Origin of the sequence: Burkholderia sp. Z1, assembly GCF_014893795.1 — a bacterium.
Lineage (GTDB): Bacteria > Pseudomonadota > Gammaproteobacteria > Burkholderiales > Burkholderiaceae > Burkholderia > Burkholderia theae.
This window is the reverse complement of sequence record NZ_JACFYL010000001.1, coordinates 1,086,159-1,142,549: the sequence shown is the minus strand read 5'-3', so window position 1 is coordinate 1,142,549 and position 56,391 is coordinate 1,086,159. Positions and strand designations below refer to the sequence as shown.

Genomic DNA, 56,391 nt, shown 5'->3' with positions numbered 1-56,391 from the left:
GCTGGCTCGCGCAGCGCACGTGGTTCTATACGGGTCTCGGTGTCGTGCCGTCGCTCGACACGAGCAACGCGGGCGCCGCGCTCGTGCTGTTCTTCCTCGCGATTCCCGTGTTCCTGTTCTTCGCGACGCCGTTCAGCAGCCTCACGTCGCGCAAGCACGAATTCGAGGCCGACGCGTTCGCGGCCAGCCAGACCGACGCGCAGGATCTCGTCAGCGCGCTCGTGAAGCTCTACGAGGACAACGCGTCGACGCTGACGCCCGACCCCGTCTACACGGCCTTCTACTACTCGCATCCGCCCGCCTCGCAGCGGATCGACCGCCTGATGCAGCACGCATGAGCCGGCCGACCTCCCGCAAGCCGGCCCCGCGCGCGTCGGGCGCGCAGCGTGTCGAAGGCCGCGTGATCGCGGCGCACGGGCGCCACTACATCGTCGCGCCCGACGACGGCGGCCCGATGCTGCAGTGCTTCCCGCGCGGCAAGAAGAGCGACATTGCAGTCGGCGACCGCGTCTCGTACGAAATCGCGTCGGCCGATCAGGGCGTGATCGTCGAGATCGGCGAACGACGCAACCTGCTGTACCGTTCCGACCAGTTCAAGTCGAAGCTCTTCGCCGCCAACCTCGACCAGTTGCTGATCGTGCTCGCGACCGAGCCCTATTTCAGTGAGGACCTGCTCGGCCGCGCGCTGATCGCCGCCGAGGCGAACGAGCTGAAGCCGATCGTCGTGCTGAACAAGATCGACGTCGAGGCCGCGCTGCCGGTCGCGCGCGAGCGCCTCGCACCGTACCGCGCGCTCGGCTACGACGTGCTCGAACTGTCGGTAAAGGGCTCGCCCGACGACGCGCGCGCGCAACTGATGCCGCACCTCGCCGGACATTCGACGATCCTGCTCGGCCAGTCCGGGATGGGCAAGTCGACGCTCGTGAACCTGCTCGTTCCCGATGCCGAAGCCGCGACGCGCGAGATTTCGGCCGCGCTCAACAGCGGCCGCCACACGACGACGTTCACGCGCCTCTACCCGCTGGAGGGCGGCGGCGCACTGATCGATTCGCCGGGCTTCCAGGAATTCGGCCTCTACCACCTGACGGAGGGCCGTCTCGAGCGCGCGTTTCCGGAGTTCCGGCCGCTGCTCGCGGACTGCCGTTTCTATAATTGTCATCATCTGCACGAGCCCGGCTGCGCGATCCTCGAAGCCGTCTCCGACGGCCGCATCGCGCCGTCGCGGCACGCGCTGTACGCGCAGCTCGTGCACGAGGCGAGCCAGATCGTCCGCTGATCGCGCGACGCGCGCACGGCGGCCGGCCACGCGTTGCGGAGCCGGCCTTCACCGACAGGAGCGGCCATGCGTTTCAAGGCACCCAATCTCGCGACGGCGCAGCATTGGGCCAACGTGCTTCAGGTGGCCGGCATCGGTTGCGAGCTGCATAACTGCTACGCGACCGGCGCGCTCGGCGGCCTGCCCGCCGACGCCTGCACACCCGAGCTATGGCTCGACGACGAACGCGACGACGCGCTCGCGCGCCGGCTCCTCGATGCGGCGTCGCACGGTCCGTCGGCCGGCGCCTCGCCATGGCGCTGCCGGCAATGCGGCGAAGCGCTCGAGGCTCAGTTCACCGCGTGCTGGCAATGCGGCGCCGTACGCGATCCGCTCGACGACTGACCCACAGCAAAAAGGCCGGCATCAAGCCGGCCTTTGCCTTTCATCGGACGCTGCACTGCCCTGTCACGACACCCAGACGGCGAGCGTCAGCATCAGCAGCAGGATCATCCACAGGATCACCGCGCGCCAGACGAGGCCGACTGCCGATTGCAGCGTACGCGGCGTGCAATCGTCACCGACCGTCAACGGACCGCTGTCGCCGACCGCCAGCGCATCGAGGCTCGACGGTTCCGCGAGCGGCCCCGCGAGACGCGCACCGAGCGCCCCGCTGCCGGCTGCCAGCAGCACGCCGTCGTTCGGGTCGGGCCACTGGCGCGTGTGATTGCGCCATGCGTAGATCGCATCCTCGAAATTGCCGACGATCGCGAAGCCGAGCGCGGTCAGCCGCGCGGGAATCCAGTCGATCACGAAGAACGCGCGCTGCGCGAACGTCGAGAATGCGGCCGTGCGGTCGTCGCCCGGCGTCGACCAGCTACGCGCGAGGTATTCGGAAATCCGATACAGCACGGCGCCGGCCGGGCCGATCGGCAGCACATACCAGAAGAACACGCCGAACACGTGGCGATGCGATGCGACGACCGCGTGAATCAGCGTATGGCGGACGATTTCGCCGACCGGCATGTCGACCGTGTCGATGCCCGTCCACTCGTGCAGGATTTCGCGCGCGCGCGGCACGTCGTCGTTATTGAGCGCGAGGTGGATGTCGGTGAAGTAGTGGCTGAACTGGCGGAAGCCTAGCGTGAAATACACAACGACGACGTTCCACAAGAACGCGAGCACGAAGCTCACCTTGAACAGCAGGAAATAGATCAGCGCGACGATCAGCACCCACGGCAGCACGACCGCGAGCCATGCGAGGATGCCGTGCTTCTGCTTGCCTGCGTCGAGACCATGCGCGACGGTTTCCGCATGAAACTGGAACAGCGCGAACACCGGATTGTTCGGCGACAACGCGCGGACCTGTTCGATGATGAGGGCGAGGAGAACCGAAAAGAAAGTCATGCGTGGCGCCGTCTTCGGAGTTATGTCATTTTTTGCATAACGATAGCACAGCGTAAGCCCCGCATGGCTGCCGGCGCGGCCGCCCGGCAGCCGGCCGCGCGCGCCGGCCGGTGTGTGCGCCTAGCCGGCAGCCAAGAAGCGGTACAGATTGCGAAACATGCCGGCAGTTGCGCCCCAGATGAAGTAATGCCCGTCTGGTTTGTCGTTCGGATAAGGCATCGCAAAAAAACGACGCTCGCCGCCATCCCAACGGAACACGCGGACCTGATGGTTCGCGGGATTCATCAGGAACGCGAGCGGCACCTCGAAAATCTCGGCCACCTCGAACGTGTCGGCCTGCACGGTGAACGGCGGATGCACGAGGCCGACCACCGGCGACACGCAGAAGCCGGTGCCGGTCAGGTAGTCGGGCAGCGCGCCGAGGATCTCGACGCGTTCGGCGGCGAGCCCGATTTCCTCCTTCGACTCGCGCAACGCGGTTGCAGTCGCATCGCGATCGAACGGTTCGCGGCGGCCGCCGGGAAAGCTGATCTGCCCGGCATGGTCATTCAGGTGATCGGCACGCTGGGTCAGCAGCACGGTGAGACCCGACTCGCGGACGACGAGCGGCATCAGCACGGCCGCGCTACGCGGATCGATGCCCTCCTGCAGCTTCGCCTCGCCGGGCTCGACGCTCCATTCGGGCGTGCGCGCGAAACGGTCGCGCAGGCCGGACGGCGTCATCAGGCGGGGATCGATGGCGGGCAGACCGGCGCCGGTGCCTTCGACCGGCAAGACTTCGGGATCGATGATGGGGCGGCGATTCAATGGGGCTCTCGGGTTCGTGTCGTATCGAGCATATTGTCGCGCCAGAATGAAAAAAGCACCCGGGTGGGTGCTTTTTCCTTACAGCTCTTACTCTTGGGAAGCTGCTGCGGCGCGATCCTTCGACACCAGCTTTTCCTTGATTCGAGCCGACTTGCCCGAACGCTCGCGCAGGTAGTACAGCTTCGCACGACGCACATCACCGCGGCGCTTCACGACGATGCTCGCCAGCAGCGGCGAGTACGTCTGGAACGTACGCTCGACGCCTTCGCCCGACGAGATCTTGCGGACGATGAAGTTCGAGTTCAGACCACGGCTGCGAATCGCGATCACGACGCCTTCGTAAGCCTGAACGCGCTTGCGGGTACCTTCAACCACGTTCACGTTCACGATCACCGTGTCGCCCGGGGCGAATTCGGGGATCGTCTTGCCGGCGAGCGCGCGCTCGATTTCTTCCTGCTCAAGTTTTGCGATCAGATTCATTACTGACTCCTTATGCCATCGTGTCGGCGTTGGCACCCGCCTGCTTCCAGGCCTGGCCCCGATAGAGGATGGATTCACATCAGGCGCCGCGCACGCATGCACGACACCGCCAATTCCCGCCCGCGACGCCGCCTCAGGAGGCGTCCTTCGCTTCGCGTGCGAGGTTCGCAAGCCAGGCCTCGTCGGCACGGCTCAGCAACTTCTCGCGGCGCGCCCGGACGATCAGGTCCGGCCGCTTCCGCAACGTATTCCTCAATGCTTCCTGGCGCCGCCACCGCTCGATCTCGGCATGATGCCCGCCGAGCAGCACGTCCGGTACGCGCACGCCATCGTATTCCTCCGGGCGCGTGTAGTGCGGACAATCGAGCAGGCCGTCGACGAAACTGTCCTGCACGGCCGACTGCGAATCGTTCAGCACACCGGGCAGCAAGCGCACGACGGCATCCATCATCGCCATCGCCGGCAGTTCTCCGCCGGACAGCACGAAATCGCCGAGGCTGATCTCCTCGTCGACGCAACGATCGAGCAGACGCTGGTCGATCGCTTCGTAGCGGCCGCACAGCACGACAACGCCCGGCTCCTGCGCCATCCGCATCGCCCGCTCGTGCGTGAGCGGTGCGCCCTGCGGCGACATCATCACGACGCGCGTGCTCGCGATGCCCTGCTCCGCCTGCGCCGCTTTCGCGGCGCCGATCGCGGCCTCGAGCGGCCTGGCCAGCATCACCATGCCCGGACCGCCGCCGTACGGACGATCATCGACCGTGCGGTAGTTGTCCGTCGTGAAATCACGCGGGTTCCAGGTGCGCAGCCCGAAGCGCCCTTGCTTGACGGCCCGGCTGGTGATTCCCCAGTCGGTCAGTGCGCGGAACATCTCGGGAAAGAGCGTGACGACGTCGAACTGCACCGCGCTCTCGGTAACCTGGTTCATTTCAGTAATCGGCTTCCCAGTCGACGACGATACGACGCGCCGCCTGATCCACCGTTTTGACGTAGACGCCGACAAACGGAATCAGCCGTTCGTCGGTGGTCGGCTGACCGTCTTTACCGGTCGCCGGATACTCGACACGCATGATCGAATGCACGCCGTTGTCGATCATCCCGCTCACCTTCCCGAGCGCCACCGATTGCTCGTTGACGACTTCGAGACCGATCAGGTCGACCCAATAGAATTCGTCCGCGGCCAATGCCGGGAAATCTTCCCGGCGCACGAACACACGAAAGCCGCGCATAGCCAGCGCGGCATCGCGGTCGCTGACGCCCGCGGGTTGCGCAACGACCGTGTCGCTGTGCGTCTTCGACTGCATGATGCGGACGGAAAGCCGCTCCGCACCGCGTTCCAGCCACCAGCGGCGCGCGTTAAGCAGCGCGTCGCCGCCGCGACCGGCATCGGCATGCGTCGCCACCTTGACCCAGCCCTTCAGGCCGTAGGCGTCGACCACCGCCCCGACCTCGACGGCGTCGTCAGGCCACGCTTGCGTCGCTTCATGGCCGCCCTGTTCGGCAGCCGGACCGGCGTTCGCGACAACGTCGCGCTCGACCGGCTTGCGGACGAATGCGCCGAATGACGCACGCCCGCGCCTTGCATTACCGGAATCGTGACCCGCCATCAATCCACCTCACAGCCGGCACGACCGGCACACCGTGCCATGTTAGGCAGCCGGTTGCGCCTTTTGCGCTTCCTTCACGAGACGCTGGACGGTCGGCGACAGTTGTGCGCCAACGCCTTGCCAGTACGTCAGACGATCCTGAGCGATACGCAGCGATTCGCCCTTCGTAGCGACCGGGTTGTAGAAGCCGACGCGCTCGATGAAGCGGCCGTCACGACGGTTACGCGAATCGGTAGCAACGATGTTGTAGAACGGGCGCTTCTTCGAGCCGCCACGAGCCAGACGGATGATAACCATATGATGTCCTTCGGAAAACCGGGTTCGAAACTACTGAAACACGCGATTATAGCCGGAAACCAGAGGTACAACAAACACTTACGCGGAAAAAATCCACGGATGGCCTCTGCGCCGGGCATACAATCGTCGTGTCCAGGATGCTCTCCCCCGTCATGCCGCTCCTTCGCGCCGCCTCGACGCGCCGCGCGCAGCGCCGTTTCGTGGCACTGCTTGCCGGCCTTGCCTGCCTAGCGTCCGCAACGGTGCTTGCCGCGCCATTGCCGGTGGAAGAACTCGTCGTGCCGCCCGGTTTCCATGTGGACGTGCTGACCGACGCGGTACCGACCGCGCGCGAAATGGCGTGGTCGCCGCGCGGCATCCTGTATGTCGGCACCCGGGAAGGCCGCGTGCATGCATTCGTGCTGCACGAGGGCCGGATCAGCGCACGCTACGTGATCGCGTCCGGGCTCGACATGCCGGTCGGCGTCGCCTACCGCGACGGCGCACTCTATATATCCGCCGTGTCGCGCATCCTGCGCCTCGACCGCATCGACGACCGGCTCGCCAAACCGCCCGCGCCCGTCGTCGTGACCGACGCGCTGCCGACCGAACACCATCACGGCTGGAAATTCATCGCGTTCGGCCCCGACGGCAAACTGTACGTGCCGACCGGCGCACCGTGCAACGTCTGTCTCGCCGATCGCAGCCGCTACGCGATCATCGCCCGGATGAAGGCCGACGGCAGCGGCAGCGAGGTCGTCGCCCGCGGCGTGCGCAATACGGTCGGCTTCGCATGGCACCCCGATTCGGGCGAGCTCTGGTTTACCGACAACGGGCGCGACATGATGGGCGACGACGTGCCCGACGACAAGCTGAACCGCGCGCCGCGTGCCGGCCTCGACTTCGGCTTTCCATACTGCCATGGCGGAGACACACCCGACCCCGAATTCGGCAGCGCCGACGTATGCCGCCGTTATGTGCCGCCCGTATTGAAGCTGGGCGCGCACGTCGCGGCGCTCGGCATGCGCTTCTATACCGGGCCGATGTTTCCGGCGTCGTATCGCAATAACGTGTTCATTGCCGAACACGGTTCGTGGAACCGCAGCACGAAGGTCGGCTACCGCGTGATGCGCGTCGTCGTATCGGCGGACGGCAGCCAGGCGCGCCAGACGCCATTTGTCACCGGCTGGCTGCGGCCCGACGGCACGGTATGGGGACGCCCGGCCGACGTGCTGCCGCTGCCGGACGGTTCGCTGCTCGTCAGCGACGACTACGCAGGCGCAATCTACCGCGTAACCTATGCGGCACCTTGACGCAGGCCGGGGGTGACCGGGCCCGACCGGGCATCGTAGAATGCGTGCCGGGCCGCGTGCCCGCGCCGGCCCGCCGGCCGCCCATGTCAACGACAATACGCCGCCATCCATGTCCAGCAGCACCGCACCGTCCCGCCGCTTCCGCTCCAAGACGCTCACCGCCGCCCTCGCATTCCTGTTGGGATCGCTCGGCGCGCACCGCTTCTATCTGTACGGCTTTCGCGACGTGTACGGCTGGGCACACCTGCTCGCGACGATCGTCGGCATTCCGGGCTTCCTCCTGCTCGCCGCAACCCAGCGCAGTGCCGGCCTCGGCTGGTGGCTCGCGGTGCCCGGCGCGATCTCGCTGCTGGCGGCGTTCCTCGCCGCACTCGTGTACGGGCTGCGCCCCGACGAAAAGTGGGACGCGCAATTCAACGCCGAGACGGGCAAGCACAGCCGGTCGGGCTGGACCGTGATCTTTGTCGTGATCTTCTCGCTGCTGATCGGCGCGTTCCTGCTGATGACCGCGCTCGCGCTGTCGTTCCAGACGTATTTCGAATCGCAGGTCGAAGCAGCGAAGCAGATTTCGCAGTAAGCGCCTCCTTCCTAAACACCGACGCCCTTCGCGTGCCGGCATGACGCGCCGGTCAGAACAGGTTCAACTGCATGTCGTCGCGCGACTTCGTGCCGGCTGCCCGAGCAGCACTGCGCGGCACCGACGCCGCGGCGACCGGCGCACCGCGAAACTGCGACAGATCGAGAATGCCGTTCGTGCGCTCGTTCAGCCCGAGCCGCTTGACGGCCTGACGGAAGCGCTGCCGCAACAGGTCGGCCCAGATCCCCTCGCCCTTCATCCGTTTCGAGAAATCCGAGTCGTAGTCTTTCCCGCCGCGCATGTCGCGCACACGGTTCATCACGCGTTCCGCGCGATCGGGAAAATGCGCGGCGAGCCAGTTCTTGAACAGCGGCGCAACCTCCCACGGCAGCCTCAGGATGATGTAGCTCGCATGCGTGGCGCCGGCTTCCGCGCACGCCTCGAGCACGCGCTCCATGTCGGGCTCGGTGACGAACGGAATCACCGGTGCAATGCTCACGCCGACCGGCACGCCCGCATCGCGCAACGCGCGGATCGTGCGCAACCGGCGCGCTGGTGTCGCTGCGCGCGGCTCGAGCGTGCGTGCGAGATCGGCATCGAGCGTCGTGATCGTGACCGCCGCCATCACCTGCCCGCGTTCGGCCATCGGCGCGAGCAAGTCGAGATCGCGCTCGATCAGCGACGATTTCGTGATCGCGGCGAACGGCAGCCCGTGATCGTGCATCACCTGGATCACGCTACGCGTGATGCGCAGGTCGCGCTCGACCGGCTGGTAGGCGTCGGTGTTGACGCCAAGCGCAATCGGCTCCGGCACGTAGCGCTTGCGCGAAATCTCGCGCTCGAGCAGTTCGGCCGCATTGACCTTCGCATAGATGCGGCTTTCGAAATCGAGCCCCGGCGACAGGCCGAGATAGCTGTGCGTCGGCCGCGCGAAGCAGTAGATGCAGCCGTGCTCGCAGCCGCGGTACGGATTGAGCGACACGCTGAACGGGATGTCGGGCGACTGGTTGTGCGTCAGGATGCTCTTCGCACGCTCCTCGAAGACCTGCGTGCGCAGCGGTGCGGGGAAATCGGCATCGTCCGACTCGTGCGCCCAGCCGTCGTCGACCGCTTCACGCTGCGCGATTTCATACCGCCCCTGCAGATTGTCGACCGCACCGCGCCCCTTGCGGGGCGCGGGCGGCGCTATCGGAAATTCGTTGTCGGACCGATCGTCCATGCGCGCACCCATTCGCCAGCACCCAATACTGTATATTTATACAGTATTGGGTGCTGCATGCCAAGGGCGGGATAAGGGGCCCGACAGCGGGCCGCCGGCACGTCACTCGCCGACCGCAATCGTCAGCGTCTCCTTGATTTCCTCCATCACGACATAGCTCTTCGACTGCACGGCGCCCGGCAACTGCAGCAGGATATCGCCGAGCAGTTTCCGGTAGTCGGCCATCTCGCCGATCCGCGCCTTGATCAGGTAGTCGAAATCGCCGGACACGAGATGGCATTCGAGCACCTCGTCGATCTTCATCACCTCGCGGCGGAACTGCTCGAACATGTTGCCGCCCTTGTGGCCAAGCGTGATCTCGACGAACACCAGCAGCGCGGCACCCAACTGGCCAGGGTCGACCCGCGCGTGATAGCCGGTGATCACGCCGTCCCGCTCCATGCGCCGCACGCGCTCGATGCACGGTGTAACGGTCAGTCCGACCTGTTCCGCGAGGTCCTTCATCGCCATCCGGCCGTCGTCCTGGAGCAGTTTGAGGATGCGCCGGTCGAGCTTGTCGAGCGAGCGTACGGGCTGACGTTGCGTTCTCATTTGTTTATGCTGAAAACCGGAAAAATACGATAACAAAAACTGGACATTCGACAATACCATAGCGCAAAAAACTAGATCAGTTAGAGGTTACACGGAGCCGCAGGTGCGCCCGGCCTCGACCTGGTCCCTTCCATCTGGAGCAGCTATGCGAGTCGTCATTCTGGGCAGCGGTGTGGTGGGCGTGGCAAGCGCGTATTACCTCGCGCGCGCCGGTCATGAAGTCACGGTGATCGACCGGGAAGCAGGCCCCGCGCTCGAGACGAGCTTCGCGAATGCAGGCCAGATCTCCCCCGGCTATGCCGCACCGTGGGCCGCGCCCGGCGTGCCGCTGAAGGCCGTCAAATGGATGTTCGAAAAGCACGCGCCGCTCGCGATCCGCCTCGACGGCACGCGCTTCCAGCTCCAGTGGATGTGGCAGATGCTGCGCAACTGCACGCCCGAGCGCTATGCGGTCAACAAGGGCCGCATGGTCCGCCTCGCCGAATACAGCCGCGACTGCCTGCAGGCGCTGCGCGCCGACACGGGCATCCAGTACGAAGGCCGCACGGGCGGCACGCTGCAACTGTTCCGCACGCAGCAGCAACTCGACGGCGCGGCAAAGGACATCGCCGTGCTGCAGGAAGCGAACGTGCCGTTCGAACTGCTGTCGCCGGCCGAACTGAAGAACGCCGAACCGGCGCTCGCCGCCGTATCGCACAAGCTGACGGGCGGCCTGCGCCTGCCGGGCGACGAAACGGGCGATTGCCAGTTGTTCACGACGCGCCTCGCGGCGCTCGCCGAATCGCTTGGCGTCAAGTTCCGCTACAACACGCCGATCGATGCGCTCGCGATCGCGGGCGGCAAGATCGCCGGCGTGCAGTGCGGCAGCGAGACGGTGCGCGCGGACGCGTACGTCGTCGCGCTCGGTTCGTACTCGACCCGCTTCATCTCGAACCTGATGAAGATCCCCGTCTATCCGCTGAAGGGCTATTCGATCACCGCGCCGATCGTCAACGAAGCGGCCGCGCCCGTGTCGACCGTGCTCGACGAGACCTACAAGATCGCGATCACGCGTTTCGACCAGCGCATCCGCGTCGGCGGCATGGCGGAAATCGTCGGCTTCGACAAGAAGCTGCGTGCTGCGCGCCGCGAAACGCTCGAAATGTGCGTGAACGACCTGTTCCCGGGCGGCGGCGATACGTCGAAGGCGACGTTCTGGACGGGCCTGCGCCCGATGACGCCGGACGGCACGCCGATCGTCGGCCGCACGCCGGTGTCGAACCTGTTCCTGAACACCGGCCACGGCACGCTCGGCTGGACGATGTCGTGCGGCTCGGGCCAGCTGCTCGCGGACCTGATCTCGGGCAAGATGCCGGCGATCCAGGCCGACGACCTGTCGGTGCATCGTTACCTGAAGGACGTGGCCGGCCAGACGCGCCCGGCATACGCATAAGCCGCGGCTGCCCGCAGCAAGGCGGGCCGGCTCGCCTCAAAAGAAAAGGCGCCCTTCGGGGCGCCTTTTTCGTTTCGCCGAATGCGTGGCGCGGGATCAGAACTGGTCTTCCGTCAACGCGAGCACGCTCTCGTTGCCCTTCGCGCCGACGATCGATGCTTCGAGCCCGCCTGCCTGCACCAGAACGTGCTCCGCATAGCATTGCGCGATCGCGATCTTCGCATCGAAGAACGCCGGATCGCTCGCGCGGTTCGCCTGCGCCGCCACCAGCGCGCGCGCCATCTGCCACCCGCACAGCACCACGCCCGCCAGCTTCAGGTACGGCACGCTGCCCGCGAACACCGCGTTCGGGTCCTGCTTCACGTTCGCCACCACGTAGTCCACCACCGACGACAGCGCACGCGCGCCCTTCTCCAGCTGCGCCTTCATCGATGCCGCCGCCGCGCCGTCCAGCTTGCCCAGCGCCGCCACCGTCGCGTCGATCTCCGCGATCAGCGCCTTCGCCACCGCGCCGCCGTCGCGCATCGTCTTGCGGCCGACCAGGTCGTTCGCCTGGATCGCCGTCGTCCCTTCGTAGATCGCCAGGATCCGCGCATCGCGGTAGTACTGCGCCGCGCCCGTCTCCTCGATGAAGCCCATCCCGCCGTGCACCTGCACGCCCAGGCTCGCCACGTCGTTCACCATCTCCGTGCTCCAGCCCTTCACGACCGGCACCAGATACTCGTAGATTGCCTGATGACGGCCACGCGTCGCCTCGTCCGAATGGCGGTGGGCAACGTCGCTGTGCGCGGCTGCCACGTACGCCAGCGCCCGCGCGCCTTCGGTCAGCGCGCGCATCGTGCCGAGCATCCGGCGCACGTCCGGGTGATGGATGATCGTCACCGATTGCTTGGCCGACCCGTCCACCGGGCGGCTCTGCACGCGTTCCTTCGCGAATTCCGCCGCCTTCTGGTACGCCCGGTCGGCCACGCCGATCCCCTGCATCCCGACGCCGAAGCGCGCCGCGTTCATCATGATGAACATGTATTCGAGGCCGCGGTTCTCCTCGCCGATCAGGTAGCCGATCGCGCCGCCGTGGTCGCCGTACTGCAGCACCGCCGTCGGGCTCGCCTTGATCCCGAGCTTGTGCTCGATCGACACGCAGTGCACGTCGTTGCGCGCGCCCAGCGAACCGTCGTCGTTGACCATGAACTTCGGCACGATGAACAGCGAGATGCCCTTCACGCCTTCCGGCGCATTCGGCGTGCGCGCCAGCACCAGGTGGACGATGTTGTCCGCCATGTCGTGCTCGCCCCACGTGATGAAGATCTTCGTGCCGAACACCTTGTACGTGCCGTCGCCCTGCGGCTCGGCGCGCGAGCGCACCAGTGCCAGGTCGGAGCCGGCCTGCGGCTCGGTCAGGTTCATCGTGCCGGTCCATTCGCCCGAGATCAGCTTCGGCACGTAGCGCTGCTTCTGCTCGTCGGTGCCGGCCGTCAGCAGCGCCTCGATCGCGCCGTCGGTGAGCAGCGGACACAGCGCGAACGACAGGTTCGACGCGTTCAGCATCTCGATGCACGGCGTCGCGATCAGCTTCGGCAGGCCCTGGCCGTCGTACTCGGCCGGATGCTGCAGCCCCTGCCAGCCGCCTTCGACGAACTGGCGGAACGCTTCCGCGAAGCCCGGCGTCGCGGTCACGACACCGTCCTTCCAGCTGCTCGGGTTGCGGTCGCCTTCGACGTTCAGCGGCGCCAGCACCTCGCCGCAGAATTTCGCGGACTCGTCGAGCACGGCCTGCGCCGTGTCGTAACCCGCATCCTCGAAACCCGGCAACTGCGCAACGGCGTCGATGCCCGCGAGTTCCTTCAGCACGAACAGCATGTCCTTGACGGGGGCGACATAACTCATGGTGTGCCTCCTTCGTTTCTCTTCCGTCGATGGCGTAAAAAAAGGGGCGCTCGTCGCGCCCCTCTTGTCGTGTGCTTACCGCTGAAGCGTCAAGCCGCGTCAGCCGAGCTCGGTCACGAGCTCCGGCACGAGCGCGAACAGATCGCCGACGAGGCCGTAGTCGGCCACGCTGAAGATCGGCGCTTCCGGATCCTTGTTGATCGCGACGATCACCTTCGAATCCTTCATGCCGGCCAGATGCTGGATCGCACCCGAGATGCCGACCGCGATGTACAGCTGCGGTGCGACGATCTTGCCGGTCTGGCCGACCTGGTAGTCGTTCGGCACGTAGCCTGCGTCGACTGCCGCGCGCGATGCGCCGAGTGCCGCCGACAGCTTGTCGGCCAGCGGCTCCAGCACCTTCGTGTAGTTCTCGCCGCTGCCCAGACCGCGGCCACCCGACACGATGATGCTCGCGCTGGTCAGTTCCGGACGGTCCAGCTTCGTCACTTCACGGCTCACGAACTGCGACTTGCCGGCGTCGGCCGCTGCCGCGATCTTTTCGACCGCTGCGCTGCCGCCTTCGGCCGCGACCGGATCGAAACCCGTCGCACGCACCGTGATGACCTTGACCGGATCGTTCGACTGCACCGTCGCGATCGCGTTGCCCGCGTAGATCGGGCGCTCGAACGTATCGGCCGAATCGACTGCCGTGATGTCCGAGATCTGCGCGACGTCCAGCTTCGCGGCAATACGCGGTGCGATGTTCTTGCCGTAGGCGGTAGCCGGCGCGAGGATGTGCGAGTAGTCCTTCGCGATGTTCAGCGCGGTCGCTTCGACGTTTTCCGCGAGGCCCGCTTCGAGCTGCGGCGCATCGGCCAGCAGCACTTTCGACACACCTGCGATCTTCGCCGCTGCGTCCGCAGCCGCTTGCGCGTTGTGGCCCGCGACCAGCACGTGAATGTCGCCGCCGATCTTCGCTGCCGCCGCCACCGTGTTCAACGTCGCGGCCTTGACCGACGCGTTGTCGTGTTCTGCAATCACCAGAATCGTCATTTCTTTGCGCTCCCTCTTACAGCACCTTGGCTTCGGTCTTCAGCTTCTCGACCAGCGTCTTCACGTCCGGCACCTTCACGCCGGCCGCGCGCTTCGGCGGCTCGACCACCTTCAGCGTCTTCAGACGCGGCGCGACGTCCACGCCCAGGTCTTCCGGCTTCACGGTTTCCAGCGGCTTCTTCTTCGCCTTCATGATGTTCGGCAGCGTCACGTAGCGCGGCTCGTTCAAGCGCAGGTCCGTGGTCACCACGGCCGGCAGTTGAAGCGACAGCGTTTCCGCGCCGCCGTCGACTTCACGTGCGACCGTTGCCTTGCCGTCTGCCACCGTCACCTTCGATGCGAACGTCGCTTGCGGGAGACCTGCCAGCGCAGCCAGCATCTGGCCCGTCTGGTTCGAATCGTCGTCGATCGCCTGCTTGCCGAGAATCACGAGCGAAGGCTGTTCCTTGTCGACCAGCGCCTTCAGGATCTTCGCGACGGCCAGCGGCTCGACGCTGTCGGTCGATTCGACGAGGATCGCGCGATCCGCGCCGATCGCCAGCGCCGTGCGCAGCGTTTCCTGCGCCTGCGTGACGCCCACCGACACGGCGATCACTTCGGTCGCGACGCCCGCTTCCTTCAGGCGCACGGCTTCTTCAACGGCGATTTCGTCGAACGGGTTCATCGACATCTTCACGTTCGCGATGTCGACACCCGTGTTGTCCGACTTCACGCGGACCTTCACGTTGTAATCGACCACTCTTTTCACTGGCACCAGGATTTTCATGCACACGCTCCAAAGTTACGAATACGACCAGAGGCCATTTTATAGCGAGGCCTCGTGACTGCGCGGCCAAGCGGACCCATCCATCGTGGCTGTCGAGGATACCGCTTCTTGGCGACGCGCCAATGATAGCGAACGATCGTTCTATTTTAAAAGAGAAAAAACCCGGACGCAAAGCCCGGGGTTTCGATCATCGACTCTAATCTCGCCGGGCGCCCCGTGCTGCGCCCGTTACCAGGCGGTTATGACCGCGCCGCCGAACTTGCCTTCGATGAACTGCTTCACGTCGGCCGAATGATAGGCGGCAACGAGTTTCGCGACCCACGGCTTGTTCCGGTCCGCCTCGCGAATCGCGAGGATGTTCGCGTACGGACCGTTCGGGCCCTCGATCGCGATCGCGTCCTGTTTCGGTTTCAACCCCGCTTCCATCGCGTAGTTGGTATTGATCGCGGCCGCGTCGACGTCGCCGAGCGAGCGCGGAATCTGCGCCGCATCGAGTTCAACGACCTTCAGCTTGCGCGGATTGTCGACGATATCGAGCGGCGTCGCCTTCAGCCCGGCATCCGCGCGCAGCTTCAGGAGGCCCTGCTTTTGCAGCAACAACAGCGCACGGCCGCCGTTGGTCGGATCGTTCGGCACCGCGACGCGCGCGCCCGGCTTCAGTTCGGCCAGCGACTTCACGCGCTTCGAATAGATACCCATCGGGAACGTGACGGTATCCGCGACCTTGATCAGCTTGTAGCCGCGATCCTTCACCTGCGCCTGCAGATACGGATCGTGCTGATAGCTGTTCGCGTCAAGGTCGCCCGCCGCGAGCGCGGCGTTCGGCTGCACGTAATCGGAAAATTCGACGATGCGGATCTCGAGGCCACTCTTTGCCGCGACCTTCTTCACCGCTTCCATGATCTGCGCGTGCGGTCCGCCCGTCACGCCCACCTTGATGGTTTCGGCCTGCGCGTGCGCGCCCGCGAACAGCGCGGCCGCACCGAGTGCCGCCGCGAACTTCAGCATGAAGCGTCGTTGCATCGTGTCTCCCCTAACGGATCAATCTGGTCTTATTTGTGGCTCAGCCGGCGCACGAGCCAGTCGCCGAACGACTGCACGATCTGCACGAACACGATCAGGATCGCGACCACCGTCCACATCACTTCCGGCAGATAACGCTGGTAGCCGTAGCGGATCCCGAGATCGCCGAGCCCGCCGCCGCCGATCGCGCCGGCCATCGCCGAGTAACCGACCAGCGACACGAACGTGATCGTCAGCCCCGCCACGACGCCCGGCAGCGATTCGGGCAACAGCACCTTGAAGACGATCTGCGACGTGGTCGCGCCCATCGATTGCGCGGCCTCGATCAGCCCGCGGTCGACTTCGCGCAGCGCCGTCTCGACGAGACGCGCGATGAACGGTGCCGCCGCGAGCGTCAACGGTACGACCGCCGCGGCCGTGCCGATCGACGAACCCGTGACGAGCCGCGTGAACGGAATCACCGCGACCAGCAGGATGATGAACGGCGTCGAGCGGACGGCATTCACGATGCCGCCGAGCACGCGATTCACCGCGAGGTTCTGCAGCACGCCCTGGCGATCGGTCAGGTAGAGCAGCACGCCGAGCGGCAGCCCGACGAGCGCGCCGACCGCCCCGGAGATGCCGACCATGATCAGCGTCTCCCAGAACGACTGCACGAACATATCGAACATCTCACTCAACATACGAAAGCTCCTCTACCACCACACCTTGCTCGCGCAGGAACGCGAGCGCCTGCCCGACCTTGCCCGGCTCGCCGCCCGCGAGCACCGCGAGCGAACCGAATGCCTGCCCCTGGATCTCGTCGATCTGGCCGTGCAGGATGTTGAAATCGAGTTCGTACCGGCGGATCGTCTCCGACAGGATCGGCTGGTCGACACCCGAGCCCGTGAACGCGAGCCGCAGCAGATGCCCGCTGCCCGTCTTCAGCCGCTCGGCCACACGCGCCTTCAGCGCGGGCGGCAGTTCCTGCGCGATCACGTCGCCGATCAGCGCGCGCGTCACTTCGTGATGCGGCTGCAGGAACACGTCGATCACGCGGCCTTCCTCGACCACGCGCCCCGCATCGAGCACTGCGACGCGATCGCACACCTGCTTGATCACTTCCATCTGGTGCGTGATCAGCACGATCGTCAGGCCGAGTTCGCGGTTGATGCGCTTCAGCAGGTCGAGGATCGAACGCGTGGTCTCGGGATCGAGCGCGGACGTCGCTTCGTCCGACAGCAGCACCTTCGGCTGGCTCGCGAGCGCGCGTGCGATGCCGACGCGCTGCTTCTGTCCGCCGCTGATCTGCGCCGGATAACGATCCTTCTGCGCGGACAGCCCGACGAGATCGAGCAGCGGCAGCACGGCAGCCTCGATGTCGGCACGGCTTGCGCCGGCCAGTTCGAGCGGCAACGCGACGTTGTCGAACACCGTGCGCGACGACAGCAGGTTGAAGTGCTGGAAAATCATGCCGATCTCGCGGCGCGCCTCGCGCAACTGGCCGGCCGGCAGCAGCGTGAGATCGCGCCCGCCGACGACGACATTGCCTTCGGTCGGCCGCGTGAGCAGGTTGATGGTGCGCACGAGCGTGCTCTTGCCGGCGCCGCTTCGGCCGATGATGCCGAACACCTCGCCCTGCGGAATCGTCAGGTTGACGTTGTGCAGCGCCTCGACCCAGCCGCTCGGCCCGGGAAAACGCTGCGAAAGATTGCGTAATTCGATCATGTAAACAAAACGGCGGCCGGCTGGCGAGTTGGCCCGCCAGTCGGCCGCCGAAGGATCTGGAATAACCGTCGATTTTACCGCAAACCCCTCATTCCCCTTAATAATCGATTTCGATCTTTTCATAACTACACGAAATTAGAGGGGCGCTGCTGGCCCGCCGCAGGAATGCCGCGACTATGATCCGGAACACGCATGCCAACGAACAGGGGACACGCCAGATGACCGCCACCACCACGCCGGCCGCCGCACCCGCCACCGCCGGATCGGCGCCTTCGTCGCCGCCCGCGCCGAAAATGGGCCGGCTGCGTACCGCGGACGGGCTCGAACTGGCGTCGTACCGCTGGCCGGCCGGCGACGGCACGGTGCCGCCGCGCGCGACGATCGCGCTCGTGCACGGCCTCGCCGAACACGCGGGCCGTTATGCCGCGCTCGCCGGCCGGCTCAACGCGGCCGGCATCGACGTACTCGCGATCGATCTGCGCGGGCACGGCCAGTCGCCGGGCAAACGCGCGTGGGTCGAACGCTTCGACGGCTACCTGAACGATGCGGATGCGCTGGTCGCCGAAGCGGCGCGCGGTCATTCTCCGTTGTTCCTGATGGGACACAGCATGGGCGGCGCGGTCGCGGCGCTGTACGCGATCGAACGCGCGCCGGCCCGCGGCCACGCGCTGACGGGCCTCGTGCTGTCGAGCCCGGCGCTCGCGCCGGGGCGCGACGTGCCGCGCTGGATGCTGGCGGTGAGCCGTATCATCAGCCGCGCATGGCCGACCTTCCCCGCGATCAGGATCGATGCGGCGCTGCTGTCGCGCGATCCGGCCATCGTCGCGGCCAATCGCGCCGATCCGCTCGTGCATCACGGCGCGGTGCCCGCGCGCACCGGCGCGGAGATACTCGACGCGATGGCGCGCATCGAAAGCGGCCGCGGCGCGCTGCGCGTACCGGTACTCGTCTATCACGGCACCGAGGACAAGCTGACCGAACCCGACGGCAGCCGCGCGTTCGGCGCACGCGTCGGCTCGCCCGATCGCACGCTGACGCTATACGAAGGCGGCTTCCACGAAACGATGAACGATCTCGAACGCGACCGCGTGATCGACGCGCTGATCGCGTGGATTCACGCGCGCGTGCCGGCGCGCTGAGCGCGCGCGGCCCGGCCGGTCGATCAGATGCCGGCCAGCACGCGCAGGTGCGCGACGACGCTGCGCCCGAGCGCGGACAGGTTGTAGCCACCTTCGAGGCAGCTCACGATGCGGCCCTGCGCATGACGGCGCGCGACGTCGACGATCTGCGCGGTCAGCCATTCGAAGTCGGCCTCGACGAGGCCGAGGTTGCCGATGTCGTCCTCGCGATGCGCATCGAAGCCGGCCGACACGAACAGCATCTGCGGCTTGAACGCGTCGAGACGCGGCAGCCAGAACATGTCGACGGCTTCGCGGATCGCCATCCCGTTGCTGCGCGCGGGCATCGGCAGGTTGACCATGTTCGGCGCCTGGTGATCGACGCCCGAGAACGGGTACAACGGATGCTGGAAGAAGCTGCACATCAGCACGCGCTCGTCGTTCGCGAACGCAGCCTCGGTGCCGTTGCCGTGGTGCACGTCGAAATCGATGATCGCGACACGCTCGAGACCGTGTACGTCGAGCGCATGCCGCGCGGCGATCGCGACGTTGTTGAAGAAGCAGAAACCCATCGCACGCGCGGGCTCCGCATGGTGGCCGGGCGGACGGACGCCGCAGAATGCATTCGCGTAGCGGCCTTCGATCACCGCGTCGGTCGCCGCGATCGCGGCGCCGGCCGCACGCAGTGCCGCGCGCCACGTATCGCGGTTCATCAGCGTATCGGGATCGATCTCGACGTAGCCGTCGACCGGCGTCATGCTCCGGATGTAGTCGATGTGCGCCTGCGTATGCACACGGCCCAGCGCCACTTCGCTCGCGAACGGCGCGGTTTCGTGCACGATCAGGTCATCGATGCGGCTCGCAATCAGTTGATCCTGGATCGCCGACAATCGGGCCGGGCATTCCGGATGCCATTCCCCCATCTCGTGCAGCATGCAGTCGGGGTGCGTATAGAAAGCGGTTGCCATAAGCTGTCATCGGCAGCGCGCGGTGCGCCGCAGGTCTCCATCAATGATGTCCATCGTCTGCCGCGAATTCGCCGCTAACTTACCACAACGGGGGCCCGCTTCGCCCCGACGCGCCAGATGCGCAGGTATACTGCGCCGAACACAATCGCCCTGTCCGCCCGCTTCGACATGAATTCCAGCAAGCCTGCCGCCCTTCTCTCCGCGCTGTTCCGTGTTCGCGGCCCGCTCGTTGCCGCCGCCGTCGTCGCGGCCCTCGGCGCCACGCCCGCCGGCGCGCAGACGCAACCCGCGAAGTCCGCCGGCAAGCTCGTCGCGCAGGCACAGCCCCAGCAGCCGTCGCCGCCGGGCCAGACCTTCGAAGAGGAAATCGTTCCGCAGCGTTACGCGAACAACGCGAAGGTCGACGCGTTCATCGACGAAATGGTCAGCCGCAACGGCTTCGACTCCACGAGCCTGCATGCGCTGTTCTCGCGCATCAGCTATTCGGCGACGGCCGTCAAGCTCGTGAAGCCCGCCGCGTCGCCGACGGTCAAGAACTGGCGCGTTTATCGCTCGCGCTTCATCGAGCCGATTCGCATCAACGCGGGCGTGAAATTCTGGAAAGCGAACCAGGCAACGCTGCAGCGCGCCTCCGCGGAATTCGGCGTGCCGCCCGAGGTGATCGTCGGCATCATCGGCGTCGAGACGATCTACGGCCGCTACATGGGCAATTTCCGCGTGCTCGACGCGCTGACGACGCTCACGTTCGATTACCCGGACACGCCGAATCGCGACAGCCGCCAGGCGACGTTCCGCAAGAACCTCGAGGATTTCCTGGTCTGGACTCGCGACAACCAGCTCGATCCGACCACCGTGCTCGGTTCGTATACGGGCGCAATCGGGATTCCGCAGTTCCTGCCGAGCAGCATCCGCGAATATGCGGTCGACTTCGACGGCACGGGCCATGTCGATCTGCGCAGCAGCCCGGTCGACGCGATCGGCAGCGTCGCGAACTACCTGAAGCAGCACGGCTGGGAAACCGATCGTCCGGTGGTCTGGCAGATCACGCCCGATACGGGCAGCCTGGGCATCGCACAAGCCGCCGCCGACGGCCAGCCCGAACCGCACTGGGCACTGTCGCAGCTGCTGCGCGCGGGCATGACGCTGAACGAGCCGACGGTCAACATCACCACCGAAGCCGGCACGCCCGTGACCGTGGTCGACCTGCCGTCGCCGGGGCGCGCGACGGAATACATGCTCGGTCTCAAGAATTTCTACGTGCTGACGCGCTACAACCGCAGTTTCTTCTACGCACTCACCGTGTACCAGCTCGGCGAAGCCGTGAAGGCGCAGATGGAAGCGAGCGGCGCACTGAGCCCGGCCGACGCCGACGCGCAGTCGCAGTAAGCACCGCCCGCCCAAAGAAAAAACGCCGCTCATGCGGCGTTTTTTTATCGCATGCGCGACGCATGCAAACCCGCGCTCACGCGGGGAACACACCCGTGGACAGGTAACGGTCGCCGCGATCGCAGATGATGAACACGATCGTCGCATTCTCGACCTGACGCGCGATGCGCATCGCGACTTCGCACGCGCCGCCCGACGAAATGCCCGCGAAGATGCCTTCGACCGCCGCGAGCCGGCGCGCCATCGTTTCCGACGCGGCCTGGCTCACGCTCTCGACGCGGTCGACACGGCTGCGATCGAAGATCGTCGGCATGTACGCTTCCGGCCACTTGCGAATGCCCGGAATGCGCGAGCCGTCTTCCGGCTGCGCACCGACGATCTCGATCGCCGGATTCTGTTCCTTCAGGTAACGCGACGTGCCCATGATCGTGCCCGTCGTGCCCATGGCCGACACGAAGTGCGTGATGCGCCCTTCGGTATCGCGCCAGATTTCCGGGCCCGTCGCTTCGTAGTGCGCAATGGGATTGTCGGGGTTCGCGAACTGGTCGAGGATCACGCCCTTGCCTTCGCGCTGCATCTGGTCCGCGAGATCGCGCGCCAGTTCCATCCCGCCCTTCACGGGCGTCAGGACGATTTCGGCGCCATAAGCGGCCATGCTCTGACGGCGCTCGACCGACAGATCCTCCGGCATGATCAGCACCATCTTGTAGCCGCGGATCGCCGCGGCCATCGCCAGCGCGATGCCCGTGTTGCCGCTCGTCGCCTCGATCAGCGTATCGCCCGGCTTGATGCGCCCGCGCGCCTCGGCCTTGCTGATCATCGACAGCGCCGGGCGATCCTTCACGGAACCGGCCGGGTTGTTGCCTTCGAGCTTCGCGAGCACCACGTTGTTGCGCGCGCGAATCTCGTCGTCCGGCAAGCGGACCAGTTGCACGAGCGGCGTATTGCCGATCGTGTCTTCGATAGTTTTGTAAGCCATGGAGATACCGTGAGTGCGAGGCCGATCAATCGATCGATTGTAAACCAGCACCGTCGCTCGCGCCGGCAACCCCTTTGAGACGATGGAATACGCGTGCCGCGCGATGCGTAAGCGCCGCGCATGTAGTACGCACGCAAAAAACCCGCGGCATGCCGCGGGAAGCCGTCGCAACGACGGCGACTGAAGGAGCTCTGTGTCTGTCGCGCGCTGCGCGTTACTTCTGCGCGGTGCGGGCAGGCGCGGCGGCAGGCTTTGCTGCTGCCGGCTTGGCCGCGGCCGACGGGGCCGTGCCTGAGCCCGCCGCGCCTGACCCGGCCGCGCCTATCGTCAGCCCTTGCTGCTGAAGTCGCTCGACGGTATGGCCGCCCATGCCTTTCACGCGTGACGCGAGATCGTCCGCATTCCTGAACGGACCGCGTGCGCCGCGTTCGTCGAGAATCGCTTTCGCCCGCGCCGGGCCGATGCCCTTGATGCCGACGAGCGCATCCTCGTTCGCCGTGTTGACGTCGACGGCCGCCCAGGCCGACGCGATCGCGCCGAACATGGCCGCTGCGGCAAACCATTTCCTGATCATGTGCTGGATCTCCGATGAAAAACGGCCGGCGGCTGCCGACCGTGAGACCCAGTCTATCGATGCAACGCGTCCGCTTAAACCTGGCCGGACAGCCAACGGACGTAGCGGTCGACGCCTTCCTGCACGGTCAGGAACGGCGTGTCGTAGCCGGCCGCGCGCAGCTTCGTCTGGTCGGCCTGCGTGAAGCACTGGTACTTGCCGCGCAGCGCATCGGGAAACGGCACGTATTCGACCAGCCCCTGCTCGACCTGCTGCGCGAGCGTCAGCGGCGGCAGGTTGTCGAGCGCGCGCAGCGTGTTCACGACCGTCGACGCGATATCGTTGAACGGCTGAGCACGGCCCGTGCCGAGGTTGAAGATGCCCGATTTCTCCGGATGATCGAAGAAGAACAGGTTCACCTTCGTCACGTCCTCGACCGACACGAAATCGCGCGTCTGCTCGCCCGGCGCATAACCGTTGTACTCGCCGAACAGCTTCACCTTGCCTTCCGCGCGGAACTGGTTGAAGTTGTGGAACGCAACCGACGCCATGCGCCCCTTGTGCGTCTCGCGCGGGCCGTACACGTTGAAATAGCGGAAGCCGGCGATCTGGCTCTTCGCGGTCGGCAGCACGCGGCGAATCACCTGGTCGAACAGGAACTTCGAATAGCCGTAGACGTTCAGCGGCGCCTCGACCTCGCGCTCCTCGACGAATCGCGTCGAGCCGCCGTAGATCGCGGCCGACGATGCGTACAGGAACTGCGCGCCCTGTGCGAGGCATGCGTCGAGCACCGCGCGGCTGTAGCGGAAGTTGTTGTCCATCATGTAGCGGCCGTCGGTTTCCATCGTGTCCGAACAGGCGCCTTCGTGGAACACCGCGCGTACCTTGCCGAAATCGCCGCGCGCGAAGCGTTCGACGAATTCCGTCTTGTCGAGATAGTCGTCGATCTCGCAATCGACGAGATTGCGGAACTTGTCCGCGCGCGTCAGGTTGTCGACCGCGATGATGCGCGTCTCGCCGCGCTCGTTGAGCGCCTTGACGATGTTCGCGCCGATAAAACCGGCTGCGCCGGTGACGATGAGGGTCATGATCGTCCTGCCTGAAAAATGCGAGCCACTCGTGCGGCGCGCTCGTCGCGCCGCCGAATGCGCTCAGTGAAACAGTTCGTCGTAGTCCACCGTGGCCGTGCCGAGCTTGCCGACCACGATGCCTGCCGCGCGATTCGCGAGTACCACGGCATCGACCAGCGGTACGCCCGCGCCGAGCATCGTCGCGACCGTCGCGATCACGGTATCGCCCGCGCCCGACACGTCGAACACCTCGCGCGCGAGCGCCGGTGCATGCAGTTCGCCGGTGGCGGAAAAAAGCGTCATTCCCTCTTCCGAGCGCGTGAGCAGCAGCGCGTCGATGTCGAGTTCCGCACGCAGCTTCGCAACCCGCGCACGCAGATCGTCTTCCGACTTCCACTGCCCGACCACTTCGCGCAATTCCGCGCGATTCGGCGTGATCAGCGACGCGCCGCGATAGCGTGCCCAGTCGTCGCCCTTCGGGTCGACCAGAACGGACTTGCCGGCCGCACGCGCCTTCTCGATCATCGTCGTGACGTGCGTCAGGCCGCCTTTCGCGTAATCCGACATCAGCACGACGTCGTGCTGCGGCAGCAGCGCGTCGAAGCGCGCAAGCCCCGCGAGCAGCACTTCATGCGTCGGCATCGCCTCGAAGTCGACGCGCAGCAGTTGCTGCTGGCGCGCGAGCACACGCAGCTTGATCGTGGTCGGCAGCGCCGGGTCGCGCTCGAGATGAGGCGTCACGCCACTGCTGCCGAGCAGCTCGACGATCCGCTCGCCGGGTTCGTCGCAACCGACGACGCACAGCAACCCGGCCTGGCCGCCGAGCGTCACGGCATTGCGCGCGACGTTCGCCGCACCGCCGAGCCGCTCTTCCTGACGCTGCACATGCACGACCGGCACGGGCGCTTCCGGCGAAATGCGATCGACGTTGCCGAACCAGTAACGATCGAGCATCACGTCGCCGACGACAAGCACGCGCGAGCGCGCGAGCTGCGCGCGCGGCACCGGAACGACTTCGCGAAGAGTATTCATCGTAGGGTCAGCCACGGGAAGACGACTGGGGATCGACATACGGCCGTCCGATCGCGTAGTAGTCGATGCCCAGTTCGGCCATCGCGTCCGGCTCGTACAGGTTGCGCCCGTCGAAGATCACCGGCGCCTTCAGTTCGGCCTTCAGGCGCGTGAAATCGGGGCTCCGGAATTCCTTCCATTCGGTCACGATCACGAGCGCGTCCGCGCCCGTCACGGCGACGTCCTGCGTATCGACGAGATGCAGCCGCGCCAGCGCGTCCGGATTGCCGTCGAAATCCAGCGCGAACACGCGCCGCGCCTCGTCGACCGCGACCGGATCGTACGCGCGCACGGTCGCGCCGCGCTCGAGCAGCGCGGCGATCAGGCGGCGGCTCGGCGCCTCGCGCATGTCGTCGGTGTTCGGCTTGAACGCCAGACCCCAGACCGCGAACTCGCGGCCGGTGAGATCGGCGCCGAAGCGCTGCTCGATCTTGCCGATCAGCACGTCCTTCTGCGCATGGTTGGCCGCCTCGACGGCTTCCAGGATGCGCAGCGGCTGGCCGTTCTCGCCTGCGGTGCGGATCAGCGCCTGGACGTCCTTCGGGAAGCACGAGCCGCCATAGCCGACACCTGCGTACAGGAAATGGTAGCCAATGCGCGGATCGGAGCCGATTCCGCGGCGCACGGCCTCGATGTCGGCACCGACCTTGTCGGCGAGATTCGACATCTCGTTCATGAACGAGATACGCGTCGCAAGCATCGCATTCGCCGCATATTTCGCGAATTCGGCCGAACGCACGTCCATGTAGATCGTGCGTTCGTGGTTGCGGTTGAACGGCGCGTAAAGCTTCTTGATCTTCTCGCGCGCGATCGTGCCCGTCTCGTCGTCGTCGACGCCGATGATGATCCGGTCCGGACGCATGAAGTCCTCGACCGCGGCGCCTTCCTTCAGGAATTCCGGGTTCGACACGACCGAGAAGCGATGCGCGACGCTGCCCGCGAGCCCGCGAGCGGCAAGCGCTTCGTCGACCACGCCGCGCACGCGCTGCGCGGTGCCGACCGGCACCGTCGACTTGTCGACGATCACCTTGAAGCTCGTCATGTGGCGACCGATGTTGCGGGCGGCCTCGAGCACGTATTGCAGGTCGGCCGAGCCGTCCTCGTCGGGCGGCGTGCCGACCGCAATGAACTGAATCTCGCCGTGCGCGACGCTCGCCTCGATGTCGGTCGAGAAGCGCAACCGCCCCGCCGCGCGGTTACGCGCGATGATGTCCAGCAGCCCCGGTTCGTGAATCGGCATCCCGCCGTTGTTCAGGATGTCGATCTTGCGCGGATCGACGTCGAGACAGAAGACGTCGTGACCGATCTCCGCGAGGCATGCGCCCGTGACTAGACCGACGTAGCCGGTGCCGATGATGGTGATTTTCATAGATGTTCCGGTACTTCCCGGTAATTGACTAACTTGGCCGCCGGGACGAGCCCGGCGGCAACCGCAGCGCGTTGGCTCCGCGTGCCGGGATCAGCCCGGCATCGCAGGTTCGACGCGGCGCGGCGCATAGGTTTCCCAGCCGCTGCATCCGGGGCACTGCCAGTAGAAGAGGCGTGCCCGGAAACCGCAATTCTGGCACGTATACCGTGGCAGATTTTTCGTGCGCTGCTTGATCAGCGCACGCATCATTTCAAGTTCCTTACGGCGTGGCTCGTCAGCCGCCGCGATCTGCGCATCGAGCAGGTGCAGCATCCCCGACAGGTTCGGCGATTTCTCCATCTGCGTGCGTGCGAGCGTGTGCGCCGCGTCCTGGCCGCGCAACCCCGCAATGTGCTGATACGCGACGTCGAGCAGGTCGTTCGACGGATAGCGATCGACATACCCCATCAGCAGCTCGGCGCCTTCAACGTTCTTGCCGAGCGCGACATAGGCCTTCATCAGCTTGTCGGCGACGAGCGGCAGATACGCCGGGTTCTGCGCTTCGACGCGCTTCCAGTGCTCGATCGCGGCCGCGTGGTTGCCGTCCGCCTGCGCGGCATCGCCGGACAGGATCGTCGCGCGAACGTTCTGCGGGTTCACGGTCAGCGCGAGCTGCAGCTGTTCGGCCGCCGCGGCTGCGTTCTTGCGCTGCAGCGCGTCCTGCGCGAGCTCGCAGTGAAACTGCGCGATTTCAGCGCCGAGCGGTTTGTCGCTCATCGACTCGATGCGTTTCGCGGTATCGATCGACTTGTTCCAGTCCTTCTCGATCTCATAGATCGTCAGCAGCGCCCGCTGTGCGCCGAGCGCGTAGTCGCCGTCGGCGAGCTTGTGGAACGCCTCCTCGGCGCGATCGAGCAGGCCGGCCTTGAGGAAATCCTGGCCGAGCTCGTACAGCGCGTGGTCGCGCTCGTTGACCGGCAGGTCCGTGCGGCTCAGCAGGTTCTGGTGCACGCGAATCGCACGGTCGGTTTCGCCGCGACGGCGGAACAGGTTACCGAGTGCGAAGTGCAGCTCGACCGTCTCGGGATCGAGCTTGGCAACCTCGATGAATGCGTCGATCGCCTTGTCGGGTTGTTCGTTCAACAGAAAGTTCAGGCCGCGAAAATACGATCGCGGCAAGTTGGCGCTCTCCGACAGGAGATTCTTCAGGTCATAGCGTGACGCCGCCCAACCGAGCGCGAACGCGACCGGAATCGCGAGCAACCACCAGAAATCCAGATCCATGCGAAATATCGAAGCAGAGACGAAAACCGCGCGATTGTCGCGCGGCATCCGTGTTAAATGACGGGCGGCATCGGCGGCTGGTCGACGACGGTCGGCGTTTCGCGCGCCGCGCGCAGATCGCGCTTCAGGCGTCCGTTCTCGAGACGCAGGCGGAAGATCGAAGGCAGCGCGGACAGCAGGCCGGCCAGCAGCCCCACGGCGAAGAATGCCAGGCCGATCAGGATCAGCGGCGCTTGCCATGCGTAGCCGGCAACGAAATTCAGCGTCGCGGTTTGCGTATTGGCCAGCGCAAGCACCAGCAGCAGCACGAACACCAATACCCGGATCAGCCAGACGATAAACTTCATGAAACCCTCTCTTTGTTGAGGTTTGCCGCGGCGCGCGACTCCCCTTCGCCGCACCGAATCGACCCGTATTGTAAAGGAAGCGTTTCCGCGGCTGCGCACATCCTGCGCGCCCCGTTGCGCCGCGGTCGCCGAAAATGAAAAAAGCGCCCGCAAGGGGCGCTTTTCTTTTCAGCCTTCGCCGGACGGGTTCCGGTCAAACCGAACGACGCTCAACGCTCGTCGTCCGGATCGTCAGCCTTCAGCGGTTCACCGGCGCGGCCGTCGACGCGTTCGCGCAATTCCTTGCCAGGCTTGAAGTGCGGCACGAACTTCTCGGGCACCTGCACTTTCTCCCCCGACTTCGGGTTGCGTCCGACGCGTGCCGGGCGACGGTTGAGACCGAAGCTGCCGAAACCCCGAATTTCGATGCGGTGCCCTTTCGCCAGAGCGTCAGACATCGCATCGAGCATCGTTTTCACCGCGAAATCCGCATCCTTGAGGACAAGTTGCGGAAATCGCGATGCCAGCTGCGCGACCAACTCGGATTTGGTCATACTTCAGCAGACCTCGTGAGGCTTACTGGTTCTGGCCGTCGAGCTTCGCCTTCAGCAGCGCGCCGAGGTTGGTCGTACCGGTCGCAGCCGAGCTGGTGTCGGCTTGCAGGCCGCGGATCGCTTCCTGTTGCTCAGCCGAATCCTTCGCCTTGATCGACAGGTTGATGCCACGCGACTTGCGATCGATGTTGATCACCATCGCGTTGACCTTGTCGCCTTCCTTCAGCACGTTGCGTGCGTCTTCGACACGATCCTGCGCGATTTCCGACGCACGCAGGTAGCCTTCGACGTCGCCCGTCAGCGTCACGACCGCACCCTTCGCATCGACCGTCTTCACGACGCCGTCGACGATCGAGCCCTTGTCGTTCATTGCAACGTAGTTGCTGAACGGGTCGCCTTCGAGCTGCTTGATGCCGAGCGAAATACGCTCCTTCTCGACGTCGATACCGAGCACGATGGCTTCGACTTCGTCGCCCTTCTTGTACTTGCGAACGGCTTCTTCGCCGGTTTCGCTCCACGACAGGTCCGACAGGTGGACCAGGCCGTCGATGCCGCCCGGCAGACCGATGAACACGCCGAAGTCGGTGATCGACTTGATTGCGCCCGTGATCTTGTCGCCCTTCTTGAAGTTGCGGCTGAAGTCATCCCACGGATTCGGCTTGCACTGCTTCATGCCGAGGCTGATACGACGACGGTCTTCGTCGATCTCGAGGACCATGACTTCGACTTCGTCGCCCAGCTGGACAACCTTCGACGGCGCAACGTTCTTGTTGGTCCAGTCCATTTCCGACACGTGGACGAGGCCTTCGATGCCCGATTCCACTTCGACGAATGCGCCGTAGTCGGTGATGTTCGTGACCTTGCCGAACAGGCGCGTGCCCGACGGGTAACGGCGCGAGATGCCTTCCCACGGATCGTCGCCCAGTTGCTTGATGCCCAGCGAGACGCGGTTCTTCTCTTGGTCGAACTTGAGGATCTTCGCGGTGACTTCCTGGCCAACCGACAGGACTTCGCTCGGGTGACGCACACGACGCCATGCGATGTCGGTGATGTGCAGCAGGCCGTCGATGCCGCCGAGGTCGACGAACGCGCCGTAGTCGGTGATGTTCTTGACCACGCCGTTGACGATCGCGCCTTCCTTCAGCGTCTCGAGCAGCTTCGCGCGCTCTTCGCCTTGGGTTGCTTCGATCACTGCACGACGCGACAGCACGACGTTGTTACGCTTGCGATCGAGCTTGATCACGCGGAACTCGAGCGTCTTGCCTTCGTACGGGGTCGTGTCCTTGACCGGACGCGTGTCGACCAGCGAACCCGGCAGGAACGCGCGGATGCCGTTGACCATCACGGTCATGCCGCCCTTCACCTTGCCGGTGATCGTGCCGGTGACGAGTTCGTTGTTGTCGAGAGCCTTTTCCAGCGACAGCCACGATGCAAGGCGCTTCGCCTTGTCGCGCGACAGGATCGTGTCGCCGTAGCCGTTTTCGAGTGCGTCGATCGCGACGGACACGAAATCGCCCGACTGCACCTCAACCTCGCCCTGATCGTTCAGGAATTCCTCGATCGGAATGTAAGCCTCGGACTTGAGGCCTGCATTGACGACCACGAAGTTGTGGTCGACGCGCACGACTTCGGCGGAAATCACTTCGCCGGCGCGCATGTCTTGGCGGGTCAGCGACTCTTCGAACAGAGCCGCAAAGGATTCGGTATTCGGGGTGGAGGTTTGCAGGTCGGACATAAAAATCTGATAGTGCATGGATCGCTGTGCCACGCCGGCCGGAATGGCAGGCTGAAAGGGCCAGATCGAGGTCCACACGGGGTTAAGGGTTCGAAACACGCTCCGCGCTTACGGCGCGGAGCACCTACCGCTGCCCGCCGTTTCAGGCGGGCTGGCCGAGCGCCCGGTACCACTGCAGCACCTGGTCGACTGCTTCATCAACCGAAAGTGCCGACGTATCGAGCAGCTTGGCGTCTGCCGCGGGCTTCAGCGGCGCGGCCGCGCGATTGCTGTCGCGCGCATCACGTTCACGAAGATCCCGGAGCAAGTCATCTATATTAGCAGAAAAACCTTTTTGCATCAATTGCTTATGCCGTCTGGTCGCGCGGGCCTCTGCGCTGGCCGTCAGGAACACCTTCAGCACGGCGTCCGGGAAGATCACCGTCCCCATGTCGCGCCCGTCGGCAACGAGGCCCGGCGTCTTGCGGAACGCGCGCTGGCGCGCGACCAGCGCGGTACGCACCGGCCCGTGCACGGCAATGGCCGATGCGCGGTTGCCGACCGCCTCGGCGCGAATGTCGTTCGACACATCGACGCCGTCGAGCTGCGCGCAGCCTTCGCGGAACGTGATGTGGAGATCGTCGATCAGCTTCACGAGCGCGTCGATGTCCTCCGCCGCGATGCCGTAGCGCACGCTGGCGAGTGCCGCGAGGCGGTACAGCGCACCGCTGTCGAGCAAGTGGAAGCCGAGGTGCGCGGCGACGAGCGCCGCGACCGTGCCCTTGCCGGAAGCGGTCGGGCCGTCGATCGTGATGACGGGAGTCGGGTGAAAGGGTCGGGTCGATTTCATCGGAACAGTCGGGTCAGGCTTTGGCGAGCGCGGCGAAGCGGTCGAAATAGTCGGGGAACGTCTTGCCGACGCACTTCGGATCGTTGATCCGCACGGGCACGCCGCCCAGGCTGACGAGCGAGAAGCACATCGCCATCCGGTGATCGTCGTACGTGTCGATCGCCGCGTTCGGCGTGAGCTTTTCCGGCGGCGTGACGACGAGATAGTCGGGGCCTTCCTCGACGATCGCGCCGACCTTGCGCAGTTCGGTCGCCATCGCGGCGATGCGGTCGGTCTCCTTCACGCGCCAGCTCGCGATGTTGCGCAGCGTGCTCGTCCCGTTCGCGAACAGCGCCGCGACCGCGATGGTCATCGCCGCATCGGGGATCAGGTTGAAATCCATGTCGATCGGCTCGAGCTTGCCGTGGTCGTGGCCTATGCCGCGCACGTCGATCCAGTCGTCGCCCATCGTCACGTTCGCGCCCATCTGCATCAGCGCATTCGCGAAACCGACGTCGCCCTGGATGCTCGCGCGCCCCACGCCCTCAACGCGCAGCGGGCCGCCGCCAAGCGCACCGGCCGCGAGGAAGTACGAGGCCGACGACGCGTCGCCCTCGACCATGATCCGCCCCGGCGAGCGGTAGCGGACGCCGGCCGGCACGACGAAGCGCTGCCAGCCGTCGCGCTCGACCGTCACGCCGAAGCGCTCCATCAGCCGGATCGTGATGTCGATGTACGGCTTCGAGATCAGTTCGCCGTCGACCTCGACGACGGTCTTGCCGTCCTTCGCCTTCACGAGCGGCAGCGTCATCAGCAACGCGGTGAGGAACTGGCTCGACACGTCGCCGCGCACGCGGATCGGCGCGTCGACCGCGATCGTCGCGGGCTTGATCAGCAGCGGCGGGTAACCGTCATTCAGCTCGTAGTCGATCTGCGCGCCGATCTGCCGCAGGCCGTCGACGAGATCGCCGATCGGCCGCTCGTGCATGCGCGGCACGCCGTGCACGCGATACTCGCCGCCGTTCACCGCAAGCGCGGCGGTCAGCGGCCGCACGGCCGTGCCCGCGTTGCCGAGGAACAGGTCGGCCGTCTTCGCGGTGAACGCGCCGCGCGTGCCCGTGACGACACAGGTGTCGGCGTCGCGCGCGAGCTTCACGCCGAGCTTGCCGAGTGCATCGAGCATCACGCGCGTGTCGTCGGAGTCGAGCAGATTCGTGATCGTCGTTTCGCCTTCGGCAAGCGCCGCGAGCAGCAGCACGCGGTTCGAAATGCTCTTCGAGCCGGGCAGGCGCACGGTGCCCGATGCGCTGGAGTACGGGCCGAGATCGAGATAGTCCATGGGAATCGTCCTGTTATTTCTTGTCCGGTTCGGCAGCGGGCTTGCCGCCGCGCTCCTGCCATGCCTTGCGCGCGGCGCGCGAGCGCGTGAACACGGCTTCGAGCGCCGCGCCGTCGCCGGCGTCGATCGCCGCACGCAGCCGCGTGAGCACGCGCGTGTAGCCGTCGAGTTCGTCGAGCAGCGCCGCGCGGTTCGCGACGCACACGTCGCGCCACATCTCCGGGCTCGACGCGGCGATGCGCGTGAAATCGCGGAAACCGCCCGCCGCATACGAGAATTTCAGTTCCGCGTCCGCCTCGCCGAGGATCTGCTCGACGAGCGCAAACGACAGCACGTGCGGCAGATGGCTGATCGACGCAAACACGCGATCGTGCTGTTCGGTGCTCATCGTGCGCACGTCGGCGCCGGTCGCGCGCCACATCGCGTCGATTCGCGCGACCGATTCGGGCGCGTTCTCCGGCAGCGGGCACAGCACGACGTTGCGGCCGACGTACAGGTCGGGCAACGCGGCTTCGACGCCGCTCGACTCGCGACCGGCGATCGGGTGCCCCGGCACGAACTGCGCGATCCGCGCGCCGAGCGCTTCGCGCGCGGCCGCGACGACATCGGACTTGGTGCTGCCCGCATCGGTGACGATCGTCGCATCGGCGAGCCACGGCGCGATGCGCGCGAGCAGCGGCCCCGTCTGCGCGACAGGCGCGGCCAGCAGCACGAGATCGGCGCCGGCAAGCGCGTCGCGCAACTGCGCGTCGTCGTCGAGCGCCGCCGCGCGGTCGATCACGCCGAGCGACAGCGCGCGCTCGACCGATGCGCGTGAGCGGCCCACGCCGACGATCTCGCCCGCGCCGCCCGGCGCGCGCTCGCGCAGCGCGCGAGCCAGCGATCCGCCGATCAGGCCGACACCGAAAATGACCAGTTTGTTGAATGCAAAGCCTGACACGACAAGAGCCAAGTTACGCGCGCGGAACGACGCCCCGCACACGGAATTCCAGATTCCGGGCAACGGGCCCGCGCCCGGCGCAACCTGCACCGGGTGCTGCCCGAACCCGCCTTCGGCAGCGCCGTCCGGCCTGCCCTGCCCTGCCCGCCCGGCCGCGACGCCTGCGCATGCAGGCGACGGGCCGTCACGCATCAGCGTGCGCTCGGATACGAGCCGAGTATCTTCAGGAACGCGGCCTTCTGGCCGAGCTCCGCGAGCGCGGCCGCGACCGCCGCATCGTCCCGGTGCCCTTCGATGTCGATGTAGAAGTAGTACTCCCACGTGCCGACGCGCGCCGGACGCGACTCAAAGCGCGTCATCGACACGCCGTGCCGCGCAAGCGGTTCGAGCAGCTTGAATACGGCGCCCGGCTCGTTCTTCACCGAGACGATCAGCGACGTCTGGTCGTGACCGCTTGGCCCGGCCGGCTGCTTGCCGATGATCACGAAGCGCGTGCGGTTGTGCGGATCGTCCTGGATCAGCGAGAACGCGATCTGCAAGCCGTAGTGCGCGGCCGCGCGGTCGCCCGCGATCGCCGCGACGCTCGGATCGGCCGCCGCGAGACGCGCGGCCTCCGCGTTGCTCGCCACGGCCTGCCGCTCGAGCTGCGGCGCATTCGCCGCGAGCCACTGCTGGCATTGCGCAAGTGCCTGCGCATGCGCGCAGACGCGCTTCACGCCGTCGAGCGTGCCGCTTTGCGTGAGCAGGTTGTGATGGATAGGCAGCGCGAGTTCGCCGCTGATCAGCAGTTGCGTCTGCAGCAGCAGGTCGAGCGTGCGCGACACGGCCCCTTCGGTCGAATTCTCGACCGGCGCGATGCCGAACGCGGATGCGCCGGCCTCGACCGAGCGGAACACCTCGTCGATCGACGGGCACGGCAGCCCTTCGATCGACTGGCCGAAATACTCGAGCATCGCCTGCTCGCTGTACGTGCCGACCGGCCCGAGGAACGCGACGTGGATCGTCTGCTCGAGCGCGCGGCTCGCCGCCATGATCTCGCGCCAGATCGCGCTGATGTGCTCGCTCGCGAGCGGCCCCGCGCTCATGTCCTGCAGCCGCGCGATCACCTGCAGCTCGCGCTCCGGCCGGAACACCGGCGCGTTGAAATGCTTCTTGACCTCGCCCACCTCCAGCGCCACCGCGGCGCGCTGGTTCAGGAGCGCGATCAGCTGCGCGTCGATCGCGTCGATGCGATCGCGCAGCGGTTTCAGGCGGGAATTCAGTTCGTCGTCCATGCGTTTTGCCGTGCTGTTTGAACAGCGTCGCCGTCAGGCGCCGCGCTGCTCGAAGTCCTTCATGTACTCGACGAGCGCTTTCACGCCCTCGAGCGGCACCGCGTTGTAGATCGACGCCCGCATGCCACCGACGGACTTGTGGCCCTTCAGCTGCAGCAGCCCGCGCGCCTTTGCGCCGGCAAGGAAGTCTTCATTGCGCGTTTCGTCGGCCAGGAAAAACGGCACGTTCATCCGCGAACGTGCTGCCGGCTCGACCTTGTTCAGATAGAAGCCGCTCGCATCGATCGTGTCGTAGAGCAGCTTCGCCTTCTCGATATTGCGGGCCTCGATCGCTTCGAGGCCGCCCTGCCGCTTCAGCCACTGGAACACGAGGCCCGCGATGTAGATCGCGTAGGTGGGCGGCGTGTTGTACAGCGAGTTGTTCGCGGCGATGGTCTTCCATTCGAACGCGGACGGGCAGATCGACTGCGCGCGATCGAGAAGATCCTCGCGCACGATCACGACCGTCACGCCGGCCATCCCGATGTTCTTCTGCGCGCCGCCGAACAGCACGCCGTATTTCGCGACGTCCATCGGGCGCGACAGGATGTGCGACGAGACATCCGCGACCAGCGGCACGTCGCCGAGATCGGGAATCTCGAACGTCTCGACGCCGTCGATTGTCTCGTTGGTGCACAGATGCACGTAGGCCGGATCGTCCGACAGCTGCCATTCGGCGCGTGCGGGCGCACGCGTGAAGCCGTCTTCCGTCTTGCCGGTCGCGGCGAGATGCGGTGTACCGTACTTCTTCGCCTCGCCGAACGATTTCTGCGACCACGAGCCCGTCACGACGAAGTCGGCGGTCTTGCGCGCCCCGAGCAGGTTCATCGGCACGATCGCATTTTCCGCGATACCGCCGCCCTGCAGGAACAGGATCCGGTGGCTTGCCGGCACGCCGAGCAGGTCGCGCAGGTCGGTCAGCGCGGCCTCGTGGATCGACATGAACTCCTTGCCGCGATGGCTCATCTCCATCACGCTCATGCCGCTGCCGTGCCAATCGAGCATTTCGTCGGCGGCCTGCCGCAACACTTCCTCGGGCATCGCCGCGGGGCCGGCGGAGAAATTAAAGACGCGCATCGTGAAAACCTCGGGAGGGACGCGACCGGCTTGCCGCCGGCAGAACCGCGCCAGAATGGAAATGGCCGCTTGCGCTCGCGCGCAAACGGCCATTATCGCACTGTCGTCAGGCTCCCGCCAAACCCGGCCGAATGGCCGGGTGCGTGCCCGGACGGCTTACTTGCCCGGCTTGACTGCTGCAACTTCCTTGTCAGCCTGCGTGCGCGTCGCCTGGATCGCTTGCGGCATGTACTTCTGCATCAGGCCGTTGACCACGTCGCGACCGACCTGATCCTGAACCTGGATGAACTTGCGGCCCGTCGGGCTCTTGTAGAACGTCGTCAGATCCTTGATCTCCGACGTGCTGTAGTACTTCGCGTACGCGTCGTACTGAGCCGACATCGCGTCGTTCTGGAATTGCTGCGTACCGAACACCTTGCCTGCGCCGTCAACCAGCTTCGGCACTGCATTCTTCTGCAGCGTCGGAACGGCAGCTTGCTTCTGCTTGTCGTTCATCGTCTTGTTTTCCGACAGCGCGTCCGACAGGATCGCCGGCACGAGTTGCTTGGCCTGCATTTCGGCGCTGTTGCCGATTGCCGACACGAGCTTCGGCGCGTCGATCGCGTCGAGCAGATCCTTGATCGCAGCCTTCTTGTCGGCGTCGATCGGCGCAGCTGCCGCGGCGGGCGCCGGTGCGGAATTCGACAGCGCTTGCGCCATCGCGAACGTCGGCACCAGTGCAGCCAGCAGAACCAGTTGCTTGAATTGCTTTTGCATCATCACTCCCTTTTGGAAATATGAATGGTTGCTCGCCGGCCGCGGCGCTTTGCGCCCGCGGCGGCCAGAGTCTCATCCGTTCTTCAGGCTTCGCCGTCCGACGCCTCGTCGGCCTCGCCATCGCCCTCTTCGGCCTCCGCGATCTGCTGCAGGCCAGAGAGCTTGGTACCCTCATCGAGACTGATGAGTGTAACACCTTGCGTGGCACGCCCCATCTCGCGGATCTCGGATACGCGGGTGCGAATCAACACGCCGGCCGTCGTGATCAGCATGATCTGATCCTCTGCGTCGACGAGCGTTGCAGCCACGACCTTGCCGTTGCGCTCGGACGTCTGGATCGCGATCATACCCTTCGTACCGCGGCCGTGACGCGTGTATTCGGTGATCGGCGTACGCTTGCCGAAGCCGTTCTCGGTCGCGGTGAGCACGGTCTGCTCCTCGCTGCCGGCAACCAGCATCGCGATGACCTGCTGCCCGTCCTCGAGCTGCATGCCGCGCACGCCGCGCGCCTCGCGCCCCATCGGACGCACGTCGTTCTCGTCGAAGCGCACGGCCTTGCCGGCGTCGGAGAACAGCATCACGTCGTGCGCGCCATCGGTGATCGACGCACCGATCAGGAAGTCGCCGTCGTCGAGGCCGACCGCGATGATGCCCTTCTTCATCGGACGGCTGAACGCTTCGAGCGGCGTCTTCTTCACGGTGCCGAGCGACGTCGCCATGAAAATGAACTTGTCGGCCGAGAATTCCTTGACCGGCAGCACGACGTTGATCTTCTCGCCATCCTGCAGCGGGAACATGTTGACGATCGGGCGGCCACGCGAGTTGCGCGAGCCCTGCGGCACTTCATAGACCTTGACCCAGTACACACGGCCACGGTTCGAGAAGCACAGGATGTAGTCGTGCGTGTTCGCGATGAACAGCGTCTCGATCCAGTCGTCTTCCTTCATCTGCGTCGCCTGCTTGCCGCGACCGCCGCGCTTCTGCGCGCGGTACTCGGACAGCGGCTGCGACTTCACGTAGCCCGCATGCGACATCGTGACGACCATGTCCTGCGGCGTGATCAGATCCTCGGTGTTCAGTTCGGTCGCGTTCAGCTCGATCTTCGAGCGGCGCGCATCGCCGAACTCGGCCTTCACCGAGGTCAGCTCCTCGCCGATCATCGTCGTGATCCGCTCGGGGCGCGCGAGGATGTCCAGCAGGTCGGCGATCTGTGCCATCACTTCGCGGTATTCGCCGATGATCTTGTCCTGCTCGAGACCGGTCAGGCGCTGCAGACGCATCTGCAGGATTTCCTGGGCCTGCGTCTCGGACAGACGGTACAGCCCGTCGTTCTGCATCCCGAACGCGGGGTTCAGGCCTTCCGGACGATACGCGGAGCGGCCGCCCGCCGATGCATTCTCGGCTTCGGCGCGCGTCAGCATGTCGCGCACGAGCGACGAATCCCACGGCTTCGCCATCAACTCCTGCTTCGCGATCGGCGGCGTCGGCGCGGCCTTGATGATCGCGATGAACTCGTCGATGTTCGCGAGCGCGACCGCGAGACCTTCGAGCACGTGGCCGCGTTCGCGGGCCTTGCGCAGTTCGTAGATCGTGCGGCGCGTCAGCACTTCGCGTCGATGCGACAGGAAGCACTGCAGGATTTCCTTCAGGTTCAGCAGCTTCGGCTGGCCGTCGACGAGCGCGACCATGTTCATGCCGAACGTGTCCTGGAGCTGGGTCGCCTTGTACAGGTTGTTCAGCACCACTTCCGGCACTTCGCCGCGCTTGAGTTCGATCACGACACGCATGCCGCTCTTGTCGGACTCGTCCCGGATGTCGGAGATGCCTTCGAGCTTCTTCTCGTTGACGAGCTCGGCGATCCGCTCGAGCAGCGAGCGTTTGTTCACCTGGTACGGCAGCTCGTCGACGATGATCGCCATCCGCTGGCCGCGGTCGATCTCCTCGAAGTGCGTGGCCGCGCGCATCACGACGCGGCCGCGCCCGGTGCGGTAGCCATCGCGCACGCCGGCGACGCCGTAGATGATGCCGGCCGTCGGGAAGTCCGGCGCCGGGATGATCTCGATCAGCTCGTCGATCGTCGCTTCCGGGTTGCCCAGCAGGTGCTGACACGCGTCGACGACTTCGTTCAGGTTGTGCGGCGGGATGTTGGTCGCCATGCCGACCGCGATGCCCGACGAGCCGTTGATCAGCAGGTTCGGAATGCGCGACGGCAGGACCGACGGCTGCGTTTCGTTGCCGTCGTAGTTCGGCTCGAAATCGACCGTTTCCTTGTCGATGTCGGCGAGCAGCTCGTGACCGATCTTCGCCATGCGAATTTCGGTGTAACGCATCGCCGCGGCGTTGTCGCCGTCGATCGAGCCGAAGTTGCCTTGCCCGTCGATCAGCATGTAGCGCAGCGAGAAGTCCTGCGCCATCCGCACGATCGTGTCGTACACCGCGGTATCGCCGTGAGGGTGGTACTTACCGATCACGTCACCGACGATACGCGCCGATTTCTTGTACGCGCGGTTCCAGTCGTTGTTCAGTTCGTGCATCGCGAACAACACACGCCGGTGCACGGGCTTCAGGCCATCGCGGACATCCGGAAGGGCACGTCCGACGATCACGCTCATCGCGTAATCGAGATACGAACGGCGCATTTCCTCCTCTAGGGAGGTGGGCAGGGTCTCTTTGGCGAATTGATCCATGTATCCGTATCGTTTCGGAGCGAAGACGGCGAACGCCTTACGCGTGGGCGCTGCATGCGCAACGCAACGCGAGATTCTAACATGCGCCCATCAGCCGCCAATTCGCCTCCCCCTCTATATATAAATAGCGAAAATTGTGGCGGCGGCGAGCCGACCGAAATCGCCTGCGACTCGACGTCGCAGGCGATTTCGTCATGCCTGTTTCACGCGCACGAGTAAACAGATACGTTCATCCGCGCAATTTCTCGGACACACTCTTGACAATCTCTGAAAGTTACGGCAGGCCGGTGTTGCGCATGCACCACAAACGTTGAGGCGATCTTAGGGTGGGGAGGATTTTTTTTCGTAGGAAGGGAACGATATGGCAAAATGCCAACGCACTGAGGGTTAGACGCTGCTCGAAGTCTAAAGTCTACACAGAGCGGTGCCGCATTTTTGTGCCGCACCAATGTTATACTTCGAGCAATGTATGACTTGTCACCGTCAACAGGCTCGCAGTAAACCTGCGGTAATCTCAATTTCGAGAGGAGAAATATGAATAAACTTTCAAAGCTCGCGTTCATTGCAGCTACCGCAGTTATGGCTGCATCCGCTTCGGCACAGTCGGTGCCGGCGTCGCGTCAAGCCGTCAATGACAACTGGGTGAACGGCACGGGCGAATGGGTGTGGATGAACGGCACGAACGAGCTCTGCTGGCGCGATGCATTCTGGACGCCGGCCACCGCCAACGCGAAGTGCGATGGCGCACTGGTCGCCCAGGCACCGCAGCCGCCGGTCGCTCCGGTCGCTCCGGCCATCACGAGCCAGAAGATCACGTATCAAGCTGACGCACTGTTCGACTTCGACAAGGCAACGCTCAAGCCGCTGGGCAAGCAGAAGCTGGACGAACTGGCTTCGAAGATCGAAGGCATGAACACGGAAGTGGTCGTCGCAACGGGCTACACGGACCGCATCGGTTCGGACAAGTACAACGACCGTCTGTCGCTGCGCCGTGCGCAAGCCGTGAAGTCGTACCTGGTCAGCAAGGGTGTGCCGGCCAACAAGATCTACACGGAAGGCAAGGGCAAGCGCAACCCGGTTACGACTGGCTGCAACCAGAAGAACCGCAAGCAGCTGATCGCCTGCCTCGCACCGGACCGCCGCGTGGAAGTCGAAGTGGTTGGTACGCAGCAAACGACGACGACGACCGTTCCGGCAAACTAAGCCGCGGTTTTCGACCGTTTCAAAGCCCCGCTCCGGCGGGGCTTTTTCGTTGATGCCCGTCCGGGCGCTCGCCGCCTCGCCGCTCGTCCGCTTCTTATATACTCGGGGCTGACGAACCGAAGCACTGCCCTCCCTCCGTAGCCCGTTTGCCGACATGACCAACGCCGATCCGCACGAACTCCAGAAATTCAGCGACCTCGCCCATCGGTGGTGGGATCCGAATGCCGAATTCAAGCCGCTGCACGACCTGAACCCGGTCCGGCTCGGCTGGATCGACGCGCATGCGCACCTGGCCGGCAAGCGCGCACTCGACATCGGCTGCGGCGGCGGCATCCTGTCCGAATCGATGGCCGGACTCGGCGCGCAGGTGAAAGGCATCGACCTGTCGACCGAAGCGCTCGGCGTGGCCGACCTGCACAGCCTCGAAAGCGGCATCTCGGTCGACTACGAGGCCATCGCCGCCGAAGCGATCGCCGCCCGCGAACCGGGCACCTACGATGTCGTCACGTGCATGGAGATGCTCGAGCACGTGCCGTCGCCCGGCGATGTCGTCGCCGCGTGCGCGACGCTCGTGAAGCCCGGTGGCTGGGTGTTCTTCTCGACGCTGAACCGCAACCTGAAGTCCTACCTGTTCGCCGTGATCGGCGCGGAGTACATCGCGCAAATGCTGCCGAAGGGCACGCACGACTACGCGCGCTTCATCCGCCCATCGGAACTGGCCGGCTTCGTGCGTGCGACGGATCTGCACATCGTGGAGATCAAGGGCATCACGTATCACCCGATCGGCAAGCGCTTCGCGCTGTCGAACGACACCGACATCAACTATCTCGTCGCGTGCCGCCGCGGCGCGTGACCCTCCGACCTGCATGACGACTCCCCTTTCGACCGCGCGAGCCGCACTCGACGAACCGCGCCTGCTGCACTGCGATGCCGTGCTGTTCGACCTGGACGGCACGCTCGCCGACACGGCGCCCGATCTCGCGGCTGCCGTCAACAAGATGCAGCGCGTCCGCGGCCTGCCCGAAACGTCGCTCGACGTGCTGCGGCCGCTGGCTTCGGCCGGCGCGCGCGGCCTGCTCGGCGGCGCATTCGGCATCGATCCGCAAACGCCCGGCTACGAAGCGATGCGTGACGAGTTCCTGACCAACTACGCGACGGATCTGTGCGTGCATACGACGCTGTTCCCCGGCATCGACGACGTGCTCGACGAGCTCGATGCGCGCGGCGTGCGCTGGGGCATCGTCACGAACAAGGCGATGCGGCTCACGGCACCACTCGTCGATCTGCTCGGTCTCGCACCGCGCGCCGCGTGCGTCGTCGGGGGCGACACAACGCCGCACCCGAAGCCCCACCCGGCCCCGCTACTGCATGCGGCCGACCAGCTGACGCTCGCGCCCGCGCGCATCGTCTACGTCGGCGACGACCTGCGCGACATTCAGGCCGGCAGCGCTGCCGGCATGGCGACGGTCGCGGCTGCGTACGGCTATTGCGGCGACGGCGCCGCGCCGTCCGACTGGCAGGCCCAGCATCTCGTCGACACGACGCAGGAACTGCGCGATCTGCTGCGCGATGTTGGGCTATAATGTTTGATCTTATCCGCGGGGGCGACCTGGTTTCGACAGGGGTTGTGAAGCGGCTAGGGCATGTCGAGGACCCGTCACCTCGTTAATCAATGGGAAAATCGTAACTGCAAACGACGATACGTTCGCACTGGCAGCCTAAGGGCCGCCGTCCTCTGCCTAGTTCACTGACGGGCTAGTGTCGCAAGACCGGTAGCAATACCGCCAGAGGTCATTTACGTCAGTTAAGCCCTGTCGGCGTCGCGACGCCAGGGTCGAAAATCTAGCGAATCGCCGAAGTGCAGCGTGTTCGTCCGCGTCGCTGCGGTTAAATCAAATGACTGAACTAAACATGTAGAACTAGTCGTAGAGCGCTTCTGGACGCGGGTTCGATTCCCGCCGCCTCCACCAAATTCTGCGCTTGTCGCACGAACCCCGTATGACGCAAGTCTGCGGGGTTTTTTGTTGCCGGCAAAAACGCACACGCCCCTCGCCGTCCGAAAAAGCGCCCAGCCACAGGCGGGCCGGGCGGAATGCCGCCGATGTTCCGACGGCAGGAGGTGACGGATGCTCTGCCGCGCCCGCGCAATCATCGGTCGCGCCGGGCAACGGCCAACCCGGGTGCCTCAGCCTGAGGGGCGACGCGTCATTCGCCCCCGGCGCTCATGCACACCGGGCAACACGCGGCTTAGCTGCCGCGATACAGCGACTTCATTTCTTCAGCGGTGGCCGGGCGCACGCCCATTGCACGCGAACCCGATGCCGATGCGCCCTGTGCCTGCGCGCCGTACCCGCTGGCATCCGCACCTTGCGCTTGCGCCAGCGCACTGCGCTGCTGCTCCGCAACACGCGCCGTTGCAGCCTGGATCGCTTCCGGATAGTGCGGATCTTCGCCGCGAGCGGAGTTGTATCCGGCCTGCTGGAGCTGGACCAGTTCGGCGCGGACCTGCGCGCGGGTGATCGTCGAGCCCGACTGCGCAAACGACACGACCGGAGCAACGAGAGCGGCGGCAACGACAACAGCTTGAACGAGCGACTTCATGATGACCTACCTCCAGATTTGTCTGTGTTCGCGGTGAACACCTTGTTCAGCGCTGACAACCCGAAGTTTATGTAGGCGAATGCTTAAGAATAAGGCAGGTTTCTGGAAGACATCCTTCCTGATTCAAGGGTTAACCCTAGATTACCTCCTGGACCGAGATGTGCGATCCCCAGCTTCGTCCGGCATCGCGTCGCATTGAGCCTCGCCGAAAAGCACGAGCCCCGCGAAGCGGCAACGCTTCGCGGGGCTCGAACAGAATCGGAATCGGACGGGATTCGTGCAGTCGCAGTTCAGGCGGCCAACCCGGTGCGTGGGTTGCGTGCCTGCCAGTCGAACTGGGGCCGCACGACCACGGTACGGACGCGCCTGTCCGCGCGTTACTGGCTATCCATCGGGCACTTCAGGTTGCAGCCGTTCGGGTCGCCCAGGTCGCCCTTGCGACGCAACGCCGACTTCTTGCTGCCCTGGTATTTCTGCGACGGCGCAGACGCCGCGAACGGCATTTGCGGATGCTCGTTCAGGCGAAACTGGTCGTTCAGGATGCCGCCGGGCACCCCCGGGGAATTCTGCGCGAGCGCAAACGGTGAAGCAATGACCAGCAGCCCCGCGGTCAACGCTGCCGCGGCGAGGGGAACGGAAAATTTCATGGCGGGATGACGCCTGAACGGCGTGCTTGTTGGAACGTTGATCAAGCGGCAAGCGTAGCGCAAATCCCCCGCCGCTGCAGCGCGGTCCGATCGCGTCCCCGTTACCGGGAATTGCCGTCCGGCGCGCTCGTGCCGTCGTCGCCGGCCAGCCCCGTCGCGATGCTCGTCAGCGTCCCGCACGCGGCCGGATCGTAACCGTCGAGATGCGCGACGCGCTCGATGAAGCGAGCGTCGCGCAGCAGCGCCAGCACGCCGGCGAGCGGCCGCGAATCGAGCCGCGCGCGTTCGCACGCGAAGTAATAGTCCTCGTCGACGACCGGGATGAAGTCGAGCCCGAAATGATGGGCGGCCGGCTCGACGCCGAAGCCGAGATCGGCCATCCCGCTCGCGACGAATGCGGCGATCGCCGAATGCGTGAGTTCGGCCGATGCATAACCGTCGATGCGCTCGGGATCGATGCCGATCGCGCGCAGCGCGAGATCCAGCAGCATGCGCGTGCCTGACCCGGGTTGCCGGTTGACGAAGCGGATGTCATTGCGCGCGAGATCCGCGAGCCCGCGGACCTGCTTCGGGTTGCCGCGCGGCACGAACAGCCCCTGCTGGCGGCGCGTCAGGTGAATCAGCACGTGACGCGTGTCGTCGAGCCACGGCCGGTAGATCTGCGCGCACTGCGCGCGAAACGCACCGCGCGGCAGATGGAAGCCGGCTAGGTCGCATTCGCCGCGTGCGAGCGCCTGCACGGCCTCGACACTCTCGCGATACTTGATGTCGACGGCCGCCTGCGCATCGACGAGCGCGGAAACAAGCGTCGCGACGGCATAACCGTGCGACGCGTGAATGCGCACGGCGCCGTCGCGCTGCGCGAGCCGCCGGCTCAGGTCGCTGGCCACTTCGGCCGCCAGCATGCGCAGGTTCCCGTCGAGCCGGCTGCGCGCGAGGCGCTGCGCATCGACGACGGCCTGCCCGAGCTCCGACAGCGTCGACCCCTTGCCCCGCGCGGTTTCGATCAACTCCCCGCCGATGCACGCTTCCAGCGCGCGCAACATGCCCCACGCGTGCCGATAGGACAGCCCTTTCGCCTGGGCGGCCTGCGCAATGCTGCCCGTGTCAGCCACAAGCTCCAGCAATGGCGCGACGTCCGACAGACTGGCGGTGCGACCTTCCGTGTCGCGTACGGTCAGATACGCGTCGCATTCGATTCGAATCAATTATGCACTCCGATTTCCTATTGCGACCGCGAAATCTTCCGCTTATCGTTGGTCGAAATCAATCAGAACGAAGCCGCAATGCGCACTATATGAATTCCGAGCGCATATGAGACTTTGGAGGAGCATAACCGATGTCCCCGAATCCCCATGCGCCCGACGCGCTCGTCGAGCGCCATGCGCGCGCCGGCCGGTCGCTGGTCGCGATCCTGCACGCGATCCAGGACGACGCGGGCTACGTGCCGCCGGGCTGCGTCGCACCGCTCGCCAGGGCACTCAATCTGTCGCGCGCGGAAGTGCACGGCGTACTGACTTACTACCACCACTTCCGCACCGCGCCGCCTGCGCGCGTCACGATCCAGATGTGCCGCGCCGAGGCGTGCCGCAGCATGGGCTGCGAAGCGCTGGCCGCACATGCTGAAGCCCGCACGGGCTGCCGGTTCGACGCGGCGCACGGCGATGCCGCGGATGCGCACGCGCCGGACGCCGTCGCGCTCGAATCGGTCTACTGCCTCGGACTGTGTGCGCAGTCGCCGTCGCTGACGGTGAACGGCGTGCTTCACGCCAAGGTCACGCCGGAAAAATTCGACGCGCTGCTTGCCGATGCGGTCGCCCACACGCCGGAGGCCGCATGACGATCCGCATCTACGTTCCGCGCGATTCGTCCGCGCTGGCACTCGGCGCCGACGCACTCGCCGCCGCGATCGCGGCGGAAGCCGAACGGCGCGGCGTCGCCATCGAGCTGGTTCGCAACGGCTCGCGCGGGCTGCTGTGGCTCGAGCCGCTCGTCGAGGTCGGCACGGCCGCCGGCCGCGTCGGTTATGCGAACCTGTCGGCCACCGACGTGCCGTCCCTCTTCGACGCGAACTGGCTCGAAGGCGGCGCGCATCCGAGCGGCGTCGGCCTCGTCGACGCGCTGCCCTATCTCGCACGCCAGCAGCGCCTCACGTTCGCGCGCATCGGCCTGACCGATCCGCTGTCGATCGACGACTACCTGCAACACGAAGGCCTCGCCGGCCTGAAGAACGCGCTCGCGCTCGACGGCGATGCCGCGTGCGAGACGCTGATCGAATCGGGGCTGCGCGGCCGCGGCGGCGCGGCATTCCCGGCCGGCATCAAGTGGCGCACGGTGCGGCACGCGCGCGCCGCGCAGAAGTACATCGTCTGCAACGCGGACGAAGGTGACTCGGGCACGTTCTCCGACCGCCTGATGATGGAATGCGATCCGTACTGCCTGATCGAAGGGATGATCATCGCGGGCATCGCGACGGGCGCGACGGTCGGCTACATCTACGTGCGCAGCGAATACCCGCACGCGATCGCCACGCTCGAAGCCGCAATCGTCCGCGCGCGCGAAGCCGGCTGGCTCGGCGAACACGTGCTCGGCTCCGCGCATGCGTTCGAGCTGCACGTCGCGAAAGGCGCGGGCTCGTACGTGTGCGGTGAGGAAACGGCGCTGCTCGAATCGCTCGAGGGCAAGCGCGGCGTCGTGCGCGCGAAGCCGCCGCTGCCCGCGCTCGCCGGCCTGTTCGGCCAGCCGACCGTCATCAACAACGTGATCACGCTCGCGACGGCGCCGGTGATCTTCGCGCGCGGCGCCGCGTTCTATCGCGACTACGGGATGGGCCGCTCGCGCGGCACGCTGCCGTTCCAGCTCGCGGGCAACATCCGTCACGGCGGCCTCGTCGAGCTCGCGTTCGGCGTCACGCTGCGCGAGCTGCTGTTCGACTTCGGCGGCGGCACCGCAAGCGGCCGGCCCGCGCGCGCCGCGCAGGTCGGCGGCCCGCTCGGCACCTACCTGCCCGATCACCAGTGGGACGTGCCGCTCGACTACGAAGCGTACACGGCGATCGGCGCGGTGGTCGGTCACGGCGGCATCGTGCTGCACGACGACACGTCGAACCTCGCCGAGCTTGCCGAATACGCGATGAAATTCTGTGCGATCGAATCGTGCGGCAAGTGCACGCCGTGCCGGATCGGCTCGACGCGCGGCGTCGAGACGATCGCGCGCATCCGCGACGGCGATACGTCGGAGCGGCAGGTCACGCTGCTGCGCGACCTGTGCGACACGATGCTGGCCGGATCGCTGTGCGCGATGGGCGGCATGACGCCCTACCCGGTGCTGTCCGCGCTCGACCATTTCCCCGAAGATTTCGGGCTCGCTGCCGGCAAGAATGCCGCGTCGGGCCCGGTCAAGGCTGCGGCCTGACCCAGAAGGAGCCCTGCATGTCACTCGACACGAACAACGTCCGCCAAGGCGGCTGCGGCTCAGGCCAATGCGCGTGCAAGAGCGCCGCCCAGGCGCGCGCCCGCGATCCGTTCGACGATACCGACTACGGCACGCCGCAACGGTATGCGGACACCGACGTCACGCTCGAAATCGACGGCCAGCCGGTGACGGTGCCGGCCGGCACGTCGGTGATGCGCGCGGCCATCGAAGCCGGCGTCAACGTTCCGAAGCTCTGCGCGACCGATTCGCTCGAGCCGTTCGGCTCGTGCCGGCTGTGCCTCGTCGAGATCGAAGGCCGGCGCGGTTATCCGGCGTCGTGCACGACACCTGCCGAAGCGGGCATGAAGGTGCGCACGCAGTCGGACCGGCTGCAGTCGCTGCGCCGCAACGTGATGGAGCTGTACATCTCCGACCATCCGCTCGACTGCCTCACCTGCCCCGCCAACGGCGACTGCGAGTTGCAGGACATGGCGGGCGTCGTCGGGCTGCGCGAAGTGCGCTACGGCTTCGACGGCGCGAATCACCTGGACGACCGCAAGGACGAATCGAACCCGTACTTCACGTACGACCCGTCGAAGTGCATCGTCTGCAACCGCTGCGTACGCGCCTGCGAGGAAACACAGGGTACGTTCGCGCTGACGATCGCCGCGCGCGGCTTCGAATCGCGCGTCGCCGCGGGCGAAAGCGAATCGTTCATGGCGTCGGAATGCGTGTCGTGCGGCGCCTGCGTCGCCGCATGCCCGACGGCCACGCTGCAGGAAAAATCCGTCGTGCAGCTCGGGCAGGCCGAACACTCGGTCGTCACGACCTGCGCGTACTGCGGCGTCGGCTGCTCGTTCAAGGCCGAGATGAAGGGCACGCAGGTCGTGCGGATGACGCCGCACAAGAACGGTCTCGCGAACGAAGGGCACGCGTGCGTGAAGGGACGCTTCGCATGGGGCTACGCGACGCACAAGGACCGCATCACGAAGCCGATGATCCGCGAGAAGATCACCGACCCGTGGCGCGAAGTGAGCTGGGAGGAAGCGCTCACCTACGCGGCGACGCAGTTCCGCAAGCTGCAGCAGAAGTACGGCCGCGATTCGATCGGCGGCATCACGTCGTCGCGCTGCACGAACGAGGAAACCTACCTCGTGCAGAAGCTGGTGCGCGCCGCGTTCGGCAACAACAACGTCGATACCTGCGCACGCGTGTGCCATTCACCGACCGGCTATGGCCTCAAGACGACGCTCGGCGAATCGGCCGGCACGCAGACGTTCGCGTCGGTCGGCCAGGCCGACGTGATCGTCGTGATGGGTGCGAACCCGACCGACGGGCATCCGGTGTTCGGCTCGCGGATGAAGCGGCGCGTACGCGAAGGCGCGAAGCTGATCGTGATCGACCCGCGTCGCATCGACGTCGTCGACGGCCCGCACATCAAGGCCACGCACCACCTGCAACTGCGCCCCGGCACCAACGTCGCGATCGTCAACGCGCTGGCGCACGTGATCGTCACCGAAGGGCTCGTCGCCGACGCATTCGTCGCCGAGCGCTGCGAGGCGCGCGCGTTCGAGCAATGGCGCGACTTCGTATCGCACGCCGACAATTCGCCCGAGGCGACCGCGGACGTGACGGGTGTGCCGGCCGAGCAGGTACGCGCCGCCGCGCGCCTCTATGCGACGGGCGGCAACGCCGCGATCTACTACGGGCTGGGCGTCACCGAACACGCGCAAGGTTCGACGACGGTGATGGGCATCGCGAACCTCGCGATGGCGACCGGCAACATCGGCCGCGAAGGTGTCGGTGTCAATCCGCTGCGCGGCCAGAACAACGTGCAAGGCTCGTGCGACATGGGCTCGTTCCCGCACGAACTGCCCGGTTACCGGCACATCAGCGACACGATCGTGCGCACGCAGTTCGAACAGGCGTGGTCGGCCACGCTGCAGCCGGAACCGGGGCTGCGCATCCCGAACATGTTCGACGCGGCGCTCGACGGCAGCTTCAAGGGGCTCTACTGCCAGGGCGAGGACATCGTCCAGTCGGACCCGAACACGCAGCACGTCGCGGCCGCGCTGTCGGCGATGGAATGCATCGTCGTGCAGGACATCTTCCTGAACGAAACCGCGAAATATGCGCACGTGCTCCTGCCCGGCTCGACCTTCCTCGAAAAGGACGGCACGTTCACGAACGCGGAGCGCCGCATCTCGCTCGTGCGCAAGGTGATGCCGCCGCTCGCGGGCTACGCGGACTGGGAAGTGACGCTGCTGCTGTCGCAGGCGCTCGGCTACGACATGCACTACACGCATCCGTCGGAAATCATGGACGAGATCGCGCGGCTCACGCCGACCTTCTCGGGCGTGTCGTACGCGAAGCTCGACGCACTCGGCAGCATCCAGTGGCCGTGCAACGAGCACGCGCCGGAAGGCACGCCGACCATGCATACGGACGCGTTCGTGCGCGGCAAGGGCCGGTTCGTGATCACCAAGTTCATTCCGACGCCGGAAAAGGTCACGCAGCGCTATCCGCTGATCCTGACGACGGGCCGCATCCTGTCGCAGTACAACGTCGGCGCGCAGACGCGCCGGACCGAAAACGTCCAGTGGCATGAAGAGGACCGCCTCGAGATCCATCCGCACGACGCGCAGGATCGCGGGATCCGCGCCGGCGACTGGGTCGGCATCGAGTCGCGTGCCGGGCACACGGTGCTGCGCGCGCTCGTGACGGAACGCATGCAGCCGGGCGTCGTGTACACCACGTTTCACTTCCCCGAATCGGGCGCGAACGTGATCACGACGGACAGCTCCGACTGGGCGACGAACTGCCCCGAATACAAGGTGACGGCCGTGCAGGTGATGCCGGTTGCCCAGCCGTCCGACTGGCAGCGTGCATACGCGCGCTTCAGCGCGGAGCAGGTCGACCTGCTCGAGCGCCGCGCGGCGGCGCCCGCCGCCGTGACGACCGGCAAGTGAGGATGCGATGGACAACGGACACCTGATCGATATGGCCAACCAGATCGGCGCATTCTTCGAATCGATGCCCGATCGCGACGAAGCGCTGACCGGCATCGCCGAACATATCCGGCGCTTCTGGGAGCCGCGGATGCGCCGCGCGTTTCTCGCCGCACTCGACGATCCGTCGAACGAAGCCGCACAACGCGCGGCGCCGATCGTACGCGACGCGATCGCCGCGCATCGCGCGTCGCTCGTGCCCGTCGCGACGAGCGCCTGACCGCGCCGCTACGCGGGCGGCGACATGCCCGCGAACCAGTTTTCGCAGTGGTGCAGTAACGCGTTCGCGTCGGTCGCCGTACGCCCGCGCGCGGCGACGTAACCGTCGGGCCGCAACAAGTAGAACGACGGCCGCGAGCGGCCGTACACCTGTGCAAGCCCCGCCGTACCGTCGCCTTCGGCATCGGTGACGCGCCACGCGCGCACCGCATCCGGCATGATCCGCTCGAGCCCCTGCACGAGCGCCTGCGCATCGGCCGCCATCGGCGGCACCTCACCGGCATCGGTACTCACCGGCTCCTCGAGCAGCAGCAGCGTGAAGCTCGCCGGATCGTGCAGGTCGTATAACCGCGCCGTTCCGGGCGCCTGACCGAGCGGGCCGTCGATCACGTGCACGAGCGCATCGGGTGCCCGCTCGCCGGCACGCGGGCCGCCGTCGAGCACGCGCTCCAGCGTGAGCGGACTCTTCCGGTACTGCACGCCGAGCTCGCTGACCGAGCGCCGCACCGCGTCGCGCATCGGCCCGAACGATGCCAGCAGCGGCACGACATGGTCGCGCAGCAGCTTCATCGCGCCGCGATCGGCTTCGACGATCTGCGTGACAAGACTGGTCTGCCGCAACACATCGCGCTCGATCGGATGGCGCTCCGCGTGATACGTGTCGAGCAGCCGCTCGGACGTACCCGCGCCGAGCACGCGCGCGAGCTTCCAGCCGAGATTGAACGCTTCCTGAATGCCGGTGTTCATGCCCTGCGCGCCCGCCGGGCTGTGGACGTGCGCGGCGTCACCCGCGAAGAACACGCGGCCGTGCCGCAGCCGATCGACCATCCTGCTGTGCAGATGAAAATAGGACGACCACACGAGATCGCTCGGCGAGATCGACGCACCGGCACGGGCACGCACGATCGCGTCGCACTCCGCGAGCGACGGGGCCGGTGCATCGGGCGACGCGTCGCTGCCGGGCGGCCGGTCGGCCACGAGCCGATAACGGCCGCCTCCCATCGGAAACAGGCCCGCAATACCTTCGGGTGTGGTGAACAGGTGGATCTCTTCGTCCGGCCAGTCGGGTATCGCCGCGAAATCGGCGAGCAGGAAAGTCTGTTCGAACGCTTGCCCGGCAAAGCCCAGGCCGAGCAGATGCCTGACCGTGCTGTGCGCGCCGTCGGCGGCGATCAGGTACGACGGCGCGAACGACTCGTCGCGACCGTCGGCGCCACGGAGCGACACGTCGAGCGATGTGCCGCCGCCGGCGCACGCGGTCAGCGTCGTGCCGCGCTCGATCGTCACGCCGAGCTGGGCCAAGTGCTCGGCGAGCAGGCGCTCGGTGACGCTCTGGTCGAGAAACAGCAGATACGGATAGCGCGTTTGCAGCGGATCGAAATCGAGCCGCGCGATCACGCGGCCGTCGGCATGCAGCGTGGCCGCATGCGCGCGATGGCCGAGCGCGAGAAACGGTTCGACCGCGCGATGCTGCTCCAGCAGTTCGAGCGTGCGTGCCTGGATGCCGATCGCGCGCGAATACGGCGCAGGCGCCGCGAGCCGATCGATGATGCGCACCGGCACACGGGCCCGCGCGAGGCTCATCGCCGCGGCAAGACCGGTCGGCCCCGCGCCGACGATCAGCACGGGCGGGATATCAGGCAGGGTGTCAGTCATGAGAACCTCGATGACACGCGACCCTGCAAGTCTACGCCGCTCCGCGTGACGGGGCCATATGCCGACCGGCCGATACGCGGCACCGGTGCGCTGTGTGGGAAAATACGCGTTTTCCGCCAGCTTTCGCGTCATGGAATCCGCATTCGACCGAGCATACGCCGCACACCGCGCGGGCCGGCTTGTCGACGCCGAGCACGGCTATCGCGCCGCGCTCGACGTCAACCCCGCCGACGCTGACGCGCTGCACCTGTTCGGCGTGCTTCGGCACCAGCAGGGCCAGCACGCCGAAGCGGCCGACCTCGTCGGCCGCGCCGTCGCGCTGCGTCCGGGCGATGCCGCGCTGCAGCTCAACCTCGGCAACGCGCTGAAAGCGCTCGGCCGGCTCGACGAAGCAATCGATCGCTTTCGCAACGCGCTCACGCTCGCGCCCGAATTTCCGCTCGCGCACTACAACCTCGGCAACGCGTATGCGGCGCTGCAGCGCCACGACGATGCGATCGATGCGTTCGGCCGCGCGCTCCGGCTCACGCCCGATGACGCGTCGATCCACAACAATCTCGGCAACGCGCTGAATGCGCTCGGCCGCCACGACGACGCGCTCGCCGCTTTCCGTCGCGCGCTCGAACTGCGGCCCGGGCATGCGGGCGCGCACAACAACCTCGCGATGGCATTGAGCGCGATGGGCCGCGCCGACGACGCGATCGCGCACTTCCAGGCCGCGATCGCCGCGCAGCCGCGCTTCGTCGCCGCGCATTTCAATCTCGGCAACACGTTCGATGCGGTCGGCCGGCACGTCGAAGCGGCCGCCGCGTTCGAAGCCGCACTCGCGCTGCATCCGCCGTTTCCGCTCGCGCTGTTCGGGCTCGCGAACGCACTGTGCGCGCAGGCGCGTCACCGCGACGCGCTGCCCTACTACGAACGTGCCGTTGGCCTCGATCCGTCGTTCAGCCTGGCCTGGCTGAACCTCGGCAACGCGCATCACGCGCTCTGCGCGCACGAGATGGCGCTGCGCGCATTCGACCAGGCATTGCGCGTCGCGCCCGATCTCACGCTCGCACGGCTGCACCGCGCGGTCACGCTGCTGACGCTCGGCGACTTCACGCGCGGCCTGCCCGCGTACGAAGCCCGCCACGAGACGCCAGGCGCGACACCGCTCGGCACGCTGCCGCGCTGGCAAGGCGAGCCGATCGCGTCGCGCACGCTGCTGATCCGCGCGGAACAGGGCTTCGGCGACACGCTGCAGTTCGTCCGCTTCGTGCCGCTTGCCCGCGCCCGCTGCGCGCGCGTCGTGCTCGAAGTCCAGCCGGAACTCGTCCCGCTGCTGGCGCCGGCCGCGTCGCGCTGGCGCGTGACGCTCGTCGCACAGGGTGCCGCGAAGCCGCCTGACGCGGATGTCGCCTGCACGCTGATGAGCCTGCCGTTCCTGCTCGGGCTTCAACCGGACGACATCGTCGGCGGCTCGCGTTACCTCGACGCCCCCGAAGGCGCCCGCCGGCGCTTTCGCGGCTCGCTCGGCGGGCAATCGAAGCGCAAGTTCGGCCTCGCGTGGTCGGGGCGCCGACAGGCGCAGGAAAACCGCTCGATGCCGTTCGACGCGCTCGCGCCGCTGCTCGCGCTGCCGGACATCGACTGGATCGTGCTGCAGCCCGCGCTCGACGACGACGAGCGCGCACGCGTCGACGCGCATCCGCGCGTGCATCACCTCGACGGGCGGCTGAACGACTTTGCCGACACGGCCGCGCTGATCGAGCGGCTCGACGGCGTCGTCACGATCGATACGGCGGTCGCGCACCTCGCGGGCGCGCTCGGCAAGCCGCTGTGGGTCATGCTGCCGTTCGCGCCCGACTGGCGCTGGTTCACCGGCGACGACTGCCCGTGGTATCCGCACGCGAAAATCGCCCGCCAGCCCGCGCCGGGACAATGGCTCGACGTGGCGGCCGCAGTCGCCGGCGCACTGCGCGAAGCCTGAACGCAGACGAAAAAAGGGAGCGCGGCGCGCTCCCTTTTTAATGTGATGCATGCGGCCGACGCCGCGCGTTGTGCGGGTGCCCGTCAGGCCGCCTTGTACTGATTGCGCGCCTCGGGCGTGCGATACAGCACGAGCGTCGCGATCAGCCCGCAAATCGCGGCGACGCTCAGCCACAGCCCCGGCGCGGCCTTGTTGCCCGTCTCGTGAATCAGCAGCGTCGAGATCGCCGGCGTGAAACCGCCGATCGTCGTTGCCAGGCTGTACGCGAGCGAGAAGCCTGCCGTGCGCACGTCGGACGGCATCACCTCGGTCAGCGCCACGACCATCGCGCCGTTGTACGACCCGTACAGGAACGACAGCCACAGCTCGACCGCGAGCAGCCGCAGGAACGACGGATCGCCGACGAGCCACAGCACGACCGGGTAAGCCGTCAGGAGCGTGAGCACCGTGAATGTGATCAGCACCGGGCGACGACCGATGCGGTCGGACAACGCGCCGGACAGCGGCAGCCACACGAGGTTGGAAATCCCCACGCAGACGGTCACGACAAGCGCGTCGAGCGACGACAGGTGCAGCACTTCCTTGCCGAAGGTCGGCGTATAGGCGGTGATCAAGTAGAACGACACCGTCGTCATGATCACCATCCCCATGCCGGCGACCACGATGCCCCAGTTGTCGAGCATCGAGCGCATGATCTCGCCCATCGTCGGACGATGACGCTTCGCGAGGAACTCGTCGGTCTCCTTCAGCGAACGACGGATCAGGAACAGGAACGGCACGATCAGACAGCCGATCAGGAACGGAATGCGCCAGCCCCACGCGGTCATCTCCTCGGCCGGCAGCGCGCGGTTCAGCAGCACGCCGACGAACGCGGCGAACACGACGGCCACCTGCTGGCTGCCCGACTGCCACGATGTATAGAACCCCTTGTGGCCCTTCGTCGCGATCTCCGACAGGTAGACCGACACGCCGCCGAGTTCGACGCCCGCCGAAAAGCCCTGCAGCAGCCGGCCGAGCAGCACGAGCGCCGGCGCGAGCACGCCGATCGTCGCGTAACCGGGCACCGCGGCCACCGTGAGCGTGCCGAGCGCCATCAGCCCGAGCGTCAGGATCAGCCCCTTGCGGCGGCCGTGATGGTCGATGTACGCGCCGAGCACGATCGCGCCGACCGGTCGCATCAGGAAGCCCGCGCCGAACACCGACAGCGACAGCATCAGCGACGCGAATGCGTTGCCGCTCGGAAAGTAGGTTTTCGCGATGGCCGACGCGTAATACCCGTAGACCATGAAGTCGTACATTTCCAGGAAGTTGCCGCTGACGACCCGGAACACGGTGCGGAATTTCGATTCCTGCGCGATGGCGTGTGACGCTGTGGACATGTTTTTCTCGCTCAGCTCGGATGGCGCGAATCCGCGCCGCATGGATCCGACGATGCCCTTGCGCGCCGGGCCTGGCCGGTGCGCACGGGCATCGCTGCCCGCCGGCGGCACGCAGCACAACGACGCGCGCACCGGCATGGTTCGCGAATGATGCCACGCGAAGCCGACATTTGCCTTGTGCCGCCCCCGCGGTTGCCGTCGCGGCATTCGACTCGTACGAGTCGGCCGAAAACGCAAGCAAAAATCAGATTGATCTGATCGACCGACCCGCGCCGGCTGACCACAATGTCACGATTTGCGACGACATTGCCACGCTGCGGCCGACACGGTTGCCCGTGTCGCACGACGTACCACCCTCATGACCTCATCGCCCCTCGTCCCCGTCGAAGGCGCGCTCGCCCGCCCTCGCGCCGCTCCGCTCGATCGCGTACCGTCGTTCGGCCGCGAATGGACCTTTCGCGGCGCGCCCGGCGCGCGGCCCGACAAGCACTGCCTCGCGACACTGACGACATCCTGCATCGACGTCGACAGGCCACACCGCGCATGCCGCTGGCAGCCGCTGCCGGTGGTGGCGGCCGCGCCGATTTCGACCAGATCGCCGGTTGCGCTGGAACCCGCGGCGGCCGGCCTGCGCTCCCGACGTACCGCCGACGGCGCTCGCGACCGGCGTGCGATGTACGCAATCTGCTGGAGTATCGGCGCGCTCGGCATCATCGGCTGGCTGATTGCCGCGTATGAATCGCCCGCGGGTGTCGGGCCTGCAAACGCGATTCATACGGCCGCCGTTGCGCCGGATCACGCCACGTCATCGACCGGCAGCGTGCGGGTCGCCGCGGTTCATCCGGGCACGTCGACGAATGCAACGCCGCAGCGCACAGTGGTGCCCCCGGTCGCGAAAATCGCCGAAGCACCGCCGGCCACGCACCGTGCCGCGCCTCGTCCGCCATCACTTCATCCGAAGCCAACGTCCGACGTGCAGCGCAGCGCCGCTGCGTCGCCGCATCGGACAAACGGCGAGCGCACGACGACAACTCCGGCCCGGACCGCGACTGAGCCGTACCTGGCTGCACGTCCGCCGATCCAACGCGATGCCGCCAACACCCGCACACGCGATCAGCTCGCGCCGCCACCACGCACAACGGACACGCTCGACGATCCGCTCACGCTGATCGCAATGGCAAGCGCGCTGGGCGCCGCCCAGCCTGCCCGCGGGGCGCACGCGCCCGCCGCCGGTTTCGACTGGACGTCGCAACTGTCCCACCGCCGCATGACCGACGCGCCGGACGCGTTCGCGCGCTGACGGCCGTCCAATAAAAAACCCGGCGAAGATCGCTTCGCCGGGTTTCGTTCGTCTCTGCGTCCGTCTGACGAATCGTTACTTGTGCGCGGGCAGCCCCGTCTCGGTCTGCTTCTCGAGTTGCCGCACCTGCTCCTGCAGATCGCGCAACTGCAGCTGCGCGGCCCGCTTCTCGACCTGCAGCGCCTGCGTCTGCTCCTGGGCCGACCGTTGCCGCTGCGCGACTTCGGCCTGCTGGCTGCGCGCGACGCTCAGGTCGGCCTGCAACTGCTGCGCACGATTCGCCTGCAGCGCGATCACGCGT

Annotated in this window: 54 protein-coding genes and 1 other RNA gene (2 of these 55 running past the window's edge); 18 read left to right on the top strand and 37 right to left on the bottom strand. The window is 66.2% G+C overall.

Annotated features, from left to right (window positions below; genetic code table 11):
* From H3H55_RS05285 to H3H55_RS05275, 3 genes are all read left to right on the top strand, one after another.
* Positions 1-338 carry the 3' end of a M48 family metallopeptidase gene (locus H3H55_RS05285; RefSeq protein WP_129514028.1) on the top strand. Its footprint begins 922 nt before the window's first position, so 338 of the gene's 1,260 nt are visible here — the last part of the coding sequence; its start codon lies off the left edge, out of view; the stop codon is at positions 336-338.
* On the top strand, positions 335-1,276 hold the full coding sequence (gene rsgA, locus H3H55_RS05280) for a ribosome small subunit-dependent GTPase A (RefSeq protein WP_193097891.1): 942 nt from the start codon (positions 335-337) through the stop codon (positions 1,274-1,276). Before H3H55_RS05285 ends, rsgA begins: the two co-directional genes overlap by 4 nt.
* A 66-nt stretch (positions 1,277-1,342) precedes the next feature.
* A complete protein-coding gene (locus H3H55_RS05275) occupies positions 1,343-1,660 on the top strand; it encodes a hypothetical protein (protein ID WP_048249603.1) in 318 nt (105 codons plus the stop codon).
* Positions 1,661-1,723: 63 nt separating this feature from the next.
* On the opposite strand, the gene H3H55_RS05270 is transcribed toward H3H55_RS05275, so the two are convergent.
* The 6 genes from H3H55_RS05270 to rpsP all read right to left on the bottom strand — a co-directional run bounded on the left by H3H55_RS05270 (position 1,724) and on the right by rpsP (position 5,853).
* Entirely contained in the window at positions 1,724-2,662 is a 939-nt protein-coding gene (locus tag H3H55_RS05270; protein WP_048249605.1) for a CobD/CbiB family protein, read from the bottom strand.
* A 120-nt stretch (positions 2,663-2,782) separates the two neighbouring features.
* Entirely contained in the window at positions 2,783-3,469 is a 687-nt protein-coding gene (locus H3H55_RS05265) for a CoA pyrophosphatase (protein ID WP_193097890.1), read from the bottom strand.
* A gap of 87 nt (positions 3,470-3,556) precedes the next feature.
* Positions 3,557-3,949 (bottom strand): 50S ribosomal protein L19, encoded by a 393-nt coding sequence (gene rplS, locus H3H55_RS05260; protein ID WP_048249607.1) that lies wholly within the window; start codon positions 3,947-3,949, stop codon positions 3,557-3,559.
* A gap of 133 nt (positions 3,950-4,082) precedes the next feature.
* Entirely contained in the window at positions 4,083-4,877 is a 795-nt protein-coding gene (gene trmD, locus H3H55_RS05255; RefSeq protein ID WP_129514025.1) for a tRNA (guanosine(37)-N1)-methyltransferase TrmD, read from the bottom strand.
* Position 4,878: 1 nt separating this feature from the next.
* Entirely contained in the window at positions 4,879-5,556 is a 678-nt protein-coding gene (gene rimM / locus H3H55_RS05250; protein ID WP_193097889.1) for a ribosome maturation factor RimM, read from the bottom strand.
* A 42-nt stretch (positions 5,557-5,598) separates the two neighbouring features.
* Positions 5,599-5,853 carry a 30S ribosomal protein S16 gene (gene rpsP, locus H3H55_RS05245; RefSeq protein WP_006476550.1) on the bottom strand — a complete coding sequence of 85 codons (255 nt, stop codon included), beginning with the start codon at positions 5,851-5,853 and terminating at the stop codon, positions 5,599-5,601.
* A 152-nt stretch (positions 5,854-6,005) separates the two neighbouring features.
* On the opposite strand from rpsP, the gene H3H55_RS05240 reads away from it, so the two are divergent.
* Together H3H55_RS05240 and H3H55_RS05235 are read left to right on the top strand one after the other, a co-directional pair.
* Positions 6,006-7,145 carry a PQQ-dependent sugar dehydrogenase gene (locus H3H55_RS05240; protein ID WP_193097888.1) on the top strand — a complete coding sequence of 380 codons (1,140 nt, stop codon included), beginning with the start codon at positions 6,006-6,008 and terminating at the stop codon, positions 7,143-7,145.
* Positions 7,146-7,254: 109 nt separating this feature from the next.
* Positions 7,255-7,722, top strand: coding sequence for an NINE protein (locus H3H55_RS05235; RefSeq protein ID WP_193097887.1), 468 nt, complete (start codon positions 7,255-7,257; stop codon positions 7,720-7,722).
* Between the two features lie 52 nt (positions 7,723-7,774).
* Here H3H55_RS05235 and H3H55_RS05230 read toward each other — a convergent pair whose 3' ends face one another.
* Positions 7,775-8,953 (bottom strand): PA0069 family radical SAM protein, encoded by a 1,179-nt coding sequence (locus H3H55_RS05230; RefSeq protein WP_193097886.1) that lies wholly within the window; start codon positions 8,951-8,953, stop codon positions 7,775-7,777.
* A gap of 90 nt (positions 8,954-9,043) precedes the next feature.
* Positions 9,044-9,532 (bottom strand): Lrp/AsnC ligand binding domain-containing protein, encoded by a 489-nt coding sequence (locus tag H3H55_RS05225; RefSeq protein ID WP_012492860.1) that lies wholly within the window; start codon positions 9,530-9,532, stop codon positions 9,044-9,046.
* Positions 9,533-9,677: 145 nt separating this feature from the next.
* Here H3H55_RS05225 and H3H55_RS05220 point away from each other — a divergent pair, with 145 nt between their 5' ends.
* The gene (locus tag H3H55_RS05220; RefSeq protein ID WP_193097885.1) at positions 9,678-10,964 is read left to right on the top strand and encodes a D-amino acid dehydrogenase; all 1,287 of its coding nucleotides are present in this window, start codon (positions 9,678-9,680) and stop codon (positions 10,962-10,964) included.
* A gap of 96 nt (positions 10,965-11,060) precedes the next feature.
* Here the strand turns inward: H3H55_RS05220 and H3H55_RS05215 are convergent, their stop codons facing one another.
* The 6 genes from H3H55_RS05215 to H3H55_RS05190 form a co-directional block, all read right to left on the bottom strand.
* A complete protein-coding gene (locus tag H3H55_RS05215; protein WP_193097884.1) occupies positions 11,061-12,851 on the bottom strand; it encodes an acyl-CoA dehydrogenase in 1,791 nt (596 codons plus the stop codon).
* A gap of 99 nt (positions 12,852-12,950) precedes the next feature.
* The gene (locus H3H55_RS05210; RefSeq protein WP_193097883.1) at positions 12,951-13,886 is read right to left on the bottom strand and encodes an electron transfer flavoprotein subunit alpha/FixB family protein; all 936 of its coding nucleotides are present in this window, start codon (positions 13,884-13,886) and stop codon (positions 12,951-12,953) included.
* 16 nt (positions 13,887-13,902) lie between these two features.
* Positions 13,903-14,652: an electron transfer flavoprotein subunit beta/FixA family protein gene (locus H3H55_RS05205; RefSeq protein WP_193097882.1), complete on the bottom strand. Its 750-nt coding sequence runs from the start codon at positions 14,650-14,652 to the stop codon at positions 13,903-13,905.
* A 228-nt stretch (positions 14,653-14,880) separates the two neighbouring features.
* Positions 14,881-15,675 (bottom strand): MetQ/NlpA family ABC transporter substrate-binding protein, encoded by a 795-nt coding sequence (locus H3H55_RS05200; RefSeq protein WP_193097881.1) that lies wholly within the window; start codon positions 15,673-15,675, stop codon positions 14,881-14,883.
* 29 nt (positions 15,676-15,704) lie between these two features.
* Complete coding sequence (locus tag H3H55_RS05195) at positions 15,705-16,358, bottom strand: methionine ABC transporter permease (protein ID WP_006486982.1); 654 nt, start codon at positions 16,356-16,358, stop codon at positions 15,705-15,707.
* On the bottom strand, positions 16,348-17,382 hold the full coding sequence (locus tag H3H55_RS05190; protein ID WP_048249619.1) for a methionine ABC transporter ATP-binding protein: 1,035 nt from the start codon (positions 17,380-17,382) through the stop codon (positions 16,348-16,350). Before H3H55_RS05190 ends, H3H55_RS05195 begins: the two co-directional genes overlap by 11 nt.
* A 218-nt stretch (positions 17,383-17,600) precedes the next feature.
* On the opposite strand from H3H55_RS05190, the gene H3H55_RS05185 reads away from it, so the two are divergent.
* Positions 17,601-18,521, top strand: a complete 921-nt coding sequence (locus H3H55_RS05185; RefSeq protein WP_193097880.1) for an alpha/beta hydrolase — start codon at positions 17,601-17,603, stop codon at positions 18,519-18,521.
* A 23-nt stretch (positions 18,522-18,544) separates the two neighbouring features.
* Here H3H55_RS05185 and H3H55_RS05180 read toward each other — a convergent pair whose 3' ends face one another.
* Positions 18,545-19,468: a histone deacetylase family protein gene (locus H3H55_RS05180; protein ID WP_011351344.1), complete on the bottom strand. Its 924-nt coding sequence runs from the start codon at positions 19,466-19,468 to the stop codon at positions 18,545-18,547.
* A gap of 168 nt (positions 19,469-19,636) precedes the next feature.
* Between H3H55_RS05180 and mltB the strand changes: the two genes are divergently transcribed.
* Positions 19,637-20,854, top strand: a complete 1,218-nt coding sequence (mltB, locus tag H3H55_RS05175) for a lytic murein transglycosylase B (RefSeq protein ID WP_048249723.1) — start codon at positions 19,637-19,639, stop codon at positions 20,852-20,854.
* 76 nt (positions 20,855-20,930) lie between these two features.
* On the opposite strand, the gene cysM is transcribed toward mltB, so the two are convergent.
* The 16 genes from cysM to gyrA form a co-directional block, all read right to left on the bottom strand.
* Positions 20,931-21,833, bottom strand: coding sequence for a cysteine synthase CysM (cysM, locus tag H3H55_RS05170; protein WP_048249622.1), 903 nt, complete (start codon positions 21,831-21,833; stop codon positions 20,931-20,933).
* Positions 21,834-22,047: 214 nt separating this feature from the next.
* The gene (locus H3H55_RS05165; protein ID WP_129514011.1) at positions 22,048-22,407 is read right to left on the bottom strand and encodes a ComEA family DNA-binding protein; all 360 of its coding nucleotides are present in this window, start codon (positions 22,405-22,407) and stop codon (positions 22,048-22,050) included.
* 74 nt (positions 22,408-22,481) lie between these two features.
* On the bottom strand, positions 22,482-23,474 hold the full coding sequence (gene rfaD / locus H3H55_RS05160; RefSeq protein ID WP_193097879.1) for an ADP-glyceromanno-heptose 6-epimerase: 993 nt from the start codon (positions 23,472-23,474) through the stop codon (positions 22,482-22,484).
* 63 nt (positions 23,475-23,537) lie between these two features.
* On the bottom strand, positions 23,538-24,488 hold the full coding sequence (gene rfaE1, locus H3H55_RS05155) for a D-glycero-beta-D-manno-heptose-7-phosphate kinase (protein ID WP_051363294.1): 951 nt from the start codon (positions 24,486-24,488) through the stop codon (positions 23,538-23,540).
* A 7-nt stretch (positions 24,489-24,495) separates the two neighbouring features.
* A complete protein-coding gene (locus H3H55_RS05150; protein ID WP_193097878.1) occupies positions 24,496-25,896 on the bottom strand; it encodes a UDP-glucose dehydrogenase family protein in 1,401 nt (466 codons plus the stop codon).
* Positions 25,897-25,986: 90 nt separating this feature from the next.
* A complete protein-coding gene (lapB, locus tag H3H55_RS05145; RefSeq protein ID WP_193097877.1) occupies positions 25,987-27,159 on the bottom strand; it encodes a lipopolysaccharide assembly protein LapB in 1,173 nt (390 codons plus the stop codon).
* A gap of 53 nt (positions 27,160-27,212) precedes the next feature.
* Positions 27,213-27,506, bottom strand: a complete 294-nt coding sequence (locus tag H3H55_RS05140) for a lipopolysaccharide assembly protein LapA domain-containing protein (RefSeq protein ID WP_048249627.1) — start codon at positions 27,504-27,506, stop codon at positions 27,213-27,215.
* Between the two features lie 209 nt (positions 27,507-27,715).
* Entirely contained in the window at positions 27,716-28,039 is a 324-nt protein-coding gene (locus H3H55_RS05135) for an integration host factor subunit beta (RefSeq protein ID WP_006486894.1), read from the bottom strand.
* A 22-nt stretch (positions 28,040-28,061) separates the two neighbouring features.
* Complete coding sequence (rpsA, locus tag H3H55_RS05130; RefSeq protein WP_048249727.1) at positions 28,062-29,774, bottom strand: 30S ribosomal protein S1; 1,713 nt, start codon at positions 29,772-29,774, stop codon at positions 28,062-28,064.
* A 142-nt stretch (positions 29,775-29,916) separates the two neighbouring features.
* Positions 29,917-30,603, bottom strand: coding sequence for a (d)CMP kinase (cmk, locus tag H3H55_RS05125; protein WP_006476573.1), 687 nt, complete (start codon positions 30,601-30,603; stop codon positions 29,917-29,919).
* Between the two features lie 13 nt (positions 30,604-30,616).
* Complete coding sequence (gene aroA, locus H3H55_RS05120) at positions 30,617-31,921, bottom strand: 3-phosphoshikimate 1-carboxyvinyltransferase (protein WP_193097876.1); 1,305 nt, start codon at positions 31,919-31,921, stop codon at positions 30,617-30,619.
* A gap of 13 nt (positions 31,922-31,934) precedes the next feature.
* Complete coding sequence (locus tag H3H55_RS05115; RefSeq protein WP_193097875.1) at positions 31,935-32,861, bottom strand: prephenate dehydrogenase; 927 nt, start codon at positions 32,859-32,861, stop codon at positions 31,935-31,937.
* A 191-nt stretch (positions 32,862-33,052) separates the two neighbouring features.
* Entirely contained in the window at positions 33,053-34,135 is a 1,083-nt protein-coding gene (pheA, locus tag H3H55_RS05110) for a prephenate dehydratase (RefSeq protein ID WP_193097874.1), read from the bottom strand.
* A 33-nt stretch (positions 34,136-34,168) separates the two neighbouring features.
* On the bottom strand, positions 34,169-35,251 hold the full coding sequence (gene serC, locus H3H55_RS05105) for a 3-phosphoserine/phosphohydroxythreonine transaminase (RefSeq protein ID WP_193097873.1): 1,083 nt from the start codon (positions 35,249-35,251) through the stop codon (positions 34,169-34,171).
* Between the two features lie 156 nt (positions 35,252-35,407).
* A complete protein-coding gene (locus tag H3H55_RS05100; RefSeq protein WP_048249730.1) occupies positions 35,408-36,007 on the bottom strand; it encodes a DUF2059 domain-containing protein in 600 nt (199 codons plus the stop codon).
* An 83-nt stretch (positions 36,008-36,090) separates the two neighbouring features.
* A complete protein-coding gene (gene gyrA, locus H3H55_RS05095) occupies positions 36,091-38,694 on the bottom strand; it encodes a DNA gyrase subunit A (protein ID WP_129514003.1) in 2,604 nt (867 codons plus the stop codon).
* A gap of 534 nt (positions 38,695-39,228) precedes the next feature.
* Between gyrA and ompA the strand changes: the two genes are divergently transcribed.
* The 4 genes from ompA (at position 39,229) to ssrA (ending at position 41,867) form a co-directional block, all read left to right on the top strand.
* Positions 39,229-39,897 (top strand): outer membrane protein OmpA, encoded by a 669-nt coding sequence (gene ompA, locus H3H55_RS05090; RefSeq protein ID WP_129514002.1) that lies wholly within the window; start codon positions 39,229-39,231, stop codon positions 39,895-39,897.
* Between the two features lie 154 nt (positions 39,898-40,051).
* On the top strand, positions 40,052-40,750 hold the full coding sequence (gene ubiG, locus H3H55_RS05085; protein WP_006486844.1) for a bifunctional 2-polyprenyl-6-hydroxyphenol methylase/3-demethylubiquinol 3-O-methyltransferase UbiG: 699 nt from the start codon (positions 40,052-40,054) through the stop codon (positions 40,748-40,750).
* 13 nt (positions 40,751-40,763) lie between these two features.
* Positions 40,764-41,480 carry a phosphoglycolate phosphatase gene (gph, locus tag H3H55_RS05080; protein ID WP_193097872.1) on the top strand — a complete coding sequence of 239 codons (717 nt, stop codon included), beginning with the start codon at positions 40,764-40,766 and terminating at the stop codon, positions 41,478-41,480.
* 17 nt (positions 41,481-41,497) lie between these two features.
* Positions 41,498-41,867, top strand: a transfer-messenger RNA (tmRNA) gene (gene ssrA / locus H3H55_RS05075).
* A 277-nt stretch (positions 41,868-42,144) separates the two neighbouring features.
* On the opposite strand, the gene H3H55_RS05070 is transcribed toward ssrA, so the two are convergent.
* The 3 genes from H3H55_RS05070 to H3H55_RS05060 all read right to left on the bottom strand — a co-directional run bounded on the left by H3H55_RS05070 (position 42,145) and on the right by H3H55_RS05060 (position 44,353).
* Complete coding sequence (locus H3H55_RS05070) at positions 42,145-42,498, bottom strand: DUF4148 domain-containing protein (protein ID WP_011351324.1); 354 nt, start codon at positions 42,496-42,498, stop codon at positions 42,145-42,147.
* A 377-nt stretch (positions 42,499-42,875) separates the two neighbouring features.
* Positions 42,876-43,145, bottom strand: coding sequence for a hypothetical protein (locus H3H55_RS05065; protein WP_193099450.1), 270 nt, complete (start codon positions 43,143-43,145; stop codon positions 42,876-42,878).
* Between the two features lie 101 nt (positions 43,146-43,246).
* Positions 43,247-44,353, bottom strand: coding sequence for a substrate-binding domain-containing protein (locus H3H55_RS05060; protein ID WP_193097871.1), 1,107 nt, complete (start codon positions 44,351-44,353; stop codon positions 43,247-43,249).
* 131 nt (positions 44,354-44,484) lie between these two features.
* Here H3H55_RS05060 and H3H55_RS05055 point away from each other — a divergent pair, with 131 nt between their 5' ends.
* Genes H3H55_RS05055 through H3H55_RS05040 form a run of 4 tightly spaced genes read left to right on the top strand, consistent with a single transcriptional unit; the run spans position 44,485 to position 49,787 of the window.
* Positions 44,485-44,985, top strand: a complete 501-nt coding sequence (locus H3H55_RS05055; protein ID WP_048249641.1) for an NAD(P)H-dependent oxidoreductase subunit E — start codon at positions 44,485-44,487, stop codon at positions 44,983-44,985.
* Positions 44,982-46,559: a formate dehydrogenase beta subunit gene (locus H3H55_RS05050; protein ID WP_193097870.1), complete on the top strand. Its 1,578-nt coding sequence runs from the start codon at positions 44,982-44,984 to the stop codon at positions 46,557-46,559. Before H3H55_RS05055 ends, H3H55_RS05050 begins: the two co-directional genes overlap by 4 nt.
* Positions 46,560-46,576: 17 nt before the next feature.
* Positions 46,577-49,528, top strand: coding sequence for a formate dehydrogenase subunit alpha (fdhF, locus tag H3H55_RS05045; protein ID WP_193097869.1), 2,952 nt, complete (start codon positions 46,577-46,579; stop codon positions 49,526-49,528).
* Positions 49,529-49,535: 7 nt separating this feature from the next.
* Positions 49,536-49,787, top strand: coding sequence for a formate dehydrogenase subunit delta (locus H3H55_RS05040; protein WP_193097868.1), 252 nt, complete (start codon positions 49,536-49,538; stop codon positions 49,785-49,787).
* Between the two features lie 8 nt (positions 49,788-49,795).
* Here H3H55_RS05040 and H3H55_RS05035 read toward each other — a convergent pair whose 3' ends face one another.
* Positions 49,796-51,442: an FAD-dependent monooxygenase gene (locus H3H55_RS05035; RefSeq protein WP_193097867.1), complete on the bottom strand. Its 1,647-nt coding sequence runs from the start codon at positions 51,440-51,442 to the stop codon at positions 49,796-49,798.
* Between the two features lie 130 nt (positions 51,443-51,572).
* Between H3H55_RS05035 and H3H55_RS05030 the strand changes: the two genes are divergently transcribed.
* Positions 51,573-53,411, top strand: a complete 1,839-nt coding sequence (locus H3H55_RS05030; protein WP_413463957.1) for a tetratricopeptide repeat protein — start codon at positions 51,573-51,575, stop codon at positions 53,409-53,411.
* An 83-nt stretch (positions 53,412-53,494) separates the two neighbouring features.
* On the opposite strand, the gene H3H55_RS05025 is transcribed toward H3H55_RS05030, so the two are convergent.
* A complete protein-coding gene (locus tag H3H55_RS05025; protein WP_048249731.1) occupies positions 53,495-54,790 on the bottom strand; it encodes an MFS transporter in 1,296 nt (431 codons plus the stop codon).
* Positions 54,791-55,148: 358 nt separating this feature from the next.
* Between H3H55_RS05025 and H3H55_RS05020 the strand changes: the two genes are divergently transcribed.
* Complete coding sequence (locus tag H3H55_RS05020; RefSeq protein WP_193099449.1) at positions 55,149-56,090, top strand: hypothetical protein; 942 nt, start codon at positions 55,149-55,151, stop codon at positions 56,088-56,090.
* Between the two features lie 75 nt (positions 56,091-56,165).
* Here H3H55_RS05020 and H3H55_RS05015 read toward each other — a convergent pair whose 3' ends face one another.
* Positions 56,166-56,391, bottom strand: the end of a protein-coding gene (locus H3H55_RS05015) for a DUF2968 domain-containing protein (RefSeq protein ID WP_129513993.1). 470 nt of this gene lie beyond the right edge of the window; only the last 226 of its 696 coding nucleotides appear in the window; its start codon lies off the right edge, out of view; the stop codon is at positions 56,166-56,168.

Excerpts from the sequence above, each read along its gene's own strand:
- H3H55_RS05020 (WP_193099449.1), top strand. The coding sequence starts at position 55,149 with ATGACCTCATCGCCCCTCGTCCCCGTCGAAGGCGCGCTCGCCCGCCCT.
- H3H55_RS05225 (WP_012492860.1), bottom strand. The coding sequence starts at position 9,532 with ATGAGAACGCAACGTCAGCCCGTACGCTCGCTCGACAAGCTCGACCGG.
- mltB (WP_048249723.1), top strand. The coding sequence starts at position 19,637 with ATGAATTCCAGCAAGCCTGCCGCCCTTCTCTCCGCGCTGTTCCGTGTT.
- rimM (WP_193097889.1), bottom strand. The coding sequence starts at position 5,556 with ATGGCGGGTCACGATTCCGGTAATGCAAGGCGCGGGCGTGCGTCATTC.
- H3H55_RS05030 (WP_413463957.1), top strand. The coding sequence starts at position 51,573 with ATGGAATCCGCATTCGACCGAGCATACGCCGCACACCGCGCGGGCCGG.
- H3H55_RS05050 (WP_193097870.1), top strand. The coding sequence starts at position 44,982 with ATGACGATCCGCATCTACGTTCCGCGCGATTCGTCCGCGCTGGCACTC.
- H3H55_RS05275 (WP_048249603.1), top strand. The coding sequence starts at position 1,343 with ATGCGTTTCAAGGCACCCAATCTCGCGACGGCGCAGCATTGGGCCAAC.
- aroA (WP_193097876.1), bottom strand. The coding sequence starts at position 31,921 with ATGGACTATCTCGATCTCGGCCCGTACTCCAGCGCATCGGGCACCGTG.
- H3H55_RS05190 (WP_048249619.1), bottom strand. The coding sequence starts at position 17,382 with ATGATCGAATTACGCAATCTTTCGCAGCGTTTTCCCGGGCCGAGCGGC.
- ubiG (WP_006486844.1), top strand. The coding sequence starts at position 40,052 with ATGACCAACGCCGATCCGCACGAACTCCAGAAATTCAGCGACCTCGCC.
- H3H55_RS05065 (WP_193099450.1), bottom strand. The coding sequence starts at position 43,145 with ATGAAATTTTCCGTTCCCCTCGCCGCGGCAGCGTTGACCGCGGGGCTG.
- gyrA (WP_129514003.1), bottom strand. The coding sequence starts at position 38,694 with ATGGATCAATTCGCCAAAGAGACCCTGCCCACCTCCCTAGAGGAGGAA.
- H3H55_RS05195 (WP_006486982.1), bottom strand. The coding sequence starts at position 16,358 with ATGTTGAGTGAGATGTTCGATATGTTCGTGCAGTCGTTCTGGGAGACG.
- fdhF (WP_193097869.1), top strand. The coding sequence starts at position 46,577 with ATGTCACTCGACACGAACAACGTCCGCCAAGGCGGCTGCGGCTCAGGC.
- rfaD (WP_193097879.1), bottom strand. The coding sequence starts at position 23,474 with ATGACCCTCATCGTCACCGGCGCAGCCGGTTTTATCGGCGCGAACATC.
- H3H55_RS05140 (WP_048249627.1), bottom strand. The coding sequence starts at position 27,506 with ATGAAGTTTATCGTCTGGCTGATCCGGGTATTGGTGTTCGTGCTGCTG.
- H3H55_RS05055 (WP_048249641.1), top strand. The coding sequence starts at position 44,485 with ATGTCCCCGAATCCCCATGCGCCCGACGCGCTCGTCGAGCGCCATGCG.
- H3H55_RS05025 (WP_048249731.1), bottom strand. The coding sequence starts at position 54,790 with ATGTCCACAGCGTCACACGCCATCGCGCAGGAATCGAAATTCCGCACC.
- H3H55_RS05215 (WP_193097884.1), bottom strand. The coding sequence starts at position 12,851 with ATGAGTTATGTCGCCCCCGTCAAGGACATGCTGTTCGTGCTGAAGGAA.
- ompA (WP_129514002.1), top strand. The coding sequence starts at position 39,229 with ATGAATAAACTTTCAAAGCTCGCGTTCATTGCAGCTACCGCAGTTATG.
- gph (WP_193097872.1), top strand. The coding sequence starts at position 40,764 with ATGACGACTCCCCTTTCGACCGCGCGAGCCGCACTCGACGAACCGCGC.
- H3H55_RS05200 (WP_193097881.1), bottom strand. The coding sequence starts at position 15,675 with ATGCAACGACGCTTCATGCTGAAGTTCGCGGCGGCACTCGGTGCGGCC.
- H3H55_RS05205 (WP_193097882.1), bottom strand. The coding sequence starts at position 14,652 with ATGAAAATCCTGGTGCCAGTGAAAAGAGTGGTCGATTACAACGTGAAG.
- pheA (WP_193097874.1), bottom strand. The coding sequence starts at position 34,135 with ATGGACGACGAACTGAATTCCCGCCTGAAACCGCTGCGCGATCGCATC.
- H3H55_RS05230 (WP_193097886.1), bottom strand. The coding sequence starts at position 8,953 with ATGGGTGCGCGCATGGACGATCGGTCCGACAACGAATTTCCGATAGCG.
- rplS (WP_048249607.1), bottom strand. The coding sequence starts at position 3,949 with ATGAATCTGATCGCAAAACTTGAGCAGGAAGAAATCGAGCGCGCGCTC.
- cmk (WP_006476573.1), bottom strand. The coding sequence starts at position 30,603 with ATGAAATCGACCCGACCCTTTCACCCGACTCCCGTCATCACGATCGAC.
- H3H55_RS05035 (WP_193097867.1), bottom strand. The coding sequence starts at position 51,442 with ATGACTGACACCCTGCCTGATATCCCGCCCGTGCTGATCGTCGGCGCG.
- rpsA (WP_048249727.1), bottom strand. The coding sequence starts at position 29,774 with ATGTCCGACCTGCAAACCTCCACCCCGAATACCGAATCCTTTGCGGCT.
- H3H55_RS05135 (WP_006486894.1), bottom strand. The coding sequence starts at position 28,039 with ATGACCAAATCCGAGTTGGTCGCGCAGCTGGCATCGCGATTTCCGCAA.
- rsgA (WP_193097891.1), top strand. The coding sequence starts at position 335 with ATGAGCCGGCCGACCTCCCGCAAGCCGGCCCCGCGCGCGTCGGGCGCG.
- lapB (WP_193097877.1), bottom strand. The coding sequence starts at position 27,159 with ATGGATCTGGATTTCTGGTGGTTGCTCGCGATTCCGGTCGCGTTCGCG.
- H3H55_RS05220 (WP_193097885.1), top strand. The coding sequence starts at position 9,678 with ATGCGAGTCGTCATTCTGGGCAGCGGTGTGGTGGGCGTGGCAAGCGCG.
- trmD (WP_129514025.1), bottom strand. The coding sequence starts at position 4,877 with ATGAACCAGGTTACCGAGAGCGCGGTGCAGTTCGACGTCGTCACGCTC.
- rpsP (WP_006476550.1), bottom strand. The coding sequence starts at position 5,853 with ATGGTTATCATCCGTCTGGCTCGTGGCGGCTCGAAGAAGCGCCCGTTC.
- H3H55_RS05210 (WP_193097883.1), bottom strand. The coding sequence starts at position 13,886 with ATGACGATTCTGGTGATTGCAGAACACGACAACGCGTCGGTCAAGGCC.
- H3H55_RS05270 (WP_048249605.1), bottom strand. The coding sequence starts at position 2,662 with ATGACTTTCTTTTCGGTTCTCCTCGCCCTCATCATCGAACAGGTCCGC.
- H3H55_RS05040 (WP_193097868.1), top strand. The coding sequence starts at position 49,536 with ATGGACAACGGACACCTGATCGATATGGCCAACCAGATCGGCGCATTC.
- H3H55_RS05165 (WP_129514011.1), bottom strand. The coding sequence starts at position 22,407 with ATGATCAGGAAATGGTTTGCCGCAGCGGCCATGTTCGGCGCGATCGCG.
- H3H55_RS05150 (WP_193097878.1), bottom strand. The coding sequence starts at position 25,896 with ATGAAAATCACCATCATCGGCACCGGCTACGTCGGTCTAGTCACGGGC.
- H3H55_RS05235 (WP_193097887.1), top strand. The coding sequence starts at position 7,255 with ATGTCCAGCAGCACCGCACCGTCCCGCCGCTTCCGCTCCAAGACGCTC.
- cysM (WP_048249622.1), bottom strand. The coding sequence starts at position 21,833 with ATGGCTTACAAAACTATCGAAGACACGATCGGCAATACGCCGCTCGTG.
- rfaE1 (WP_051363294.1), bottom strand. The coding sequence starts at position 24,488 with ATGAATACTCTTCGCGAAGTCGTTCCGGTGCCGCGCGCGCAGCTCGCG.
- H3H55_RS05240 (WP_193097888.1), top strand. The coding sequence starts at position 6,006 with ATGCCGCTCCTTCGCGCCGCCTCGACGCGCCGCGCGCAGCGCCGTTTC.
- H3H55_RS05070 (WP_011351324.1), bottom strand. The coding sequence starts at position 42,498 with ATGAAGTCGCTCGTTCAAGCTGTTGTCGTTGCCGCCGCTCTCGTTGCT.
- H3H55_RS05180 (WP_011351344.1), bottom strand. The coding sequence starts at position 19,468 with ATGGCAACCGCTTTCTATACGCACCCCGACTGCATGCTGCACGAGATG.
- H3H55_RS05185 (WP_193097880.1), top strand. The coding sequence starts at position 17,601 with ATGACCGCCACCACCACGCCGGCCGCCGCACCCGCCACCGCCGGATCG.
- serC (WP_193097873.1), bottom strand. The coding sequence starts at position 35,251 with ATGCGCGTCTTTAATTTCTCCGCCGGCCCCGCGGCGATGCCCGAGGAA.
- H3H55_RS05100 (WP_048249730.1), bottom strand. The coding sequence starts at position 36,007 with ATGCAAAAGCAATTCAAGCAACTGGTTCTGCTGGCTGCACTGGTGCCG.